The sequence below is a fragment of the Gilvimarinus chinensis DSM 19667 genome, assembly GCF_000377745.1.
Classification (GTDB): Bacteria; Pseudomonadota; Gammaproteobacteria; order Pseudomonadales; family Cellvibrionaceae; genus Gilvimarinus; species Gilvimarinus chinensis.
The window spans coordinates 461,372-519,042 of the sequence record NZ_KB898706.1 but is presented as its reverse complement, the minus strand read 5'-3'; the positions used below and the strand labels follow the sequence as shown (position 1 = coordinate 519,042).

The 57,671-nt window shown below is 50.8% G+C and carries 52 protein-coding genes and 1 other RNA gene (2 of these 53 running past the window's edge); 16 read left to right on the top strand and 37 right to left on the bottom strand.

Features of this window, described 5'->3' with window-relative positions:
• From D568_RS0102320 to D568_RS0102305, 4 genes are all read right to left on the bottom strand, one after another.
• Positions 1 to 211, bottom strand: partial view of a YajQ family cyclic di-GMP-binding protein gene (locus tag D568_RS0102320; RefSeq protein ID WP_020207953.1) — the beginning only. It extends 272 nt beyond the left edge of the window; the window shows 211 of its 483 coding nt (coding positions 1–211); it begins with the start codon at positions 209 to 211; its stop codon lies beyond the left edge, outside the window.
• Positions 212 to 229: 18 nt separating this feature from the next.
• Positions 230 to 1,129 carry a regulatory signaling modulator protein AmpE gene (gene ampE / locus D568_RS0102315; RefSeq protein ID WP_020207952.1) on the bottom strand — a complete coding sequence of 300 codons (900 nt, stop codon included), beginning with the start codon at positions 1,127 to 1,129 and terminating at the stop codon, positions 230 to 232.
• Between the two features lie 11 nt (positions 1,130 to 1,140).
• On the bottom strand, positions 1,141 to 1,713 hold the full coding sequence (ampD, locus tag D568_RS0102310) for a 1,6-anhydro-N-acetylmuramyl-L-alanine amidase AmpD (RefSeq protein ID WP_020207951.1): 573 nt from the start codon (positions 1,711 to 1,713) through the stop codon (positions 1,141 to 1,143).
• Positions 1,714 to 1,890: 177 nt separating this feature from the next.
• Positions 1,891 to 4,170 carry a DUF1631 domain-containing protein gene (locus tag D568_RS0102305; RefSeq protein ID WP_020207950.1) on the bottom strand — a complete coding sequence of 760 codons (2,280 nt, stop codon included), beginning with the start codon at positions 4,168 to 4,170 and terminating at the stop codon, positions 1,891 to 1,893.
• A 288-nt stretch (positions 4,171 to 4,458) separates the two neighbouring features.
• On the opposite strand from D568_RS0102305, the gene nadC reads away from it, so the two are divergent.
• On the top strand, positions 4,459 to 5,313 hold the full coding sequence (gene nadC, locus D568_RS0102300; protein WP_020207949.1) for a carboxylating nicotinate-nucleotide diphosphorylase: 855 nt from the start codon (positions 4,459 to 4,461) through the stop codon (positions 5,311 to 5,313).
• 406 nt (positions 5,314 to 5,719) lie between these two features.
• Here nadC and D568_RS0102295 read toward each other — a convergent pair whose 3' ends face one another.
• Positions 5,720 to 6,202 (bottom strand): pilin, encoded by a 483-nt coding sequence (locus D568_RS0102295; RefSeq protein WP_020207948.1) that lies wholly within the window; start codon positions 6,200 to 6,202, stop codon positions 5,720 to 5,722.
• Positions 6,203 to 6,326: 124 nt separating this feature from the next.
• Positions 6,327 to 6,809: a pilin gene (locus tag D568_RS0102290; protein WP_020207947.1), complete on the bottom strand. Its 483-nt coding sequence runs from the start codon at positions 6,807 to 6,809 to the stop codon at positions 6,327 to 6,329.
• A gap of 336 nt (positions 6,810 to 7,145) precedes the next feature.
• Between D568_RS0102290 and pilB the strand changes: the two genes are divergently transcribed.
• The 5 genes from pilB to yacG all read left to right on the top strand — a co-directional run bounded on the left by pilB (position 7,146) and on the right by yacG (position 12,573).
• Positions 7,146 to 8,852: a type IV-A pilus assembly ATPase PilB gene (gene pilB, locus D568_RS0102285; protein WP_020207946.1), complete on the top strand. Its 1,707-nt coding sequence runs from the start codon at positions 7,146 to 7,148 to the stop codon at positions 8,850 to 8,852.
• A gap of 3 nt (positions 8,853 to 8,855) precedes the next feature.
• Positions 8,856 to 10,115 (top strand): type II secretion system F family protein, encoded by a 1,260-nt coding sequence (locus tag D568_RS0102280; RefSeq protein ID WP_020207945.1) that lies wholly within the window; start codon positions 8,856 to 8,858, stop codon positions 10,113 to 10,115.
• Positions 10,116 to 10,123: 8 nt separating this feature from the next.
• On the top strand, positions 10,124 to 10,978 hold the full coding sequence (locus tag D568_RS0102275) for a prepilin peptidase (protein ID WP_020207944.1): 855 nt from the start codon (positions 10,124 to 10,126) through the stop codon (positions 10,976 to 10,978).
• Between the two features lie 768 nt (positions 10,979 to 11,746).
• A complete protein-coding gene (gene coaE / locus D568_RS0102270) occupies positions 11,747 to 12,355 on the top strand; it encodes a dephospho-CoA kinase (RefSeq protein ID WP_020207943.1) in 609 nt (202 codons plus the stop codon).
• Between the two features lie 29 nt (positions 12,356 to 12,384).
• Positions 12,385 to 12,573, top strand: a complete 189-nt coding sequence (gene yacG, locus D568_RS0102265; protein ID WP_020207942.1) for a DNA gyrase inhibitor YacG — start codon at positions 12,385 to 12,387, stop codon at positions 12,571 to 12,573.
• 44 nt (positions 12,574 to 12,617) lie between these two features.
• Here yacG and D568_RS0102260 read toward each other — a convergent pair whose 3' ends face one another.
• From D568_RS0102260 to rsmI, 22 genes are all read right to left on the bottom strand, one after another.
• Entirely contained in the window at positions 12,618 to 13,565 is a 948-nt protein-coding gene (locus D568_RS0102260; protein WP_020207941.1) for a Nudix family hydrolase, read from the bottom strand.
• A gap of 12 nt (positions 13,566 to 13,577) precedes the next feature.
• Positions 13,578 to 14,798 (bottom strand): bifunctional glutamate N-acetyltransferase/amino-acid acetyltransferase ArgJ, encoded by a 1,221-nt coding sequence (gene argJ / locus D568_RS0102255; RefSeq protein ID WP_020207940.1) that lies wholly within the window; start codon positions 14,796 to 14,798, stop codon positions 13,578 to 13,580.
• Positions 14,799 to 14,810: 12 nt separating this feature from the next.
• A complete protein-coding gene (gene secA / locus D568_RS0102250; RefSeq protein ID WP_020207939.1) occupies positions 14,811 to 17,549 on the bottom strand; it encodes a preprotein translocase subunit SecA in 2,739 nt (912 codons plus the stop codon).
• A gap of 84 nt (positions 17,550 to 17,633) precedes the next feature.
• Positions 17,634 to 18,569: a M23 family metallopeptidase gene (locus tag D568_RS0102245; protein WP_020207938.1), complete on the bottom strand. Its 936-nt coding sequence runs from the start codon at positions 18,567 to 18,569 to the stop codon at positions 17,634 to 17,636.
• 169 nt (positions 18,570 to 18,738) lie between these two features.
• Complete coding sequence (gene lpxC / locus D568_RS0102240) at positions 18,739 to 19,650, bottom strand: UDP-3-O-acyl-N-acetylglucosamine deacetylase (RefSeq protein WP_020207937.1); 912 nt, start codon at positions 19,648 to 19,650, stop codon at positions 18,739 to 18,741.
• 249 nt (positions 19,651 to 19,899) lie between these two features.
• A complete protein-coding gene (gene ftsZ, locus D568_RS0102235; RefSeq protein ID WP_020207936.1) occupies positions 19,900 to 21,054 on the bottom strand; it encodes a cell division protein FtsZ in 1,155 nt (384 codons plus the stop codon).
• Between the two features lie 47 nt (positions 21,055 to 21,101).
• On the bottom strand, positions 21,102 to 22,337 hold the full coding sequence (gene ftsA, locus D568_RS0102230; RefSeq protein WP_020207935.1) for a cell division protein FtsA: 1,236 nt from the start codon (positions 22,335 to 22,337) through the stop codon (positions 21,102 to 21,104).
• A 52-nt stretch (positions 22,338 to 22,389) separates the two neighbouring features.
• Complete coding sequence (locus tag D568_RS0102225) at positions 22,390 to 23,217, bottom strand: cell division protein FtsQ/DivIB (RefSeq protein ID WP_020207934.1); 828 nt, start codon at positions 23,215 to 23,217, stop codon at positions 22,390 to 22,392.
• Entirely contained in the window at positions 23,214 to 24,149 is a 936-nt protein-coding gene (locus tag D568_RS0102220; protein WP_020207933.1) for a D-alanine--D-alanine ligase, read from the bottom strand. The genes D568_RS0102225 and D568_RS0102220 overlap by 4 nt, the downstream gene beginning before the upstream one ends.
• Positions 24,150 to 24,152: 3 nt before the next feature.
• Positions 24,153 to 25,577 (bottom strand): UDP-N-acetylmuramate--L-alanine ligase, encoded by a 1,425-nt coding sequence (gene murC, locus D568_RS0102215; protein ID WP_020207932.1) that lies wholly within the window; start codon positions 25,575 to 25,577, stop codon positions 24,153 to 24,155.
• Positions 25,570 to 26,640, bottom strand: a complete 1,071-nt coding sequence (murG, locus tag D568_RS0102210; RefSeq protein ID WP_020207931.1) for an undecaprenyldiphospho-muramoylpentapeptide beta-N-acetylglucosaminyltransferase — start codon at positions 26,638 to 26,640, stop codon at positions 25,570 to 25,572. Before murG ends, murC begins: the two co-directional genes overlap by 8 nt.
• Positions 26,637 to 27,839, bottom strand: a complete 1,203-nt coding sequence (gene ftsW / locus D568_RS18950; protein ID WP_020207930.1) for a putative lipid II flippase FtsW — start codon at positions 27,837 to 27,839, stop codon at positions 26,637 to 26,639. Before ftsW ends, murG begins: the two co-directional genes overlap by 4 nt.
• Positions 27,832 to 29,184, bottom strand: a complete 1,353-nt coding sequence (murD, locus tag D568_RS0102200; protein WP_020207929.1) for a UDP-N-acetylmuramoyl-L-alanine--D-glutamate ligase — start codon at positions 29,182 to 29,184, stop codon at positions 27,832 to 27,834. Before murD ends, ftsW begins: the two co-directional genes overlap by 8 nt.
• Positions 29,185 to 29,191: 7 nt before the next feature.
• Positions 29,192 to 30,274 carry a phospho-N-acetylmuramoyl-pentapeptide-transferase gene (gene mraY / locus D568_RS0102195; protein WP_020207928.1) on the bottom strand — a complete coding sequence of 361 codons (1,083 nt, stop codon included), beginning with the start codon at positions 30,272 to 30,274 and terminating at the stop codon, positions 29,192 to 29,194.
• Complete coding sequence (locus D568_RS0102190) at positions 30,275 to 31,639, bottom strand: UDP-N-acetylmuramoyl-tripeptide--D-alanyl-D-alanine ligase (protein ID WP_245551589.1); 1,365 nt, start codon at positions 31,637 to 31,639, stop codon at positions 30,275 to 30,277. It lies immediately after the preceding gene.
• Between the two features lie 8 nt (positions 31,640 to 31,647).
• Positions 31,648 to 33,144 (bottom strand): UDP-N-acetylmuramoyl-L-alanyl-D-glutamate--2,6-diaminopimelate ligase, encoded by a 1,497-nt coding sequence (locus tag D568_RS0102185; protein ID WP_020207926.1) that lies wholly within the window; start codon positions 33,142 to 33,144, stop codon positions 31,648 to 31,650.
• Positions 33,141 to 34,829 (bottom strand): peptidoglycan D,D-transpeptidase FtsI family protein, encoded by a 1,689-nt coding sequence (locus tag D568_RS0102180; protein ID WP_083915308.1) that lies wholly within the window; start codon positions 34,827 to 34,829, stop codon positions 33,141 to 33,143. The genes D568_RS0102185 and D568_RS0102180 overlap by 4 nt, the downstream gene beginning before the upstream one ends.
• 51 nt (positions 34,830 to 34,880) lie before the next feature.
• Positions 34,881 to 35,168: a cell division protein FtsL gene (gene ftsL, locus D568_RS0102175; RefSeq protein ID WP_020207924.1), complete on the bottom strand. Its 288-nt coding sequence runs from the start codon at positions 35,166 to 35,168 to the stop codon at positions 34,881 to 34,883.
• 7 nt (positions 35,169 to 35,175) lie between these two features.
• Positions 35,176 to 36,108, bottom strand: coding sequence for a 16S rRNA (cytosine(1402)-N(4))-methyltransferase RsmH (rsmH, locus tag D568_RS0102170; protein WP_020207923.1), 933 nt, complete (start codon positions 36,106 to 36,108; stop codon positions 35,176 to 35,178).
• A 5-nt stretch (positions 36,109 to 36,113) separates the two neighbouring features.
• Entirely contained in the window at positions 36,114 to 36,554 is a 441-nt protein-coding gene (gene mraZ / locus D568_RS0102165; RefSeq protein ID WP_020207922.1) for a division/cell wall cluster transcriptional repressor MraZ, read from the bottom strand.
• Positions 36,555 to 36,867: 313 nt separating this feature from the next.
• Positions 36,868 to 37,214: RNase P RNA component class A (gene rnpB / locus D568_RS21005), an RNA gene on the bottom strand.
• A gap of 51 nt (positions 37,215 to 37,265) precedes the next feature.
• Entirely contained in the window at positions 37,266 to 38,117 is an 852-nt protein-coding gene (gene rsmI, locus D568_RS0102160) for a 16S rRNA (cytidine(1402)-2'-O)-methyltransferase (protein WP_026286805.1), read from the bottom strand.
• A 67-nt stretch (positions 38,118 to 38,184) separates the two neighbouring features.
• On the opposite strand from rsmI, the gene D568_RS18945 reads away from it, so the two are divergent.
• The 7 genes from D568_RS18945 (at position 38,185) to D568_RS0102125 (ending at position 45,634) form a co-directional block, all read left to right on the top strand.
• Positions 38,185 to 40,116, top strand: a complete 1,932-nt coding sequence (locus tag D568_RS18945) for a penicillin-binding protein activator (protein WP_020207920.1) — start codon at positions 38,185 to 38,187, stop codon at positions 40,114 to 40,116.
• Positions 40,117 to 40,119: 3 nt separating this feature from the next.
• On the top strand, positions 40,120 to 40,503 hold the full coding sequence (locus tag D568_RS0102150) for a YraN family protein (protein ID WP_020207919.1): 384 nt from the start codon (positions 40,120 to 40,122) through the stop codon (positions 40,501 to 40,503).
• Between the two features lie 13 nt (positions 40,504 to 40,516).
• Complete coding sequence (locus tag D568_RS0102145; protein WP_020207918.1) at positions 40,517 to 41,104, top strand: SIS domain-containing protein; 588 nt, start codon at positions 40,517 to 40,519, stop codon at positions 41,102 to 41,104.
• Entirely contained in the window at positions 41,104 to 41,682 is a 579-nt protein-coding gene (locus D568_RS0102140; protein WP_020207917.1) for a BON domain-containing protein, read from the top strand. The genes D568_RS0102145 and D568_RS0102140 overlap by 1 nt, the downstream gene beginning before the upstream one ends.
• Before the next feature lie 40 nt (positions 41,683 to 41,722).
• Entirely contained in the window at positions 41,723 to 42,319 is a 597-nt protein-coding gene (locus D568_RS0102135; RefSeq protein ID WP_020207916.1) for a LemA family protein, read from the top strand.
• Between the two features lie 21 nt (positions 42,320 to 42,340).
• Positions 42,341 to 44,281, top strand: coding sequence for a M48 family metallopeptidase (locus D568_RS0102130; protein WP_020207915.1), 1,941 nt, complete (start codon positions 42,341 to 42,343; stop codon positions 44,279 to 44,281).
• Positions 44,282 to 44,353: 72 nt separating this feature from the next.
• Positions 44,354 to 45,634, top strand: a complete 1,281-nt coding sequence (locus tag D568_RS0102125; RefSeq protein ID WP_020207914.1) for an aspartate aminotransferase type Ic — start codon at positions 44,354 to 44,356, stop codon at positions 45,632 to 45,634.
• Between the two features lie 118 nt (positions 45,635 to 45,752).
• Here D568_RS0102125 and D568_RS0102120 read toward each other — a convergent pair whose 3' ends face one another.
• Both D568_RS0102120 and dinB read right to left on the bottom strand, forming a co-directional pair.
• Positions 45,753 to 46,178 (bottom strand): ExbD/TolR family protein, encoded by a 426-nt coding sequence (locus tag D568_RS0102120; protein ID WP_026286804.1) that lies wholly within the window; start codon positions 46,176 to 46,178, stop codon positions 45,753 to 45,755.
• 216 nt (positions 46,179 to 46,394) lie between these two features.
• The gene (gene dinB, locus D568_RS0102115; protein ID WP_040515997.1) at positions 46,395 to 47,459 is read right to left on the bottom strand and encodes a DNA polymerase IV; all 1,065 of its coding nucleotides are present in this window, start codon (positions 47,457 to 47,459) and stop codon (positions 46,395 to 46,397) included.
• Between the two features lie 280 nt (positions 47,460 to 47,739).
• On the opposite strand from dinB, the gene D568_RS0102110 reads away from it, so the two are divergent.
• Positions 47,740 to 48,513, top strand: coding sequence for a hypothetical protein (locus tag D568_RS0102110; protein WP_020207911.1), 774 nt, complete (start codon positions 47,740 to 47,742; stop codon positions 48,511 to 48,513).
• 73 nt (positions 48,514 to 48,586) lie between these two features.
• Here D568_RS0102110 and D568_RS0102105 read toward each other — a convergent pair whose 3' ends face one another.
• From D568_RS0102105 to D568_RS0102095, 3 genes are all read right to left on the bottom strand, one after another.
• Positions 48,587 to 49,282 carry a hypothetical protein gene (locus tag D568_RS0102105; protein WP_157497597.1) on the bottom strand — a complete coding sequence of 232 codons (696 nt, stop codon included), beginning with the start codon at positions 49,280 to 49,282 and terminating at the stop codon, positions 48,587 to 48,589.
• A gap of 19 nt (positions 49,283 to 49,301) precedes the next feature.
• Positions 49,302 to 49,985, bottom strand: a complete 684-nt coding sequence (locus D568_RS0102100) for a flagellar brake domain-containing protein (protein ID WP_020207909.1) — start codon at positions 49,983 to 49,985, stop codon at positions 49,302 to 49,304.
• Between the two features lie 115 nt (positions 49,986 to 50,100).
• Entirely contained in the window at positions 50,101 to 50,793 is a 693-nt protein-coding gene (locus D568_RS0102095; protein WP_020207908.1) for a cyclic nucleotide-binding domain-containing protein, read from the bottom strand.
• Between the two features lie 342 nt (positions 50,794 to 51,135).
• Here D568_RS0102095 and D568_RS0102085 point away from each other — a divergent pair, with 342 nt between their 5' ends.
• A complete protein-coding gene (locus D568_RS0102085; protein WP_026286802.1) occupies positions 51,136 to 52,275 on the top strand; it encodes a TonB family protein in 1,140 nt (379 codons plus the stop codon).
• Positions 52,276 to 52,324: 49 nt separating this feature from the next.
• Here D568_RS0102085 and prfC read toward each other — a convergent pair whose 3' ends face one another.
• The 4 genes from prfC to D568_RS0102065 form a co-directional block, all read right to left on the bottom strand.
• Entirely contained in the window at positions 52,325 to 53,908 is a 1,584-nt protein-coding gene (gene prfC, locus D568_RS0102080; RefSeq protein WP_020207905.1) for a peptide chain release factor 3, read from the bottom strand.
• Between the two features lie 128 nt (positions 53,909 to 54,036).
• Entirely contained in the window at positions 54,037 to 54,828 is a 792-nt protein-coding gene (gene cysQ, locus D568_RS0102075; protein WP_020207904.1) for a 3'(2'),5'-bisphosphate nucleotidase CysQ, read from the bottom strand.
• A gap of 21 nt (positions 54,829 to 54,849) precedes the next feature.
• The gene (gene cysC, locus D568_RS0102070; RefSeq protein ID WP_020207903.1) at positions 54,850 to 55,473 is read right to left on the bottom strand and encodes an adenylyl-sulfate kinase; all 624 of its coding nucleotides are present in this window, start codon (positions 55,471 to 55,473) and stop codon (positions 54,850 to 54,852) included.
• Between the two features lie 124 nt (positions 55,474 to 55,597).
• On the bottom strand, positions 55,598 to 56,941 hold the full coding sequence (locus D568_RS0102065) for an MATE family efflux transporter (protein ID WP_020207902.1): 1,344 nt from the start codon (positions 56,939 to 56,941) through the stop codon (positions 55,598 to 55,600).
• Between the two features lie 178 nt (positions 56,942 to 57,119).
• Here D568_RS0102065 and D568_RS0102060 point away from each other — a divergent pair, with 178 nt between their 5' ends.
• On the top strand, positions 57,120 to 57,671 hold the beginning of the coding sequence (locus tag D568_RS0102060; protein ID WP_020207901.1) for a 2-isopropylmalate synthase. It continues 996 nt past the right edge of the window; the window shows 552 of its 1,548 coding nt (coding positions 1–552); it begins with the start codon at positions 57,120 to 57,122; its stop codon lies beyond the right edge, outside the window.

Here is a 57,671-nt window from a genome sequence, read left to right as displayed (position 1 = left end):
CGTTTTTCATCATTGCACTCTGCAAAATATCCAGCATCTGCTTGAGCTGAAAATCGCCTTCTGCAGTCATAGTGACCACATATTCTTTTAATTCAAATTTCGCTTCGACACCCTTAAAATCGTAGCGCCCAGTCACCACTCGAGCCGCCTGATCAACGGCATTAGTTAAATTATGCTTGTCTACTTCAGACACCACATCAAACGATGGCATGTCACACCCTCTACTTAATTAAAAAATTAATGTCACAATTGCAGCCACTACCACCCACAGTAACAGTGCACGCGAAAACATGCTGCCAATCTGCTCGACCAAACTCAAGCTGTATGAAGGCTCCACTGTAACAGTTTGAGTCGCAGTAGCTTGAGTTTTGGTTTGCTCGGCAACCTCATCACCCAACGCCCCCCGTAGCACTCGCGCAAGGTAAGACGGCGTAGGTTCAGACAGACTTAACACCCCTTGGCGCAAAGATTTAACACAGGCATCAAAGTTACCCACTAACGCCCAGCTCAAGCCCATTAAGCAGGCCGCAGGCCATTCAATCCAGACAATCATTTTCGTAACAACCGGCGCACCTTTATGATTAACCTGCAGCATCTGAGACCAAAGAATAACCACCAAACGATAGGCTAATGCACCAGCAGCTCCGGCCAGTAAAAACCAGAACAACACTGCAAACATCCGCTCAAAACCACGATAAGAAAATACCCGTAAGGCATCATGATTAAGACCAACCCAGGACTCTTCCTGGCTGTTGCTGCGCAAGTGTGGGTCAAGATTCATAGTTTCAACAATATGAGCCGCCTTTGCCGATTGGCCGCAGTGCGCTGCGTCAATATACTCGTGTAGTGGCTCGCTGAACTGCCCCCTTCCCAGGCTATACAGTAAAACCACCACATTAACCAATAATAACCAGAGCCCGCCCGCGTACCCATCCAACCAAACCAAAAGCAAAGCCACAACCAAAACGGGCACAGCAACCGATAACATAATGCAAAATGGCACAGGTAGACTCACATTACGCTCTAACCACTGCCAGAACTTCAAAAACCAAAGGTCTTGGTGCAATATTTTGGCCGAGCCCCACCACTGCACCAACAGCAGCACAATTACCACACTTAAAAAAGCCATCGTTTTACCCGCTACTCTCTTTCGCTTACAGCAGCCCGCTGTAAAGCTTGTAAAAAACGTGTCCAGTCAAAAGACTCTCCGGGATCGGTTTTTCGCCCTGGGGCAATATCGCTATGACCGGTAATTCTATCAAGGGTAATACTGGGATAATGATGCATTATAGCCTGCGTCACTTGGCTAAGCGTCCGGTACTGTGCATCGGTATAAGGGTCACAATCGGTGCCTTCCAGCTCAATGCCAATACTATAGTCATTACACTCTTCTACACCCGCAAAACACGAGCGCCCCGCGTGCCAGGCGCGCTTATTTAAATCGACAAACTGAATCAACTCACCTGAGCGAGTGATCAAAGCATGAGCCGACACCTGCAGATGGGCAATTTCAGCGAAGTATGGGTGAGCATCGGCATCCAGTTTGTTAGTAAAAAAACGTTGAATACAGCCGTTTTCATACTCTCCGGGAGGTAAGCTGATATTGTGGATGACCAGCAAGCTAATATCGACGCCGTCCGGTCGCTCGCCGTAGTTGGGTGATAAGCAATGCTCCACCCCCAAAAACCACCCTTCTGTAATTACAAAAGTCACAACAACGCTCCCCCAAACTGATCGTGGCTGCAGTATAGCTTTGAGATACCTTAAGGTCTAAACAGATAGGAAGACTAAAGAGAGGAAAAGGGCGTACTTGTTAGCACACCCTTAGAGGTAACTAAGTACTGTAAATGAGAGCACCAAGCGGCTTAAAGACGCTCCAGGCCGCCGATATTATACGCCACGAGACTGACGCAAACTGCCAATAACCGACTCAAGCGCCCGGTCAAACAACATTCCATCATCCAGCACTAACATTTTTCCATCGCGAAGGGCACAGGCCAAACCTTCACGGCTTTGTTCGGCCACCTTCATACCAGTACGGTTAACAAAAATGTATTTGCCCGTAGGCTTGATAATAGCGGCCAGCCGACAGCGGCATTTATCACCAGATTCAGTGATCATTTCAAACCATGACCCCTGAGTAAGATTAGAAACCAGCGCCAAATGCTGGGTATCCAGATAATCTTCCGTCTCAGGAACCAACTCAACCATAGCTTCAGCATGAGCCTGCTCAGCCAAAGTCGGCTCAACCGTACCCACAACCGAATCGTCTCGCTCAAGCTCCTCTAAAGACTCCTTTTCCAAAGGAGTGGCTTCAACCTCGGGAGTAATATCCACCTTGCCACGCAGAATATCCAAATGCAGCTTTTCCAACGCTTTAAACATCTGCCCCATTTGATAAGGGTTAAACGCAATATCCTCCAGCCCTTTTCGTAAGCGCGCCAATAGTCCGGGCACCAGGGTTAATAATTTTTGGCGACTTTCTGCATCCATTGCAGTTGTAGTACTCCAAACCAAGTCGCGGGCGGTATCAAGCTGCGCCTCAAAAGCGTCGCTATCCTCTCCCTCTTTCAAGCAAGTGATAAACATCACATTAGACCAAGCTGCAGCCAACAGCTGCGCGGCCGCCTGAGGAACCTTAACACCAGCGGTCACTTCGGCCAGTGCCGCATCGACTTCTGCGCGAGCACGCTGAGACTTGGCCTTACCATCCTCGGCATCAATGGTGCGCTGCTCCAAAATCTGAGCACGGCGCTTCTCTTTTTCCTGAAAGGCTCGAAATTCCAGCAATAAAGCCTCAAAAATGCCTACATCTTTACTGTAGTCAGCCAATATCCGATTAACCGTTTCGTCCACTCTACGGTATAAAGCATCCTTTGCCCGGCCCTCTTCGCCACTATCCTGCCACCCCAAAGCCGCGGTAGCCATTTCGTTCAACAGACGACGCGCCGGGTGGCCACCTTTGCCGAAAAAAGATTTATCCGCAATGGCGACCTTAATCATGGGAATTTGCAAACGGGCAAGCAGCACTTTCATAGGTGAGGCTAAGCTGCGATCCTCGAGAATGAACTCAAACATCATGCTCACCAGATTGATAACATCTTCGTCAACCTGATTAATACTTTTGTTAGCCTCGCCACCCTGGGCCAGCAATCCGCTCAAGAGAGATTTAACTTCATCCGCCGAAGCCAAAGGCTGGTTACGCTGAACGGTTCGCTGTTGCGCCAGGTTCAATAAAGACAGAACATCCTGTGACGACAACCTCGGCCCCTGGCCCGCTGCGCCAACAGATGCCTCAGCGCCATGGTGGCCAGGCTGCCCCTGCAGCAACTCACGCAACTGCAACAGCACTTGCTCAGAACTCTCATCAACCTCTGCATAATTACCGGCACTACGAGCGCCTTCAGCGTTACCGCCTTCCTGTACGGGCTGACGGGGCTGCTCACGCTGCACTTTTGGGGCGCCTCGCATAGAAGGCAAGATATTGGCATCTATGAGCTGTTGGTTTAGCAGCTCATAAATCTCGCCCAATTGACTCATTACATGCCGATCGAACAGCTTAAACAGGACCAAGCGCGCCTTGACATCAATTTCGATGGCACTGGCTGCCTCAACAAACCCATGGCAGATAATTTCAGGGCCTACCGGGTTGTTTTTTAGGTATACCTTGGCCGGCACCAGCTGATCCATCCGTAATGTCAGATGCTGTAGCTTTTCAGAGAATTGCTCGCTGGCACGGTTTACCATGGTTTCGCTGGCCACCATTTCCTCCAACTCGTCATGGTCCACCAAGGCCATATTATCCAGAGAGACCTCGCGCTCTTCCACGCGCTCAGAAAATGACTCTGGCGACAGCAGATGGGCAAAACCGATATCTATTCGACGAAAAAACTCCGCCTCTGTTTCTTTTCGGCGTAGGCGAACCTGCCGCATTGAGTCAAAATACAGGTTTTGTTCGTGGTTATTGGTTGCTTTATCCGCCAACTCAAATAATGCGTCGTCCGTTTTATCGAATAAATCTCGCAACATTACCTGCAGCTGCATGCGCGATTTTTCCCGCAGCTGATGCATAGGCGCAGGCATACGCGCCAAGCTCGTTTCAGCGGAACGCTTTTGATCCGGGTTTAGCGGAACAACATTTTCACGATTTTTTGAACCTGAACTGGACATGCAAAGGCATCCGGTAGGGAATTTTCAGCTTGCAGTATAAGACCCAACATCAGCAATTGCTGCAGAAGTTTCACACACTGAGCGATATATCACACTTATTGCTAAATGCACCGCCCCTTTATACCAGCAAGAAATTAACTACGAAAAATTAAAACATTTCCCTATAAGAAAGGTTAAAAATCAAACACCTCTTGGTAAGCGCCCCACCTAACAGGCCGACCGATAGCTGCGCTTTCGAACGTCACCCAGTACAATACGCCACCCGCATCCCAACCATGCCAACAAATTATGAAGAATCACCCTCTGCCCGGCCTTGAAGCCGACATCATCCGTAACGTTACTGCCGCCCTAGCCGAAGATATAGGCGAAGGGGACATCACGGCCCAGCTTGTACCCGCTGATGAAATGGCCCACGCCAAGGTTATTACGCGTGAAGACTGTATTTTTTGCGGCAAAGCCTGGGTCACCGAAACCTTTCGCCAGCTAGACCCGCAAGTTGACATCATCTGGCACATCGACGACGGCCAAACGGCCTGCGCCAACAGCTTGCTTTTTGAGTTCAAAGGCCCCGCGCGCTCATTACTGACCGGCGAACGCACCGCCCTTAACTTTGTACAACTATTATCCGGCATTGCCACCACCGCCCAGCAGTACGCCCAACAGGTAGAAGGCCTGCCCATACAAATTCTAGATACCCGAAAAACTCTGCCCGGCCTGCGCCTGGCACAAAAGTACGCCGTCACCTGCGGCGGCTGCCATAACCACCGTATCGGCCTGTTCGACGCCTTTTTAATCAAAGAGAACCATATAGCCGCCGCAGGCAGCATTGAAAATGCCGTAACCAAAGCACGCGACATTGCCCCCGGCAAACCGGTGGAGGTAGAAGTAGAAACCCTGGAAGAACTGGATCAAGCCCTCGCCAGCGGTGCAGATATTATTATGCTGGACGAAATGGATTTAGCTGAAGTCAACCAACATTTAGAAGGGCGGGAATTTACTGCCCAGCTGGAAGTATCCGGCGGCGTGGATATCGCAAAAATTAACGCGCAAAAAGCGCTGTTTAAAAATATCAGCCGCATATCCGTAGGGGCACTGACCAAACACTGCCGGGCGGTGGATTTATCTATGCGGGTGACAAAATGAAGGCGGCCTAACGCTGGATATTGAATACAACATTATTTTTCTCCCGCATTAATTCCGTACCCGGCGTTTCGCCTATAAGGTGGTACTAGCTATCCATCAAACAATCGACATGGCATCCCAGTTAAATCGGACGCCAGCAGCAGTTAACACATCCAGCAAAGCCTGCCGCTCATTGTATAAGTCGCTTCGCGACGATCGCCTCGAGGGTAATATGAAACAGAACGCCGGGATACTCTATCCGTTAAGGGCCCACCCATAATCGCCTCCATTCGAATCAATGGCATCAACTAGGCTAGAAAAGATTGATCAAAAATCAAAGAGCTGTCCCCGATACCCCAAAGTGGCCGCTGAAGCAATGAACCGAGTAGGCTTTTTATATAAACCAGCCTCTTTTTGTCCTTCCCAACTAAGATCGACACTCTGTTGGTGCGTAACGAGAAGGCAATGTTCCCACCGTTGGACCACCAAGCGCTACGCCACCCGGCACCGGACCGTTAGACGCACTATTACATTGCCAAGCTAGCGATCCATCTGCTGACTCATAAGCGGTTAAAATTAAAGTAGTATTGGCGATTTCAGGGTTCGCATTCACACCAAATGTAACAACGATTTCCCCCGCTGCCACATCTACAGAAAGTACGTACTGGCCACTGGTATCGGTAGCAGCTGCACTCATTCCCGCACCAAGGCGATCAACAGGCACAACTGCACGATTAATATAGGTTTCAGCCACCGCCGCTTTGGCCGCCGAAGCCAAACTCATCCCCTCTGCAACCTGAGAGCGGATTGTATAATCTTTATAAGCTGGCAAGGCGATAGACGCCAAAATGCCAATGATTGCCACTACAATCATTAATTCGATCAAGGTAAAACCGGTATTTTTTTTCATTTCATAATTCCCCGGCCATAAGCAATTCTAAGAAGCCCCTGCTAACACAACATAAAAAAGGCCGTCTCCGGAACCCCCAAGAGACGGCCTTTGTCAGCTTACGCTAACTGCAACCTAACCTAAATTAAGTACGGCACTGAGCAGGAGCATACTGAGCTGGCAGACTGCCGGCGGTTGGACCACCCAAGGCAGCGCCGCCCGGAGCGGGGCCATTTGTCGCGCTGTTGCACTGCCAAGCAATCGAACCGTCAGCAGACTCGTAAGGAGTCAGCACGAGGGTATTGCCATTGATATTAGAGTTAACGTTCGCCCCGAAAGTGATAACAATTTCACCAGCGTTAACGTCTACTTGAGAAACATACTGGCCGTTAGTGTCAGTAGGTGTCGCAGACATACCAGCTGCGGTACGGTCAGCGGGAACTGTGCCGCGGTTGATATAAGTCTCAGCTACCGCAGTTTTCGCTGCAGAAGCCAAGCTCATACCTTCAGTAACTTGCGAACGGATTGTGTAATCTTGATATGCAGGCAGAGCCACGGCAGCCAAAATACCAATAATCGCTACCACGATCATCAATTCAATCAAAGTAAAACCTTGTTGCTTCTTCATCAGAGCCTCCAATGTATGCTCAATTTGAAATCATTGTTTTTAAACCGACCCCAAGGGTCTACCAGCTTAAAAGCAAAGCCCGGGCCAAGTCCGATTAAGTATTAAATGCCGCTCTTACGACCTGAGCCCGCTCAAAAACTGCCGTAAAATTTCACCACCTGACAAAAAATGTCACTCAGTAATGTTCTAGCCCCACGCTACTAATCACGCCTTAGCGCAACAGGCATTGCCAAAGACCGCCACAGTTCGTAAAGTAAGTGACCTTTGCGAATCGCCAGAATTAACAGGGCGTTAGCGACATAAGCTATAAACCACACCAAAAAAAGCACCTAAGCTATGGCAGCACTCAGCGGATTGGCAAAACGACTGGTAATGGACGGGGTACTGGATGAAACCCTGGCCGCGGACGGCCTGACCCAGGCCAACAAACAAAAACTGCCGTTTGCGCTGTATTTGGTGCAAAACGATATTCTGGATGCCCGAACCGTCGCGCAAATAGCCGCCGATGAGTTTGGCACCCCGGTGTTTGATATTCGCGCCATTAGCCCCAGCGCCCTGCCACAAAAGCTGGTGGACCCAAAGCTGATTGAAAAACACCACGCCCTGCCGTTAATGCGCCGTGGCAACCGGTTGTTTGTGGGCATGGTGGACCCTACCAACCTGCACGCCCTGGATGAAATTAAATTTAATACCGGCATTAATACCGAAGCGGTATTGGTAGAGGCCGACAAGCTGGCCCCCGCCCTTGAAGCCTATATAAACGCTAATGAAGAAAGCCTAAGCGATGCTCTGGGCGGGCTGGACGATGATGACCTGGACTTGGACACCGAAGGCGGCGATGCCAAGCAGGAAGAGGCCACCAGTGAGGCAGACGAAGCGCCCATTGTACGCTTTATTAATAAAATTCTGTTGGATGCGATAAAAATCGGCGCTTCGGACATTCACTTTGAGCCTTATGAAAAAGCCTACCGGATACGGCTTCGCACCGACGGTATATTACAGGAAGTATCCAAACCGCCCATTAACTTGGCCACACGGTTGGCAGCGCGCTTAAAGGTTATGTCGCAAATGGATATTTCCGAGCGCCGAGTACCACAGGATGGCCGGATTAAAATGAAAATATCCAAAACCCGCGCCATTGATTTTCGGGTAAATACCCTGCCCACCCTGTTTGGCGAGAAAATCGTGCTGCGGATTCTGGACCCAAGCTCCGCCAAGCTGGGTATTGACGCCCTGGGCTATGAGGATGACCAAAAGCAGATGTACCTGGAAGCGCTGGAGCAGCCTCAGGGTATGATTTTGGTGACCGGGCCTACAGGCAGCGGTAAAACGGTGTCTTTGTATACCGGGCTGAATATTTTGAATACCGAAGAGCGTAATATTTCTACCGCCGAAGACCCGGTGGAAATAAACCTGGAGGGTATTAACCAGGTGCAAATGAATACCAAGGTGGGGCTTAGCTTTGCCGAAGCGTTACGCTCCTTCCTTCGACAAGACCCGGATATTGTAATGGTGGGGGAGATTCGCGACCTGGAAACCGCGGAAATTGCTATTAAGGCCGCGCAAACCGGGCACTTGGTACTCTCTACCCTGCACACCAATAGCGCACCGGAAACTCTAACCCGCCTTTTGAATATGGGCGTACCCGCCTTTAACGTGGCCACCAGTGTTAGCCTGATTATTGCTCAGCGCTTGGCCAGACGGCTTTGCACCAAATGCCGCAAACCGGCGGACGATATACCGGATGACATTTTAACCCAGGAAGGATTTGATGATATCGGGATACCGCGGGAAGAGTTTGAGCTGTACCACCCGGTAGGCTGCGATGCTTGTTTAAAAGGTTATAAAGGACGGGTCGGGGTATATGAAGTGGTTCGCATTACCCCTGAGATATCCTCCCTTATAATGGAGGGGGGGAATTCTCTGCAAATTGCCAAGGCAGCCCAAGCCGCCGGATTTAATAATTTGCGGGTTTCAGCATTACGAAAAGCTGCACAAGGCTTAACCAGCCTGGAAGAAGCCAACCGAGTCACCAAGGACTAAACTATGGCCACTGCAACTGCGCAAAAAACAAGTAAAAAAAGACGTCCGGCTAAAGCAATAACCAGCCAAACTTACCTTTATAAAGCGGCGGATAAAAAGGGTAAAAAAGTGCAAGGGGAAATGTCCGGCACCAGCCCCGCGCTGATTCGCGCCCAATTACAAAAACAAGGCCTAGCAGTTCAATCCGTTAAGAAAAAGCCTAAACCATTGTTTGGCGGCGGCAAGAAAAAAATCAAACCCAGCGATATTGCGGTATTTTCCCGGCAGATGGCCACCATGATGAAGGCTGGCGTACCACTTGTTCAAGCTTTTGAGATTGTGGCCGAAGGAGTGGACAATCCATCACTCAGAGAGTTGATTTTTGATATTCGTGACGAGGTCGCTTCAGGCACCGGCTTCGCTCCAGCCCTGCGAAAGCATCCTCGCCATTTTGACGATTTGTTCTGTAACTTGGTAGAAGCCGGCGAGCAGTCCGGCGCACTGGAAACCATGCTAGATCGAATTGCGACTTACAAAGAAAAAACAGAGGCCTTGAAATCAAAGATTAAAAAAGCACTCACATATCCAGCCGCTGTTGTGCTTGTGGCAATAGTAGTAACAGCCATTCTGTTAATTAAAGTCGTTCCTCAATTCGCTCAAACCTTTGGAAACTTTGGTGCAGAACTCCCAGCATTTACACTATTTGTTTTACACCTTTCTGACTTAGCTCAAAACTATTGGATTATCTTTTTTATCTCGGCAATCGCTTTAGTTTTTTTAGTAAAAGAGCTCAAACTCAAAAATAAAAAATTCTCGTACCTCATTGATAAGTACACCCTCAAGCTGCCAGTTATAGGCGATATAATTTATTTATCTGTGATGGCGCGCTTTGCGAGAACCTTATCTACAACTTTTGCCGCGGGCGTCCCTTTAATCGACGCGCTTGACTCTGTCGCTGGAGCGGCCGGCAATCAGCTTTACTCTGACGCCATTACTCGCGTAAAAGAAGAAGTCTCCACAGGGATTCCGCTTAACTCATCTATACGAAACCAAGGAATGTTTCCCTCACTTCTTATCCAAATGGCTGCCATCGGTGAAGAGTCTGGTGCACTAGACGAAATGCTAGACAAAGTCGCCAGTTACTACGAGGAAGAGGTCGACAACAAAGTCGATAGTTTATCCTCCTTATTAGAACCTATGATTATGTCTATATTGGGTATACTTGTTGGCGGATTAATGGTCGCCATGTATTTACCGATTTTCCAACTTGGTCAGGTAATTTAAGGTTAATAATGTCTGAGCTACCTTTGTGGTTTATTTACCTATTTACGACTTTATTTGGTTTAGTTTTAGGTAGCTTTCTAAATGTCCTAATACTCCGCCTCCCAAAAATTCTCGAAGCATCCTGGAAAACCCAATGCTGCGAGCTACTAGAACAACCCGCCCCAGCCGATGAAAAGCTGGGGCTGGCTTTTCCCGCCAGCCACTGCCCCAAGTGCAAGGCGCCCATTAAGCCCTGGCAGAATATTCCGGTTATTAGCTATTTACTGCTAAAAGGGCGCTGCGCCAATTGTCAGGTTCGTATATCCCCCCGCTACCCAATCATTGAACTGGCTACGGCTTTATTGTCCGTCGCGGTGGTGTTTTATTTTGGTGTTACCTGGCAGGCGGCAGCAGTATTGATATTTACCTGGGCACTGCTAACCCTGACGGTGATTGATTTTGACACTCAACTGTTGCCGGATAACATCACCCTGCCGTTGCTGTGGCTAGGGCTACTTGTAAACAGCTTTGGCCTAATAACTGACTTGCCCAGCGCCCTGTGGGGGGCGGTATTTGGTTATTTGTCACTATGGTCGGTGTTTTGGGTGTTTAAACTGTTAACCGGCAAAGAGGGCATGGGCTACGGCGACTTTAAACTATTGGCCGCTCTGGGTGCCTGGATGGGCTGGCAGATGCTGCCCTTAATTATCATTTTATCCTCCCTGGTGGGAGCGGTCATTGGCGTTGCGCTGATTGTGATTAAAGGCCGGGATAAAAACATTCCCATCCCCTTTGGGCCTTACCTGGCCATAGCTGGTTGGATTGCCATGCTGTGGGGTGATGAAATTGTCGCGCGGTATCTGCAGATAGCGATGGTGGGTTAATAACCGGTCTGACGACCGAGGTCTGAGGTCTGAGGTCTGAGGTCTGAACAAACTGTTGCGCTGGCGAACGGCTTTTTGTTTGCCCGTGTCGCCGGGCGTTGCGAGTTACTTTTTAAGGGTAAAAAGTAACCAAAACCCCTTCCCCGAAGATCCCGCCCTACGGGTCTCCTCACTCCAGTCTGTTTTTGTGGGCCGCATCGACAGGCCGTACCCCAGGGCACCCTCTCATGCTGCGCAATTCACCTTGTCCCTGGCCTGACGATGCTTGTGCGCACGTCCTGTGCGCGTACCCACAAAAAGCAGACCTCCATTCGGCGGGCTCTACGGGAGCCAAAAGCGGCACTTCGTAGTTGGATTTAGAATCAATAACTTTATGCGAGAGAAATCTTTACATTTAGTGACGTTAACTTATTAGACTTTCTACACCGTCATAGCGTGGAGCCAATTGGGGTTATCGCCCGTTTACAGCTGAGCCGAGCGGAGGCTGATTTTAGGGGTTGAGCGCTCTGGAGAAGGTGAATGCCCCAAAGGAGCAGAGAGGCCAGCCTGGGCTGCGAGCGCGAAAGGTCTAAGCGCACATGGACGTGCGGTTTAGACCGACCGCTAAAATTGGCCGGAGTGAGGGGACCCCGAAGGGGCCAGATGTTGGGCGAGGTTTTTGGTTACTTTTTACCCCTAAAAAGTAACTCGCAACGCCCGGCGATTCGGGCATAAAATAGGCGCGCCTTAGCGCACCAACCATCAATATCTACCCAAAGGTCACAACCTATGTCTCTCATCATCGGCCTAACCGGCGGCATTGGCAGCGGTAAAAGTGCGGCAGCGGATTTATTTGCCGGCTATGGCGTTACCGTGGTAGATGCCGATATCGCAGCGCGGGAGGTGGTGGAGCCGGGTACGATTTGTCTTGCTGCGATTGCCGCGCATTTCGGCGCGGATATTTTACTGCCTAACGGCGAATTAAACCGGCGCGCGTTGCGCGAGATTATTTTTAACGACCCTCAGGCCAAAACCTGGCTAGAGGATTTATTACACCCGGCCATTCGCAAGCTGATTATTCAGCAGCTTGGCGAGGCACCCTCGCCTTATGCTTTGCTGGTCTCGCCGCTGCTATTGGAGACGGACCAGCACCAATTGACATCGCGCATTCTGGTTATTGACTGCGAAGAATCTGAACAAATACAGCGCGCTGCGGCGCGCGACAATTCGGATGCCGAGCGTATTAAAGCCATTATGGCGACCCAGCTGGCGCGAACCCAGCGCCTTGCCAAGGCGGATGACATTCTGCACAATCACGGCTCGTTAGAAGACCTAGTTCCGCAAGTTGAAGCGCTACACCAAGAGTATTTGCAACTTGCCAAAGCCGCCAACAACTAACCCCTAACACTAAATTACCCGAGATACCCGTGAGCCAAGACACACTGATTAAACTCAACTGCCCCACCTGCCAAAAAGCCATTACCTGGAGCGAGCGCTACCCCTTTCGCCCGTTTTGCAGCGAACGCTGTAAGCTGATTGATTTAGGTGAGTGGGCCAATGAAGGCCACCGGATACCCGGGGAAGATGCCGTAGCGCAGAATGATGAGCTTGAATAAATAAAAACTTGACGACTAACGTCGGAGGTTTGGTACGTCAAGCATCAAACCACCCTTCCCCACCAAGCCGAGATAGCGGCAATACCCTGGGCACCTTTTTGTTTGGCGATGGGTAAATCGGCCTCGGTCATGCCGCCCAGGGCGTACACCGGAATCGCGGCCTTTTTTACTTGCTGGACAAAGTCATCCCACCCCAGCGTAGGCGAGCATGGATGGCTTAAGGTTGGCTTTACCGGTGATAGAGTCGTGTAATGTGCGCCGCGTTCTACCGCTAGCTGCAGTTGCGAGACATTGTGACAGGATGCGCTCCAGAGTATGCCCTGTGGTATTTTTGCTGAGCCCTGCAGCTGCGCTGAAGTCAGGTGTACGCCGTGCGCGGGAACTTGCTTGAGCAAATCAATAGCGTTATGGCGGTTTAGTACCAGCCTTGCCCGGTACTTAGCACACAAATCGGCGGCGCGCCTGGCCAGCTCCAGATAGTTTTGATCGCTGCTCTGATGGGCGCGCAGTTGCACTAAACTTATGCCCGCCCGAAGCGCCTGGGTTAACTTGTGGGTAAAATCCTCAGCACCGGAATAATCGCCGGTAATTAATAATCTATCGGGCAGCGTAAGGGCGTTAACAATAGGGTAATTGGCGGCGGGAAATTGGTAGCGGCTTAACTCTGCCACGGGTACCCATTTTAGGGGCTGCCCCTCTTTGCCCAAAGGCTCACCGCGAAACCCCGTAACCCTATGCACATCCAGCCAAACGGTTTTATCACCATAGTCGTGGATAATTTCAATGACCGGCTCGGCGCTTAGTACGCGAATATCCAGCTCTTCGTAGAGTTCTCGATCAAGTGCTTGCAATAAGGTTTCACCGGGCTCTACCTTGCCACCGGGAAATTCCCACAGCCCGCCCTGGTGGGCGTGCTCGGGGCGTTTAGCCAGCAGGATATTGCCATTGCCGTCGGTAATCGCGCCGACGGCAACGTGGATGAGTTTATGCATAAAGCAGAAATACTACGTTCGGTAGTCGGCGTTAATGCGAACGTATTCGTAAGACAGGTCCGTCGTCCACAGCCGTTCGCTGCAATCGCCACGGCCGAGATCAATGTGAATGCCGATGCGCTCGCCACTCATAACCTTTTGGCCTTGCTCTTCGGTGTACGACTCAGCCCGACCGCCATTTTCAACAATCAGCACATCGTTTAAATGTACTCGCACTAACGTGTCGTCCAGGTTTTCCACTCCTGCGTAACCAATAGCCGCGACTATGCGGCCCCAGTTAGGGTCGGAGGCAAACAGCGCGGTTTTAATCAGCGGTGAGTGAGCCACGGCGTAGGCAACTTTTAAACATTCGTCGTGACTGGCGCCGCCTTTTACATCAATGGTGACAAACTTAGTAGCACCTTCGCCATCGGCCACAATCATTTGCGCCAGCTCAATGCACACTTCATTAACAGCCGCTTTCAACGCCGCATACGAGTCAGAGTGAGGATCGGCAATTAATTTATTACCGGCTTTTCCCGATGCCATCACCATGCAGGCATCGTTAGTGGAAGTATCGCCATCGATTGTTATACGATTAAACGACAAGCCTGCCGCTTCGCGGACCAACCCTTGTAAAACGGTTTGATCAATTGCCACGTCGGTAGCAATGAAGCCCAACATCGTTGCCATGTTTGGGTTAATCATTCCCGCTCCTTTGGCAATGCCGTTGACGGTGACGGTGGTGCCATCAATTTCTATCTGGCGTGTCGCACCTTTTGGACGAGTATCGGTTGTCATGATGGCGCGCGCGGCCAGTTGCCAGTTATCTTCCTGCGCGCTTTGTACCAGTGCGGGTACAACCGCGTTTATCTTACCGACGGGCAGGGGCTCACCGATAACGCCGGTGGAAAAGGGCAACACCTCGGCGGCACTTAAACCATACTGGCTGGCCACTTGATCACACACACTTAGCGCATTGGCGCGGCCGCTGCTGCCGGTGCATGCGTTGGCGTTACCCGAGTTAACCACCAGTAAACGCGGCCTGGCGAGTTGCAAATGCTCACGGCAAATTTTAATAGGCGCAGCGCAAAACGTATTTTGGGTAAAAACACCGGCAACACTGGCACCCTCACACAGTGAAAAAAGCAACACATCATTGCGGTCGGCTTTTTTGATGCCGGCCGCTGCAATGCCTATAGAAACCCCTTCAACAGGGGGCATAACCGGAAAAGGGTATTCACCTACGGCCATTTATCGTCTCGCTTAACTTAATTTACCGTGACACTGTTTAAATTTTTGCCCAGACCCGCATGGGCATGGATCGTTGCGCCCTACTTTACGGCCATCTCGGGTGTAAGGAGCGTTAGCCTGCTGGCCTGAGTCGGGCGCACTTTGCGGCGCTTCACCCATAGCGGAAGCTTGCTCGTGCTTTAATTGCATTTGGCGGCGCTGCTGTTCTTCCATCTCGCGGCGACGCTGCTCCATTTGATCCATTTGCTCTTGAGTTATGGGCTCAACCCGCGCCAGCAGTTTAATGGTTTCTTCTTTAACGGTATCCAGCATTTGCTGGAACAGGTAAAACGCCTCGCGCTTGTATTCCTGTTTAGGGTTGCGTTGTGCGTAAGAGCGCAGGTTAATACCCTGACGCAAGTGGTCCATACTGGCCAGTTGCTCTTTCCAGGAATTATCCAGCACTTGCAACATCACTTGCCGCTCCAGCTCGCGCATAGCATCGGGCTTACCTACCGCCGCACCAATACGTTCACACTTAGCATCGTAAGCGCCTTGCACTTCATTCAAAATGCGCTCACGAAGGGTTTCTTCGTGAAGATTGTCATCTTCATCCAGCCATTGCTGTAACGGCAATTGCAGGCCAAAGTCGGCTTCAATTTGCTTTTCCAGCGCGGAAATATCCCACTGCTCTTCAATAGACTGAGGCGGAATGTGTACGCTGACAAAATCGTTGACAACATCGGCTCGAACGTTGGTTATGGTGTCAGAAATATCCTCTGCCTCCAGCAGTTCGTTGCGCTGCTGATAGACAATTTGACGCTGGTCATTAGCCACATCGTCAAACTCCAACAGTTGCTTACGGATATCAAAGTTACGCCCCTCAACCTTGCGCTGGGCTTTTTCGATAGCGTTGTTCACCATACGGTGCTCAATGGCTTCGCCTTTATCCATACCTAGCGCCTGCATAAAATTACGCACCCGGTCGGAGGCAAAAATTCGCATAAGGTTGTCTTCAAGCGACAGATAGAAGCGAGTCACCCCCGGATCACCCTGACGCCCTGCGCGACCTCGCAGCTGGTTGTCAATACGGCGAGACTCGTGACGCTCTGTGCCGATAATGTGCAAACCGCCCGCATCAATTACGGCTCTATGACGCTCTTTCCAGTCGGTTTTTATCTGCTCAATTTGCGCTTCAGTTGGATTATTCAATTGCGCAACTTCAGCCTCCCAATTACCACCCAGCACAATATCGGTACCGCGACCCGCCATATTGGTGGCAATAGTCACAGTACCCGGCCGACCGGCCTGAGCAATAATTTCAGCTTCTTTTTCGTGGTATTTAGCGTTCAGTACCTGATGCGGAATATTCGCTTTTTGTAGACGACGGGACATTTCCTCTGAGGTTTCAATAGAGGCGGTACCCACCAATATGGGGGCATTATTATTGCGATACTCTTCAATGTCGTGGACGATTGCATCGAACTTTTCTTCGATAGACAGGTACACCAGATCGTTTTTATCGATGCGCTGTTTAGGTTTGTTGGTGGGAATCACCACCACATCTAAGCCGTAAATCTCGCGAAACTCAAATGCTTCGGTATCGGCAGTACCGGTCATTCCTGACAGGGTAGGATACAAACGGAATAAATTCTGGAAGGTGGTTGAGGCCAGAGTCTGGCTTTCATTTTGAATTCGCACCCCCTCTTTGGCTTCAATGGCTTGATGCAAGCCTTCTGACAGACGACGACCTTGCATCGTCCGGCCGGTGTGCTCATCAATCAGCACAACCTCGTTGTTTTGCACAATATACTCAACGTCACGGTGAAACAGCGCATGGGCACGCAAGGCGGAATTAACGTGATGGAGCAAACTGAGATTCGCCGCCGAATAGAGGCTGTCTTCGGCAGGCAATAAGCCACTATCAATCAACAACTGTTCTACGTGCTGATGACCTTGCTCCGTCAATTCAACTTGGCGGCTTTTTTCGTCGACGAAATAATCGCCATCGTCTTCCCCTTCTTTTTGGCGAGACAGGCTGCCAATCAGCTTATTCATACGCTGGTACATTTCCGAACTGTTTTGCGAGGGGCCGGAAATAATCAGCGGTGTACGAGCCTCATCAATCAAAATGGAGTCAACCTCGTCCACCACGGCAAAGTGCAGTGGGCGCTGCGCTTTATCAGCCTTAGACATGGCCATATTGTCGCGCAGATAATCAAAACCAAACTCATTGTTGGTGCCGTAGGTGATATCAGCTGCGTATGCTTCTCGCTTGCTCTGCGGGTCTTGTCCCGAGTGAATAACCCCCACAGAAATGCCTAAAAAATTGTACAGCGGCTTCATCCAGGCAGCATCGCGGCTAGCCAGATAATCGTTTACCGTTACGATGTGCACACCTAAGCCGGTGATGGCGCGCAGGTAAGCGGGCAAAGTCGACATCAGGGTTTTACCTTCACCGGTACGCATTTCAGCGATGCAACCTTCATGAAGCGTCATCCCACCAATCATTTGCACATCAAAGTGTCGCATGCCCAAAGTGCGCTGCCCGGCTTCACGCACCACCGCGAAGGCTTCTGGCAAAATGGCATCCAGTTTTTCGCCCTCTTGGTACCTTTTGCGAAACTCATCTGTTTTGGCTTTCAGCTCGGCGTCCGATAACCCGTGTATTTGTTCTTCTAACGCATTGATGCGCACCACCACTTTGCGCATACGCTTCAGTACACGGTCGTTCTTAGAGCCAACGATAAATTTAGTAATTTTGCCTAACATGTTAAAAATCCGAATAGATAAATCAGTGACTCCGAGCCTTAATTTACCCGGGGTCAGTCGTTGTTTTGTGCGCAGAGAGGGAGGTTATCGCAAGGTGCGATGGATATAAGAAGCAGGATCGACAGCGCGACCGTTTTTGTAGACTTCAAAGTGAACATGGGGGCCTGTAGAGCGTCCCGTAGACCCCATCAAGCCAATGACTTGACCTTTTTTGACCACATCGCCCACTTCAACCGTATTTTCTTTATTGTGAGCATAACGCGTCGTGAAGCCGTTGCCATGGTTAATTTCCACCAGCTGGCCATAGCCACTGCGATCACCGGACCAAGTGACGATGCCGGAGGCAACAGCAATGATTTTGGCCCCTTCTTTACCCGCAAAATCGACCCCGCCATGCCAAGCGGCCTTTCCAGTAAAAGGGTCTGTGCGGCGGCCAAAGCGAGAAGACATCCAGCCCTTTTCAATCGGTCGGCCAGCCACAAAAATGTCTTCTTTTAAGCGTCGGTTTACCAGCAAAGCATCCAGCGTTTCTAGCTGTTGCTCTCGGTTCTCAATCTGCTGGGAGAGTTCATCAATTGCGCTAAGAAAGTCCGGTGGAGTATAGGCATCACCCAAAGACTCACCTTCGGGGCCACCTAAAGCAGGGCTTTGAGAGAAATCGAATTCACCACGATCCAGTTTGGCGATAGTTGTCAGGCGCTCACCCAATGCATCAAGCCGTACAAGCCTTGCCTGCAGCTCGGCAACTTTTAGGGTTAGTGCGGCGACTTCGGCTCGGGCGCGGCGTTGATTCTCAACCACCTGCGACTTCTGCTCTGCCAAAGCCGCCTCCCACGCTCGGCGGGTTTCGGCCGTAAACACATCGCTGTGCCCAGCCTGTGCTACCAGTAAGTGATAACCTAAAACTCCCGCCACCGCCGGTAAGCCAAGAATACAAACCGACAGCACAGCACGCGTCCAGCCCCCCAGCGTAATGCTGCGGGCGTGTCCGTGACGCTTACTGACCAGTATGATCTTCATAGCACAATATTAGCGGCTTTCCGGGTTATTGAGCGCTAACTAATCTATCATTTGATGGGCGACGATTATAATTGTAGATCGCGCTTATAACGATTAGCTTGCTGGAAATGTCGCCAACTATATTAAAAAGGCCCGCGGAGTACAATCCGCAGGCCTTAAATTTGACGATTTACACCGCTAAAAGCGGCTTCATGTAGGAGATAGGGGCTGCGGTTTCATCATCGAAGGTCACCACTTCCCAGGCATCGGGCTGAGCAATCAGCTGACGTAGAGATTTATTATTGAGCGCATGTCCCGATTTATGGGCTTTGAATTCACCAATCAGGCTATTACCCAGTAAGTACAAATCGCCTATTGCGTCCAGCACTTTATGTTTTACAAACTCGTCTTCATAGCGCAAGCCATCTTCATTAAGGATGCGGTATTCATCCACGACGATAGCATTGTCAACGCTGCCGCCCTTAGCTAACCCCTTGGAGCGGAGGTACTCAATTTCATGCATGAAACCGAAAGTTCGGGCACGGCTCACTTCTTTTACAAAGGAAGTGCTGGAGAAATCCACCGTGGTTTCCAGTGAACGCCCCTGAAAGACTGGGTGGTCGAATTCAATAGAAAATGAGACCTTAAATCCTTCAAAAGGCACAAAACTAGCGGACTTATCTCCATCAGTAACCGTTACCGGGCGCTTGATACGAATAAACTTTTTCGCCGCCGCCTGTTCTTGGATACCAGCCGACTGAATCAAAAAGACAAATGGCCCGGCGCTCCCGTCCATAATAGGCACTTCTGGAGCGCTAACCTCAACAATGGCATTATCAATACCCAGCCCCGCCATAGCAGAAAGCAAATGCTCCACGGTTGATACCTTGACGTCATCCTTGACCAAACTGGTAGAGAGGGTGGTATCGCCCACGTTTTCGGCTTTGGCTTCTATTTCCACTACCGGGTCCAGATCTACCCGGCGAAACACGATGCCGGAATCAATTGGAGCGGGTAACAAGGTCAAATACACTTTCTGACCCGTGTGTAAACCAACGCCTGTGGCGCGGATGGCATTTTTAAGCGTACGCTGTCTGATCATTTTAAGGTATGGCTCTAATGTCGATGGTTCGGACAAACATCTGGGCAGGCGCGACTGTCTCGCAAACACGGCAGTTTCAACCCACTTTGACAGAGGATACTGACACGTTTACGACGCAGCCTGGAAAACACGGCTGTTTAAGACGGCGAACTATAGCAAAAACTCATAAACTTCACCAGTTTTTACCGTTAGTTCGCACAATTCTAGTGCAAGCTGCCCAGGGCACACCCAAGGCGTGCCCTTCTGTTCCTAATCTGCCTGACGCCGTAAGAATGCCGGAATATCCAAATACTCCATATCCCTATCAGCCGCAGGAGCCGTTGCCGCCTGAGCATTTGCACCGTTACGCATGACGGTCGGGCGATCCAATGCCGCATAATCCACCTGGCCGTCCGCGCGGCGAGTATTATCCACCACCACTTTGGTAGGAGCTTTCGCCATTTCTTCTGCAGCACCCAGTCCTGTTGCTACCACAGTAACACGCAGCTCGTCAGACAACTCGGGATCGATAACCGTTCCCACCACGATGGTCGCATCATCAGAAGAGAACTCGGCAATAGTGTCACCCACCTCGCCGTACTCACCCAAGGACAGGTCCATACCGGCAGTGATGTTCACCAAAATACCGCGAGCACCTTGCAGGTTTACATCCTCCAGCAGCGGACTGCGAATGGCTGCCTCAGCCGCTTCGCGGGCACGGTTTTCACCTTGTGCATGAGCGGTACCCATCATCGCCATGCCCATTTCAGACATCACGGTGCGGACATCAGCAAAGTCAACGTTGATCATACCTGGGCGGATGATCAAATCGGCAATCCCCTGCACTGCGCCCTGCAGCACACTATTGGCGGCTTTAAAGGCGTCCAGCAAGCTGGTGGTCTTACCCAATACCGACAGCAGTTTTTCATTGGGAATAGTAATTAAAGAATCAACGCGCTCTTGCAGCTCTTTGATACCGGCATCGGCAATCTGCATACGCTTGCGGCCTTCAAATGGGAAAGGCTTAGTAACGACCGCGACGGTTAAGATATCCAGATCGCGCGCCACTTCAGCAACAATCGGCGCCGCACCTGTTCCGGTACCCCCACCCATACCGGCAGCGATAAACACCATATCAGCGCCGCGTAAAGATTCTGCGATACGCTCTCGATCTTCCATTGCAGCCTGTCGACCAACTTCGGGGTTGGCACCAGCGCCCAGGCCTTTTGTCATGCTGTTGCCCAACTGCAGGGCAACTTTTGCATCAATGTCGTTCAGAGCCTGTGCATCAGTGTTAGCGCAAATAAACTCTACGCCTTCTACCTGATTGGCAATCATGTGTTTGATGGCGTTACCGCCGCCACCGCCTACACCAATGACTTTAATCACTGCGTTTTGTGGCATGTCATCTACAAGTTCAAACATGGTAATCCCCTCTCATCGTCCGTAAACATAAAATTTAAAAACTAAAATTAAAATTCACCTTGAAACATTTTTTTCAGCCGTGCGAACCACCCGGGTTCGCCATCGCTGGCCGGTGTTGCAGAATGATCGCCCTGACGTTGTTTCAGAGCGTATTGCAAAAGCCCCACACCGGTGGAGTAAATCGGGTTGTTAACAATATCGGACAACCCAGAAATATTGGCCGGTGCGCCCAGGCGCACAGGCATATGAAAGATTTCTTCCGCAAGTTCAACCACGCCTTCCATTTTGGCTGTACCGCCGGTTAGCACAATTCCGCCGGGCAGCATGTCTTCAAACCCGCTGCGTCGCAGTTCGGCCTGCACCAGCGTGAACAATTCGTCGTACCTTGGTTCAACAACTTCTGCCAACGCCTGACGAGACAAACTGCGCGAACCGCGATCTCCCACGCTGGGCACTTTGATGGTTTCATCGGGACCGGTCAGTTTGGCGAGCGCACAGGCGTATTTGATTTTAATTTCTTCGGCATGCTGAGTTGGCGTGCGCAGCGCCATGGCAATGTCGTTAGTAACTTGATCACCCGCAATTGGAATGACGCCTGTATGGCGAATGGCGCCGTCGGTGAAAATGGCAATGTCTGTCGTGCCGCCGCCGATATCGACAATGCACACACCCAGCTCGCGCTCATCGTCAGTCAGGACCGAATAGCTGGAAGCTAACTGTTCAAGAATAATGTCTTCAACTTCAAGACCGCAGCGGCGAATGCATTTTTCAATATTCTGTGCGGCATTCACTGCACAGGTAACCAAATGTACCTTGGCTTCGAGCCGCACGCCGCTCATACCTAAAGGCTCTTTCACACCTTCTTGATCGTCGATTAAAAATTCCTGCGGCAAAATATGCAGAATTTTCTGATCCGCGGGAATCGCCACCGCCTGCGCAGCGTCAATGACACGATCAATATCCTGGCTATACACTTCCCGATCTTTTATCGCCACAATGCCATGAGAATTCAGGCTGCGAATGTGGCTACCCGCGATACCGGCGTACACCGAGTGAATTTGACACCCAGCCATTAACTCGGCTTCTTCAACGGCACGCTGAATAGAATGCACAGTGGATTCAATATTCACCACCACGCCTTTTTTCAGGCCGTTAGAGCGACAGGAGCCTATACCGACAATTTCTAACTCGCCTTCAGGCGTGACGGCACCAACAATTGCCACCACTTTAGATGTGCCAATATCCAGCCCCACTACCATTTTGTTGTCACTAGAGCCCGCCATTTATTGGACCTCTTTTCCCCAAATATTTGCGTTGTATTGATTCACTTGTGGTTTATCCTGCCGCCTCAATGGTCACGTCATACTCATCTGACCAAGACACCGCCAGGCCGTTGGCATAACGTAAATCGATGCGTTTTACCGCATCAAAATTTTGCACCAAATGCTCATCGTATACCCGTAAAAAGCGCTGCAGCTTTTCCGGCAATTCACCTTTGCCCAACACCAGTTCAGTTTTATTTTCCAGCTGTAGCTTCCAGGTATCCAGTTGGTCCACCCAAAGTTTTGCCACACTCAAATTACGAGAACGCAATAAGCGTGAAAAATCCTGGTACTGCCGCATAATTTTTGCCGACTCCACATCACGCCCTAACAATTCCGGCAGATGAGTCAGACTGGCTATTTGCTCGGTATAAATAACTTCACCACGTTGATTTAAAAAGCCTTTATCACCCCAGCGCGCAATAGGCACCTGTTCAATCAAGGTAACACTCAAGCCACTGGGTAACTCGCGGCTAATCACCGCACGTTCAACCCATGGATGATCTTCAAGTTTTACTTTCAGTTGCGCCAGATTAAGCTCGACGTATTCACGATCAATCGCATCACTGATTAATTTCGTTGCACCTTCGCGACTAATCTGTACAAACTTACCCTCCACTCGAACTTCATCCACCGGGTGCTGCAACATTGAGCTTAAAGCCTGACCACCAAAATGATAAATTCCGGCCCCAAGCCCGACGATCAGTGCCGCTAAGCTGGCCTTTTGCAATATTGCCAACCCACGGCGCAGACCGGCGAATCGCGGAGCACGGTCGCGCCCTACCGCTCCACGAGGAGAGGCTTGTCGATAACCTTTGGCTCGCCGCGCCGGTTGGTTCATCGCGTTAAACTCTGCATAAGAACTTTCAATACCAACTCATCAAACCCCATGCCTTTGGCTTTTGCTGCCATGGGCACCAACGAATGATCGGTCATGCCTGGCACGGTATTTACCTCCAGCATGTAAAACTCACCTTCTTCATCGGCCATAACGTCAACGCGACCCCAATCGCGGCAACCAATAGAGGTAAACGCTTCAAGCGCTTGTGCTCGAATCGCCGATTCGCGTACATCGTCTAAGCCGCAGGGACAGATGTATTTCGTATCACCCGCCAAATACTTCGCATCAAAGTCGTAAAAGTGGTGATTGGTCTCTAAACGAATAGGGGGCAATGCTTCGCCAGCTAAAATTGCCACGGTATATTCCGATCCGCGTATAACCCGTTCAGCGATCACCACAGCGTCAAATTCAGAGGCCTTACGATAGGCTTTTTCTAAGGCTTCAGCAGTATCCACCCTTGCCATGCCAATGCTTGAACCTTCGTGTGCCGGCTTAACCATTACATCACCGCCAAGCTGCTCGATGACTAACTGCCACGAGCTGTTGTCGTTTAACAAAACGAAATCCGGTGTCTGCACACCCACACCACGCCAAAGCTGTTTGGTCCGCAGCTTATCCATGGCAATGGCCGACGATTGCACATCGCAACCGGTAAAAGGAATACCCAAATATTCCAGCACGGCCTGGATACGCCCATCTTCTCCGCCTGGTCCGTGCAGGGCGATAAACGCACGATCCAGCTTCGCTTGTTGTAATTGGCTGATGCCATCAGAGCCAACATTTACGTCAACGTAATTCACACCCAAACGTTTTAACGCAGCCATTACAGCAGCGCCGCTTTTTAAAGAAATTTCACGTTCAGCAGACTGGCCACCATACAAAACACCTACACGGCCAAGCTGTTGAATTAAACTGTTATCGATTGTCGCCACGTTTCACTCCACCAGCTGGCGCTTTGCCAGCTCTTGGGCCAGAGCGCCCACATTACCTGCGCCCTGAGTAATCACAATATCGCCAGCCTGAACAATGTCACGCATAATGCCTGGCACTCCGTCGACGCCTTCAACAAAAATTGGGTCCACTTGGCCGCGGGTACGAATACTTCGGCACAGGTGGCGACCATCGGCACCCGGTACAGGGTCTTCTCCCGCGCTGTATACTTCGAGCAGCACCAGCGAATCTACCGCGGACAAGACCTCGACAAAATCTTCATACAAATCACGAGTACGGGTATAGCGATGAGGCTGATAGACCATAACTAAGCGTCGCCCTGGCCATCCATCTCGAATCGCTTTAATAGTCGCGGCAACCTCACGCGGGTGATGTCCGTAGTCATCAACCAACATAGCTTCACCCTCAGCCACAGGGTAATTACCGTATACCTGAAAGCGGCGACCCACCCCGGCAAAGTTTTCTAAACCTTTGACAATCGCCGTATCGTCAATTCCTTCATCGCGCGCGACGGCAATTACAGCCAATGCATTCAAAATATTATGCTGACCGGGAATATTGAGCCGCACACCCAGCGGTGGTAAATCTGCGTGTACCACATCAAATTCAGAGTGCATTTTGTCTTGCACAATATTAATCGCACGGAAGTCGCAATTTTCAGAAAAACCGTAGGTGGTAATTGCACGTGACACATCAGGCATAATTTCCTGCACTACCGGGTCATCTCCGCACACCACAGCCAACCCATAAAAAGGCAGGTTATGCAAAAACTCTATAAATGTTTGCTTGAGCTTGGAAAAATCACCTTCATAGGTATCCATGTGGTCGGCGTCTATATTTGTCACAATCGCAACCATGGGCTGCAAGTGTAAAAATGACGCATCACTTTCATCCGCTTCGGCAACTAAATAACGGCTTTGACCTAACTGAGCATTGCTCCCGGCACTGTTAACTAAACCACCGATAATAAACGTAGGGTCACGATCTGCGGCTGCAAGTACTGAGGCCATCAAACTGGTGGTGGTGGTTTTACCGTGCGTTCCCGCTACGGCTATGCCATGACGGTAACGCATCAGCTCGGCCAGCATTTCCGCACGACGAACTACAGGCACACGGTTATTTCGTGCAGCGGTCATTTCAGGGTTATTTTCATTTACTGCACTGGAATTAACGACTACATCAGCGCCTTCAATATTAGTAGCGTTGTGGCCAATAAAAATGTGCGCCCCTTTCTCTTTTAGCCGTTGGGTTACACTGGATTCTTTTAAATCTGAGCCAGAAATCACATAGCCTTGGTTAAGCAGAACCTCGGCAATGCCACTCATGCCAGCACCACCAATACCAATAAAATGAATGCGGCGGATGCGGCGCATTTCCGGGACTTCGTAATAAGGTATAGTTTTATCCATGCATCATCTCCCCCGCAGCATCGGCCACTTTTGCAGCTGCATCCCCCTTATGTACTGTGCGGGCACGCTCGGCCAGCTGTAACAATGTGTCGCGATGCAATAGTTTTTGTTGCAGCAGTTTGGCCAGACTTTCTGGCGTTAAGTCTTGCTGCGGTACGCTGATACCAGCACAGGCACCGACCAATACGGCCGCATTGTGTGTTTGATGGTCATCAATAGCAGAGGGCAATGGCACCAGCAGAGCACCCACCCCTGTGGCTGCCAGCTCTGCTACCGTCAAAGCTCCAGCTCGGCAAATAACCAGATCAGCCCAACCGTAAGCCTCGGCCATATCGTCAATAAAGGGTTTTACAACTGCGTCAACTTGATAGCGCTGATAAACTTGACGGGTAACCTCTTCATGCTTGGCACCGCATTGATGAATTACCTCAGGGCGAATATTCACTGGCAGCTTGGCTAAAGCACCTGGAACCAACTCATTGATGGCAAGTGCCCCTAAACTGCCGCCAAGCACCAGAACATGGATAGGTTGCTCTGCGCGAGAAGAATACCGGTGTTTGGGTTCCGGCAGGTTACGAATTTCCTCGCGAACAGGATTTCCTACCCACTCGCCGTTAGGTAATACTTGGTCAAACCCAGTTAACACTCGCTGGGCAAATTTAGCCGATAATTTATTGGTCGTACCAGCCACGGCATTTTGTTCGTGAATCACAAGCGGTATTCGTAATATTTTTGCTGCCACGGCTCCAGGCCCAGAAGCAAACCCCCCAAAGCCAATGACCACACCTGGTTTAACGGTTCGCAATACCTTTAACGCTTGTAAAATGGCGTAGCTGATTAAAAATGGCGCTTTAAGTAATCCCCATACGCCCTTACCGCGCACGCCCTCTACAGAAATTAAATTCAGCTCAAGGCCTGACTCGGGTACCAACCGAGACTCAATACCTCTTTGCGTACCCAGCCAGCTAACACTATACCCACGGTGTTGTAATTCACGGGCGACCGATAGCGCAGGGAATACGTGACCTCCTGTGCCGCCCGCCATGATTAAGACTTGACTCACGCCGCACCTCCGACCACAGGGGATTCCGGGCGCACTCGCGACGGGTTGGTAACCGGCACACGGGGTTCAGGCAGTGTGCGCACTTCCATATCGGCCCTTAAGACTGCGGCCATTAAGGCACAACTAACCAAAAGGCTGTTACCACCGTAACTGATAAAAGGCAAAGTAAGCCCTTTAGTGGGCAATAAACCGCTGGCCACACCAATATTGATAAAAACTTGCAGCGTAAAAAGCACCGCGGTGGCGAATACAAAATAGCAAAGAAAGTAGTTACCCCGCTGGCGACAAGTCTTCGAAATAGCCAACAACTTTATAATCAGCGCGGCAAATAAAGCCAACACCAGCAAACAGCCTATTAAACCTAACTCTTCCGCAATAATCGCAAAAATAAAGTCCGTATGAGCTTCGGGAAGGTAAAACAGTTTTTGCACACTGTTACCCAACCCCATTCCTAGCCATTCACCGCGACCGAAAGCAATCAACGACTGCGTAAGCTGATAGCCAGCATTAAATTGGTCTGCCCAGGGATCCATAAAGGTGATTAATCGCTGCATTCGATAGGGGCTAACGACCGCCAACGCCACCAACACCCCCGCAGCACCTATAGCCAAGGGCACAAAGTAACGCAACTTAAGCCCAGCGATAAACATGATGGCAATAGCAGTTGCCCCAATAACAACCGTGCCACCAAAATCAGGCTCTAATACCAGCAACATCAAAATCACGCCCAGCAGGCCAATTAAACGACCAAACTCAGCCCAACTGGTAACGGCCTGAGGATGACGTTTTGCAAAGTAATTAGAGAAAAAAACGATTACCGAGAATTTAGCCACTTCCGATATTTGCAGGGTAAAAACCCCCAAGTCTATCCAGCGCTGAGCGCCATTTACTCGCTTACCAACACCCGGCACCAAGACTAAAATCAATAAGGCAATGGCCCCAACTAAAAACACAAGGTTCAACCGCTGAAGGTATTCACTGGGAAGCAGGAATATAACTGCCGCAATCGCAAGACTGAGCAACATAAACAACAAGTGACGCTGCAAAAAAAACCAACTGTTATCGTAAGTAACTCCTGCAAAAGCAACGGATGCAGAAGCCACCATTACTACGCCAACGGTCATTAGGGCGAACCATAAACACACCAGGGTCCAATCGGGCTCTACCCCACGCAATAACGGCTGATCCAGCTTAAGCATTGCCAGCCTCCTGTGCGTAATGACGAAACGCCTGCCCGCGCTCGCTGTAGTTATCAAACTCATCGAAACTGGCGCACGCCGGGCTTAGTAAAATCGCATCACCCGCATTGGCAATACTTGCTGCCTTAGTCACCGCGTCACTTAAACCAACTGCATGAAAAAGGTTTTCAACTTTACCGCCAATAGATGCGGTAATAACCTCGGCATCACGGCCGTATACAACCACCGCTTTGGCATTTTTTTCGAGAGCGGGAATTAACGCCGTAAAGTCCCCATCTTTGGCCACGCCCCCCAATAGAACCACCAATTTCCCCGAGGCTGGCAACATGCCTTCAATCGCCGCCAAAGTTGCGCCCACATTGGTGCCTTTTGAGTCGTTGATATAATCAACACCTCGCACGTTTGCCACCCACTCGCAGCGATGTGCAAGTCCGGCAAACTGACGCAAGGCTGTTAACATCGCCTGCAAAGGTAGACCGGCCGCGAGACCAATCGCTAAAGAAGCCTGGGCGTTAGCCAGATTATGCTTACCCTTTATTTTCAAATCGCTAACAGGCAACAATGGTTTCAGGTCTAAAGACAAATACAACTCGCCGTCTTGATCAATAGTGCCAACATTTTTAAAGTCTGCCGCGCCGCCAAACGACGTCAAGGAGACATCATCGGCAAGAGGTGGACGAGTCAGTGGATCTTGCCGGTTAACCACTACGTTACGAGCACCGAAATACACTCGCTGCTTAGCCGCATGATAAGCGGGCATGCCAGTGTACCGATCCATGTGGTCGGGGCTAATATTCAAAATACAGGCGACTTCTGCGCCAAGTTTACTGACCGTCTCCAACTGAAAACTCGAAAGTTCCAGAACGTATAGCTCTACATCATCACTTAATAAATCCAGCGCAGGCGTCCCCAAATTACCGCCTACTGCCACTCGGACACCCGCAGCCTTAGCCATCTCGCCCACCAAAGTGGTTACAGTACTTTTACCGTTCGAGCCGGTAATAGCGACAATCGGAGCGCGTGCGTGGCGAACAAAGACTTCGATATCTCCCACCAAGGGCACGCCAGCTTCACGCGCGGGTGCCAAGGCATCAATTGAGGTGGAAATACCCGGACTCACAATAATTTCATCGGCATTAGCCAAAAGCTCGGCATCCCACTCTCCAAACTCACAGTGCACATCGGCAAACTGCTGGGCAATCAAGTCACGATTCGGAGGTTCGCTGCGGGTATCCAACAAAGCAAAACACTGCTGATTGCGCTGCAAAAAGCGCGCAGCGGACAGACCGGAAACACCGGTGCCCACGACGGCAATTAATTTGCTTGTAGCAATCAAGTTATTCACATTACACCTAACGCAGCTTCAACGTAGCCAAGCCGAACAACACCAGCATGACCGTAATAATCCAAAACCGTACGATCACTCTGGGCTCTGGCCAACCTTTTAATTCAAAATGATGGTGCAGCGGCGCCATCCGAAAAATTCGCTTTCCGGTTAATTTGTAAGAACCCACCTGCAAAATCACCGACAGAGTTTCCATTACAAAAACGCCGCCCATAATGAAAAACACAATTTCATGGCGCACAATCACGGCGATAATCCCCAGGGCAGCCCCTAACGAAAGCGCACCCACATCGCCCATAAACACCTGTGCGGGATAAGTGTTAAACCATAAAAAGCCCAGCCCCGCACCGCACAACGCTGCACAGAACACAACCAACTCGCCACTGCCCGGCACATGAGCAATGTGCAGATACTGTGCAAATTCGTAGTGACCCACCACATAGGCGATTACACCTAATGCGCCTGCCACCATCACCGACGGCATAATGGCCAAGCCATCCAAACCATCGGTTAAATTCACTGCGTTACTCGACCCCACCACAACGAAGTACGTGAGCACGATGTAAAACAGGCCCAGCTCCAGGGCAAAGTTTTTGAAAAACGGCAAAAACAATTGTGTTTCTACCGCCTGCGTTGCACTCATATACAGAAAAATCGCCGCACCAATGCCGCCTACCGACTGCCAAAAATATTTCCAGCGCGCGGGTAAGCCACGAGAATTTTTCTGTACCACTTTACGGTAATCATCTACCCAACCTACGGCACCGAAAATCGCAGTAACCACCAACACGACCCAAACATACCGGTTGGCCAAGTCGGACCACAGCAAACTGCTGATAAAAATTGCCGCAAGAATCAAAGTGCCGCCCATGGTTGGGGTACCGGATTTACTCAAATGCGATTGCGGCCCATCATCGCGCACCGCCTGGCCAATTTGCAGCTGGTTGAGCTTGCGAATCATCCAAGGCCCTAGCAACAGGGAAATACCCAGCGCCGTCATAACGCTGAGAATCGCCCTTAGAGTCAGGTACTGAAACACAAAGAAGCCGCTGTGGTAGCCTTGTAATTGTTCTGCGAGCCAGAGCAACATTCAGGATTTCTCCTTACAGGTTAAGGCGCTGACAACACGATCCATTCGGGCGCTGCGGGAACCTTTGATCAAAACGGTACAGTCGCTTTCCGTAATAACTGTTAATAAGTGCTCAATCAGTTTTTGCTGATCGTCAAAGTGCTTACTCGGGCCATCAAAGTGGTCACCGATCGTTTGCGCTAAAGCACCGTGAGTCAATAAGAGCTGGACATTTTTTGCCGAAGCATAAGTGCCAATTTCGGCATGCATCAGATAGCTCTCTTCACCCAACTCGGCCATATCGCCCAGCACCAGGACCCTGGTACCCGAGGTTAGCGCCAACACGTCAATGGCCGCCCTAACCGAGCCGGGATTGGCGTTATAGGCATCGTCTATAATGGTGCTGCCGCAAGGCCCTGACAGGTGCTTCATGCGACCCGCCACGGAGGTGAAACCAGCCAGCCCCTCAATAATGGACTCATCACTGGCACCTACCGCATAAGCGCAACACGCCGCCGCCATAGCGTTTCTCACATTGTGCTCACCCAGCATTTGTAACTTCACTGGCAAACGGCGCCCTGCGAGCATTAAATCAAACGTTTGCTGACGCCCTTGCACGGCAAGATTCTCTGCGTAGCAATCGGCGTTTTTCTGATGTAGGGAAAAGGTTAATCGTTTGCGACCGTGCAACTCGTTTAACCATTGCGCGGAGAATTGATCGTCTAGATTGACAACGCAACAACCGTCTTCTTTGACCCCCTGATAAATTTCACCTTTGGCTTCAGCCACCCCTTCCAGAGAACCAAAACCCTCAAGGTGTGCCGCCATCACATTGTTAACCACAGCCACATCGGGCAGGGCCAAGCTGCACAAATAGGCGATTTCGCCAATACCGCTCGCGCCCATTTCAATGACGGCGTAGCGCTCATCACCGGTAAGGTTCAGCAACGTTAATGGCACACCAATGTGATTATTCAAGTTGCCTTGCGTGGCCAACACTTCACCTTCACAGCGCAAAATGCCATCCACCATTGTGCGTACAGATGTTTTACCGCTTGAACCGGTAATCGCAATAACAGGCCGATGAAAACGGCTGCGATTAACACGCGCCATTTCACCTAAACCCAGCACTGTATCGTCGACTTGCAGTTGCGGCAGATCGCAGTCTTGCGCGATGCTATCGACCAAAGCGCCGACCGCACCAACATTTTTAGCCTGCGCTAGAAATGCATGCCCATCAAAATTGGGGCCACGTAAGGCAACAAAAAAATCGCCTTGCGCCAGCTTGCGTGAATCTGTGCAAACCTGGCGAAACGATGCTGAGTCCGCTGTTTTTACCGTGGTGATATCAGAAGAAAACTCGCTCACCAATTGCTGTATCGACATTTCACCGATCATGCGATGCCCCCGCTTTTTTGCAGACGCACTTCAAGCGCTTTTAATGCCTGTTCAACATCACTAAACGGTAATTCGCGCTCGGCAAATTGCTGTACTTGCTCGTGCCCCTTGCCAGCCAACAGCACCGCATCGCCAGCGGCCGCTTGCTGCACAGCTAAAGCAATTGCTTTGTCACGCTCGGGAATAATCAAACAACGCTCAGGATTGTGCATACCGCGCACAATTTGACTGGCAATGTCCGCTGGGTTTTCACTGCGCGGATTATCGTTGGTAACCAACACATAGTCGGCAGACTTTTCCGCTACTCGCCCCATGACCGGGCGCTTGTCTGGATCGCGGTCACCACCGCAACCAAACACACACCATATACTGCCCTTGGTATGGCGGCGTAATGCGCGCAGCGCTTTCACCAAAGCATCGGGGGTATGAGCGTAATCCACCACGACCTGAATCTCTTGCGCAGCAGCAATACGCACTTGTTCCATTCGGCCTGGAGCTGGCGCTAACTTTTCCACCTCCGCACAAATGTCGGCAAGGCTATAACCGCGCACATACGCAATGGAAATAGCCGCAAGAAGATTGCTGGCGTTGAAGTCTCCCACCAGGTCCGATTGAATACGGGCGCGCTCAGCATTAACGCAAACCACCGCTCTTATGCCATCAGCACGATACTCAATCTCATCAAAATAAACGTCGGCCTTGGGGGATGATAGTGAATAGCTGAGCACCACCTTTAAATCATCAGTCTTTTTCAGCAGCGACTTACACCAGGGGTCGTCGCGATTAATAATGGCGTGCTGAAGACCCCGCGCCTTAAGCAGACGCGCTTTGGCTTTGCCGTACGCTTTTAAATCACCGTGAAAATCCAGATGATCATGAGACAGATTGGTAAACACACCGGTATCGATTGCTACATGACGAACTCGGTGCTGCGCCAGCGCGTGAGAAGAAACTTCCATCGCCAAGGTATCAGCGCCTTGCTCGCGCAGTAACCTGAGCGCACGCTGAGCTGTAATCGGGTCTGGGGTAGTAAAGCCTGTGGCCGACAGCTCGCTTTGCATTAAGCCATAGCCTAACGTACCCATCACCGCCGCTTTGCGGCCAAGCTTTTGTAATAGTTGGGCCGTTAACAAGGCAGTGGTGGTTTTACCGTTGGTGCCGGTAATACCAACCACATCCAACGACGCACTGGGATCACCATAAAACCGTCCGGCAATCTCGCTTAAATGCTTATTGAGCGACTTAATGTGAACGACGGGCACAGCCCCTCGGTAGCTAAAAGCAGCCTCGCTATCGACCATTACGGCGACAGCGCCTGCTTTAACGGCATCATCTATAAATTCGGCGCCATTTACACGCCCGCCCTGCAAGGCAACGAAAACATCTCCGCTACGCACCTGGCGGCTGTCGGACGTAATACCCGATACGGGCACGGACGCCCATGAAGCGTCCGTTTGTTGAGTTAATGCACCCAGGCTTATGGCGGCGCTCATAGTGTCACCCCCACCACCTGATCGCCCGGCTCTCTTTTTCTCACCGTTAACCGGTTGGGCGCGGAACGCGGAGGCTCTTGCAGTAAACGCAAAGCGCCTTCGGTCACACTGGAGAACACCGGCGCAGCAACTTGACCACCGTGATATTTCGAGTCGTTTGGCTCGTCAATCATTACCGCGACCACAATGTCGGGATGATCCGCTGGGGCCACGCCCACGAAGGAGCCAATATAGCGATTATCCGCATAACCGCCGGCATCCGCTTTGTGAGCCGTACCGGTTTTGCCTGCCACAGGATAGGCCTCTACCTTGGCACGACTACCCGTTCCTTGCATGCTGACAACTTTGCGCAGCATCTTCATCACCGCGCTAGTGTATTCACTATCAACTATTTTTTGCCCGGCAACTGGCTCTTCCTCATTACGCAGTAACGACACCGGCCGCTGTTCACCATCACTGGCCAGCACTGCGTAGGCATGCGCCAACTGCAATACCGTTAAGTTCAAGCCGTACCCAAAGGCATAGGTGGCGCGCTGAATAGGCTTCCACTTGGTGTACGATGGCAAGACTCCTACGGCCTCACCAGGGAAACCCGTGCCCGTGCCCTGCCCCAAACCCAAGCGGTAATACATATCGCGAATTAAATTGGGCTCCATGGCAAGTGCCATTTTGGTCATCCCTACTTGGCTGGATTTGGCGATGATGCGCGTTAAATCCAACTCGCCGTAATTGACGGGATCCAGCAAGGTTTTACGCCCCACCTGAACATAGCCAGGCGTCGTATCGATAACCGAATAAGGATGAAACTTGCCACTTTCCAGTGCCGCCAACACGGCCAAAGGCTTCATGGTAGAGCCCGGCTCAAACACATCGGTCAACGCCCGGTTTCGCAAACTGGCCGGGTGAATACTGGTGCGGTCATTAGGGTTATAAGAAGGCTGATTAACCATAGCCAGCACTTCACCGGTGCGCACATCCAGCACCACTACCGAACCGGCCTTAGCGCCAAACTCTTGCACCGCCTTTTTCAATTCGCGGTGCGCCAGATACTGCAAACGCAGATCGATACTCAGCGCCAAGGGACGACCGCTGCGAGCCGACTGAATCAAACCAAGCTCTTTTACGGTGCGCCCACGCAAGTCTTTTAATACCTGTTTAGCGCCACTCTCACCGGCCAGCCAGGCATCGTACGCCAGCTCCATGCCTTCCTGTCCACGATCATCAATATCCGTCATGCCAACGATATGTGCAGCCACTTCGCCAGCCGGGTAATAGCGTCGATATTCTCTTTGGGTGTACACGCCATCCACACCCAGGCCGATAATTGCAGCGGCCTCTTGGGGCGGTAAGTGACGCTCCAGGTAAACAAACTCTTTGCCGGAGTAGCGTGTTAATCGGCTCTCAAGCTCCGCTTTTTTCCACCCTAAAGCCTGCGCCAAGCGGCCCCAGTCTTTAGGGTTTTGCAATAAAATTTGGGGGTTGGCCCAGATGGATTCTACCGGTGTACTGACCGCTAAAGGCTCGCCATTGCGATCGGTAATGACGCCACGGTAGGCACTGATGGGCTCTGTGCGAATGGTGCGGGCATCGCCCTGGCCTTGCAAAAACTGATAACCCCGGTCTGTATCGGGCAGCACCTGCAGCGAGGCAATACGCCAAATCAGCAGCGCAGCAAGCACCAGCATAGCCAACACTACGCTGTATAACCGCCATGACTTTAACGTCAGATGCTGCACCTAAGGTTCCTTATCAATCAAAATTATTTGTTCCACCTGCGGCACGTGCATATTCAGCTCGCGCCGCGCCTTTGCTTCCACCCGGGAATAAGACGCCCAGGTACTCTGCTCGAGTAAATACTGCCCCCACTGCACTTGCAGCTCGGCCGACTCACGCCGTAGGGATTCCAGCTCATCGATGTTGCGCCGCACTTGTTGGGTCACACTGACTACCGCCAGAGCGGAAACTACGCAGGCGCTCCACAACGCCACTACCAACACTAACGGCCCACGCCCCGGCTTATTCATCGACACTTCAGGCAATTTTCTCGGCAATGCGCATTACCGCACTGCGCGAGCGGATGTTATTACCCAGCTCTTCTGAACCCGCTTTAATTGCTTTTGAATGGCTTTTTAAGCGTTTGTTGAGCTGACTATCCATCACCGGCACGCCCCGGGGTATTGGGTCGCCCTTCTCTTGCCGACGAATAAAACGCTTTACTAATCGATCTTCCAGTGAGTGAAAGCTAATGACCACCAACCTACCGCCCACCGCCAAAACTTCTAGCGCCTGTTGCAGTACGGCCTCCAGATCACCCAGTTCGTTATTAATGTGGATACGGATACCCTGAAACGCCCGTGTCGCCGGGTGCTTACCTTTCTCCCATGCGGGATTGGCCTCTTTTAATATGTGCGCCAACCTGCCGGTGCGTTCAATGGGCGCCTTGTTGCGCTCAGCCACCAGAGCGCGGGCCATACGTTTGGCAAAGCGTTCTTCGCCGTAGTCTTTCATTACCCGGGCCAGCTCGGATTCCTCGGCGGTATTTACCCACTCAGCGGCACTGACGCCCCGAGTCTGATCCATACGCATATCCAGTGGGCCATCGTGTAAAAAACTGAAACCGCGCTCCGCCTCGTCCAGTTGAGGAGACGAAACCCCTAAATCCAACAACACACCACTGACTTTGCCGACCATCCCTAAAGCCTCGATTTGATTGCTTAGGGTAGCGAAGCTGTCATGCACGATCTGAAAACGTGAGTCTGCCGAAAAGCGCTGGCTGGCAACGTCTATAGCGGCTACATCTTTGTCAAATGCCAATAGGCGACCTGCCGGACTCAAGCCCTGAAGAATGCGCGCGCTATGACCACCGCGGCCAAATGTGCCATCCACATAAAAGCCTGCGGCATCTACCACGAGAGCGTCCACCGCCTCTTGTTCGAGCACGGTTATGTGTGGCTGAGCATCCATAATAATTAGAAGTCCAGTGTTTCCAGCTGTTCAGGAATTTCGTCGTCAGACGTCCCTTGCATCAAGGTCGTCCAGGTATCCTCATCCCAAAGCTCTAATTTATCGCCCACACCAGCAAGCATGAGCTTTTTATCTAAATTGGCTCGAGACCGCAGCGTGGGCGGCACCAATATCCTGCCATTGCCATCCATTTCCATCGGACAGGCATGCCCAATCAATAAGCGCTGCACTCGGCGCGCCGCACTATTCATGCTGGGCAGGGCCTGAATACCAGGCAAAACTTCTTGCCAACGCGGCTCAGGGTAAATAAGAACGCAGGGGTCTTGAGTGTGTGCGGTCACCACTAAACGGCCGCCACAAAGCTCTACCAACTCTTCTCTTGCTCGAGTAGGTATGGCCATGCGCCCTTTGGCGTCCATATTGATGGCATAGTTACCAGTTAACACAATTCACCACTTGAAGGGTTGGCTATTCCACAAAAAACCACTAATACCCACTTTTCACCACATTGACACACTATAAATCGGAGACAGGCAAAGTCAAGCAAGCGGTAGCGAAATTGCCGTTAAAATTCACAAAAAAGCAGGTAAAGGCAGACAAACAGCACACATCAAGCGATCAATGCGAGGCACAGGAAAGCATTAAAACAATAAATTACAAAGAGATACGGCAAACTCTTAAGAAGTTACTTTAAGTAAGGGATTGTTTAGAGTTAACAAAAGAGGAGTGATAGACCATTGCGGAATATCATGAGGAAATAATCGGAGTCGGCCTGTAAGCCGGGTTCTGTCTGGGACAGTCATTCATCTGGGATGCGCGTCACCGCACACCTCAAGCAACCTACCCGAATCCAGTGCGGGCCACACCAATGGATTCCTATTTGGTCTTGCTCCGAGCGGGGTTTACCGTGCCACGAACTGTTACCAGTCGCGCGGTGCGCTCTTACCGCACCCTTTCACCCTTACCGGCGCTTACGCGCTTAGGCGGTCTACTCTCTGCTGCACTTTCCGTAAGCTCACACTTCCCAGGCGTTACCTGGCGCTCTGCCCTGCGGAGCCCGGACTTTCCTCCACCCCCAAAGGGATAGCGACTGCCGAGCCGACTCCGAGCGCAAAAGATAACCTGCCCAGATAGAAAGTCAAGTAAAAAGCTGTTACTCAACTTTTATCGGACTGGCGACCCAAAGCCCACTGATAGAGTTCGTTTTTGCGCAAGCCGGTTAATTTTGCACCAAGCTGCGCAGCCTGCTTCAAGGGTAACTCGGCCAACAAAACTTCCATTGTTCGTACAACTTCGTCGTCTAACGACTCGTCATTACCGCAAGCGGCGCGCACCAGCAACACTATTTCGCCCCGCTGCTGATTACTGTCGGCTTCTATCCAGCGCGCCAGCTCAGCAACAGGCGCGCCATGTATTGTCTCAAAGGCTTTACTCAGCTCACGCGCAAGCACCACTTCGCGTTCCGGGCCAAATGCCCTCACCATATCCTGCACACAATCCAGCACGCGATGTGGAGCCTCGTAAAAAATAAGCGTTCGAGTCTCAGCGGACAGAGACTGCAACTGCTTTAATCTGGCACCCGGCTTGGCCGGCAAAAAACCTTCAAAAACAAAACGATCCGACGGCAGCCCTGCAGCACTTAATGCCGCAACAAATGCACACGCCCCAGGCACCGGAACTACTTTCACGCCCTGCTCACGCACGCGACGAACCAGCCGGTACCCAGGGTCTGACACCAGTGGCGTACCCGCATCGGAAATGAGAGCCACATCATCACCGGCCTGTAAACGACTCAACAGCGCCTCAACGCGCTTGTCATCACTGTGATCATGGTAAGCAACGCAAGGGGTTTCAATAGAAAAATGTTGCAGTAAGCGAGCGCTATGCCGAGTATCTTCACAGGCAATCACATTTACCATCTGGAGCACAGTGACAGCACGCGGTACCATATCCGCCAAATTACCAATTGGGGTGGCGACCACGTAGAGGACTCCCGACTGATGTTGCATAAGTAACTCCGCAGCAAAAGCAGGCAGTTTACCACTACCCGGAACCCCCACCGACACGAGCTGGCTCATGGGCATTAGATTTTTTCGCACAACCTCAACCTTACTACTCGCATTACTTGCAGCCTGCAGTGGGCCTTCACTACAAACTCCAGGCCCCACAGAAAGCGAGCTGAGCGAGTCTGCACTAGAAACCCAAATACGCGCATTAGTGCAAAGTGCCCGCGAAGCACCTGCCAACCAACGGCCTGACTATATCCTGCAGGCATCAGAGTTATTACTAGCAGAAAGCGAACCCACATGGGCCCTTAACCTGCTTCAAAGCCTTGATTCCACCCGCCTCAACGATTCAATGTTTGTCCGCTATGTGCGTAATGCCAGCCAAGCGGCCTTGACAAGCGGCGACTATTTTGACGCCAGCGAGATTTTGTTTGACTCACGCTTAACCGCCCTTTGGCCGCAGTTGCCCCACGCCGACCAAAGGCTGATTTTGGAGCGCCGCGCCCAAACCGAATCCTTACTGGGCGATTACGAACAGAGCCTTAACACCCGCATACAGCTAGGGCAGTTGCTCAGCTCTGATCAACTACAACTTAACAACGAAGCCATTTGGCAGGATTTAATGAGCTTGCACAGCGAGGACCTGACGCACCTCGCCCAACAAAGCGATGACCGGGACTTACAAGGCTGGGCACAGCTAGCGCAAATTAGCCGTGACAATACCGCCAGCCTAAATCGACAACTGGAACGCGTGGAGCTTTGGCAGTTACGCTGGCCCTACCATCCAGCCAGTACAGAGCTACCCAGCGATTTACAATTGCTCAATCAACTCATCCAGCAACAACCCCGCAAAATCGCCCTATTGCTTCCACAGACCGGACGATTAGCCGGAGCCGCCACCGCTGTGCGCGATGGCTTTTTAGCCGCCTATCTAAGCCAGGACGCCAAAGGGTTGCGCCCCGAAATTATTCAATACGACACCCACGAAAAAGACATCAACCAGCTTTATGATCAAGCCGTGGCCGAAGGTGCTCAGATAATTGTTGGCCCACTCGATAAAGATAACGTTGAATTACTAAACACTCGCCAAACATTAACCGCGCCAGTATTGGCGCTAAATTACAGTGAGGCCGCTTCTACAGATTTCAGTAACCAAGCCCCCCCGACCACCCAACCGCGTTCAGAAGGTATAACACCACCGTCCAGCCAAACAGCCATCAATGCATTATTCTCGCCTCGGCTCTATCAGTTTGGCCTTGCTCCAGAAGACGAAGCGCAAGATATAGCCCGCTTTGCCCACCGCCAGGGCTACCGCCGAGCCATGATTATTGCTCCGGATATTGATTGGGCGAGCCGTAGCATTGATGCCTTCGCCGAGGAGTGGAGCTCTCTGGGGGGCAGCATAGTCACTGACACCCGCTATATTGGTGCCGGTGATTACTCCGACGTCATTAAACGCTCATTACTGATCGGCCAAAGCGAAGAGCGACACCGCCAACTGAGACAGATCATTTACACCAACAGTGAGTTCGAACCGCGACGACGCAAAGACATAGATGTCATATTTATGATTGCCAACCCCAGCCAGGCGCGCCAAATCAAACCCACGCTCGCCTTTCATTACGCCGGCGGACTACCGGTTTTGGCCACCAGTCAAATATTTGATGGCAACACCGACACAACCGATGATCGAGACTTAAATGGGGTTCGATTCAATACTCTACCGTGGTTTTTTTCTGACAGCCCCGAAGCACTTGCCATCCAGAAATATGCGGGGGGGCCTGCGGCTTATCAACGCCTTTATGCAATGGGCGTAGACGCCTACCATTTATACCCAAGACTTCCCCAGTTGCGCGAATTACCACAAACACGTCTGCTCGGCACCACCGGAACACTAACGCTGAACAACGCCGGCCAAATTGTCCGCGAGCCTATATGGGCTGAATTTAAAAATGGCGCCGCAAAACCCTTAAATGCTCGGACATCAGAACGGTCACACTGACCCATGGCTTTTTTTCGTAAACAAAAAAATAAGGCAACCCGCGGCGAGCTAGCCGAACAGCAGGCGAGGACTTTTTTACAACAGCAGGGTCTCCACTATGTCGCTGCCAATATAAAAGGCCCTGGCGGTGAAATCGATTTGATTATGCGCGAACAACAAACTCTCATTTTTGTCGAAGTGCGGTTGCGCAGCAATGTAAACTACTCCAGCGCCGCTGAAAGCGTAAACGCCAGCAAACAACACAAGCTAATTAAGACCGCCGCCTGGTATCTGCAACAGCAAAAGCTGACAGATGAAATACCCTGTCGCTTCGATGTGGTAGCATTGAGTACGCTCGACGGGTCGCAGCCACCGCTCTGGATCGTCGACGCATTCGGCACGGCCTAATAACAGGGTATTTATGGAACAGCGTGTAATCACTTTATTTCACGAAAGTATTGAAGCCAAAATGCAGGCCGGCGAACACCTGGCCCCCCTGATTGCTCACAGCAGCGAGCTGATAGTTGAGAGCTTACTGCACGAAAGGAAAATCCTAACCTGTGGCAACGGCGCAAGTGCCGCCATGGCCCAAACCTTTACTTCAATATTGATCAACCGGTTTGAACACGAGCGCCCCAGCCTGCCCGCACTGAATATTGGCGCAGACGCCATTACTCAATCTGCCATCGCTCAAGATCATACCCACAACGAAATTTACGCTAAACAAATTCGAGCACTCGGTAACCCCGGCGACATACTGATATTGCTCAGCGCCTCAGGCAGCCCTGGCAACTTACTCCAGGCCATCAGCGCCGCTCATGACCGCGACATTCCTGTCATTGCTCTGACCGGCAGAGACGGCCACAACATCGAATCATTGCTGGATAACCGGGACATCGAATTGCGCGCCCCCGACGCACCCTATGCGCGAATCCACGAGGTACACCTACTCACTCTATTTTGCTTATGCGATTTAATTGAACAACAATTATTCGGGAGTCATGAATAATGCATAAACTGTTGGCCTTTTGGTGCACCCTATTACTTACCAGCCTGTTATTCAGCGGCTGCACCAGCATTATTAGCGCCACCACTGACGAACCTATAACGATTGACCCCGGGAAGCGATCTCTGGGAGTGAAAATTGACGACCAACAAATTGAAACTATTGCTGCCGTCAACATTAACAAAGCTCACCCAATGCTAAACGATGCGCCCGTTAGTGTTCATAGCTTTAACGCCGTAGTCCTGCTGGTAGGCCAGGTGCCCACGAATGAGCTGCGTGAACTAGCCGGTAATACGGCTAGAAAGTTACCCAACGTTCGCCAGGTTCACAACGAATTGCAGGTCCAAGCCCCCATTTCATTACTGGCAGGCGCCAATGACAGCTGGCTGACCACTAAAATAAAATCCAAGTTACTGACTAACCGCGATATCGACAGCGGCCGCTTGCACATAGTCACGGAAAATAACAGCGTTTTTTTAATGGGCTTGGTCACTCATGCCGAGGCCGAAGCCATTACCGATGTGGCACGCCACACCGGTGGAGTGCAAAAAGTGGTAAGGGTTTTTGAGTACATCGATTAACCCTTAGCAATCGATCAACCCTCAAACACAGGGCAGACTTATGGACGTCTCAACCATTGTAATTTTAGTCGTTATAGCGGCGCTGGTGGTTTACGCCATCAGCATTTATAACCAGCTTGTGAGCTTAAAAAACCGCTTTAAAAACGCTTTTGCACAAATCGAAGTGCAGCTTAAACGACGTTATGATCTCATTCCCAACCTCGTAGAAACCGCTAAAGCCTACATAAAACACGAGCGCGAGACCTTAGAAGCGGTTACCGCTGCCCGCAACCAAGCGATGGCCGGACTGAAAGCCGCCGCAAACGCCCCAGGCGACGCTGCGGCCATGGGACAACTTGCCGGTGCCGAAGGTGCGTTATCGGGCGCTCTGGGAAGACTAAATATGGTAATGGAGGCTTATCCAGACCTGAAAGCGTCAACCAATATGCAGCAGGTGTCAGAAGAGCTAACCAGCACCGAAAATCGCATCGCCTTCGCCCGCCAAGCGTTTAACGACTCAGTGATGAGCTACAACACCTACAAGCAAAGCTTTCCTCAAGTCGTTCTCGCGAGTATGTTTGGGCATAAAGAAGACGCCAGCTTGTTGGAGTTTGAGGACAGTGAGCAAATTCAGGAAGCGCCCAAAGTCCAATTTTAACCAGCCTTCCTTCTAATAACTGTGGATTTCTTTCAACAACAAGATATCGCCAAGCGCAACACCCGTAAGCTGGTGTTGCTCTTGGCGCTTGCCGTTTTATCGCTGATTGCCGTTACCACGGCAATGTTCGCAACCCTTACTTATTATTTGCAAACCGGCAACAGTGCTTTTGCAATGGAAAGCGCAGGCATGACACTGTGGCAAAAACTGCAGCTACTGCTTAGCTGGCAAACCATTAGCGGTATTGCGCTGCTGGTTATGGTGGTGGTTTTTTTCGGCAGTCTGTACAAGTATTTTCAACTTGGGCGGGGCGGACGTACCGTAGCCGAAGCGTTAGGTGGACACCCCATTAACACCAACTCTCAAGACTTTCACGAACGCCAGCTGTTAAACATCGTCGAAGAAATGGCTATTGCCTCTGGCACCCCGGTGCCCCCTGTGTACGTGATGGAGGAGCCCGCCATCAATGCTTTTGCGGCAGGCCACACACCGCAAGATGCCGTTATCGGGGTTACACGCGGCTGCATGGAGCAGCTGAACAGAAGCGAATTACAAGGCGTTATTGCACACGAGTTTAGTCATATATTTCATGGGGACATGCGCTTAAACATGCGCCTAGTGGCCCTACTCAATGGCATATTGCTGCTGGGGCTTATCGGCAACTTCATGGTGCGCGGCAGCGCCTACCGCAGTATCGGGCGCTCCAGTAAAAACAACTCTCAGGGGGTGGTCATCGGTATCGGTATTGCCCTGATGATTATCGGCTACGCTGGAACTTTTTTTGGCAACATCATCAAAGCGGCTGTTAGTCGTCAGCGAGAATTTTTGGCAGACGCCTCTGCGGTGCAGTTTACCCGCGACAACACTGGTATTTCCGGCGCATTAAAAAAGATCGGTGCCACCCCTGCGGGCAGCCACCTGCAAGCTGAGCATTCAGCCGAGTTCAGTCATATGTATTTTGGCCAAGGTGTAAAAACAGCCTTCAGCGGTTTAATGGCAACCCACCCTCCGTTAAGCGAACGTATTAAGAGAATTGAACCCAACTGGGACGGCTCGTTTGAAACGATAGATACATCGACACGCGAAACACGAGCCGAAGACTCAGCCGACACAACTCAACACAATGCGCACAGCGACGCCATCGTAAAAGCCGCCATTCTGTCTAATGCTCTGAATCACATTGGCCAACCCAACACATCGCATTTAAGCGTCGCGCAAAAACTACTCCAGCAAATTCCACAGCAGCTGCTGCAAGCCACGCACGAATCCTATGGCGCGCGGGCCATTATTTTCGGCCTGCTACTCGAGCGCAACGGTTCGTCACAACAAACCCAATTAACACTCCTGCAATCTACTTACTCCGCCACAGAACTTGAACAACTGGAACCTATTGCCCACGCAGCAAGTCACCAACCCGATCATTTGCGCTTACCTTTAGTAGAACTTGCCATTCCAGCTCTAAAAGAGTTAAGCGCCTCGCAGCAAAGTACTTTCTTTAACGCTATCGACGTTTTGATTCAGGCGGACCGAAAAATCAGCTTTTCTGAATGGATTGTGCGGCGCTTAATTAGCCACCAACTATGCGACAAACCAAGCCGAACTCAGTCGCTGAACTTACGCCAGCTGCGCAACGAATGCGCGCTGCTGCTAACCCTTCTAGCCAAGGCCGGCTCCAGTGATACCGAGCAGCAAAACCTTGCCTTTAGCAGCGCCACGCGCGCGCTGCGCCTGGGCGAGTTACCACCCACCCCAAACAACAAAATTGCCATAGGCGAGCTGGACGCCGCCATCGCCAAATTACAGCAGGTTAAGCCCCTACAAAAACCCGCTCTACTCAAAGCCATGGGGTTATGTATAGAACACGACGGCATGGTCACGCCTCGAGAAGCAGAGTTGTATCGCACCATCGCGGCCTGTCTGGACTGCCCAGTACCGCCATTGGCCGCTATCAAGAACCCTTAAATCTTTGCGACGCAACCGCTATAATAGCGGCACCTGCGCCCTGCGCGCTCAACCAACTTTTGAGGTGACCCCTTGCGACTGGATCAAGCCACTCCCGAACAACTGCGTGAATGGGAAGCACAACTGAGCCAAGACTACGACGCCATTGTCAGCAAACAACTCAGCCTTGATGTAACCCGCGGCAAACCTTCTTCCGACCAACTGTCCTTATCCGACGATTTAGACGGAATTCTGAACGGTAATTACAAAACCGACAGTGGCGTAGATACCCGTAACTACGGCGGTATTGATGGTATTCCAGAAGCGAAACGCCTGGGCTCAGACCTTATGGGCGTACCCGAAGAAAATATTCTGGCGGGCGGCAACTCCAGCCTGACCCTGATGCACCAAACCATGCTCACCGCTTATGAATTTGGCCTCACCGGCAGCGAGAGTGCCTGGAGCAATATCACCTCACCTAAAGTGATTTGCCCGGTACCAGGCTATGACCGTCACTTTACCGTATGTGAACAGCTTGGCATTGAGATGATCACCGTGCCCATGACTGCAGAAGGCCCAGATATGGATGCCGTGGAGGAGCTGATCAAATCCGACAGCAGCATTCGCGGTATGTGGTGCGTACCCAAATACTCCAACCCAACAGGCGTAGTTTATAGCGATGCAACCGTAGAACGTATCGCTAAGCTAGGGCTGATTGCCCATGCCGACTTCCGGGTGTTTTGGGACAACGCCTACGCGGTGCACGATTTAATCGACAACCCGCCGCAACTGGCATCAGTTTTCGATTTGAGCGCTAAACACGGCACTGAAAACACCGTCATTCAGTTTGCGTCCACTTCAAAAATCACCCATGCCGGTGCCGGGGTAGCTTTCGCTGCCGCCAGTGCGGATAACTTAGCGGGTCTTAAAGCTTTTCTTGGAGCTTGCACCATCGGCCCTGACAAAGTTAATCAACTGAGGCACGCACGCTTTTTGCCAAGCCGCGACGCCCTAATGACGCACATGAAAAAACACGCAGAACTACTGCAACCCCGGTTTGATGCGGTGCTCAACGCCCTGAAAGACGCGTTTACTGACTCTGATCTGGGTAGCTGGGAAAGCCCAGTAGGTGGTTACTTTGTGTCTTTTGACACCCGCCCCGGCTGCGCTCAAGAAACCGTGCGCCTTGCCGCTGAAGCTGGAGTAAAGCTGACACCGGCCGGTGCCACCTTCCCCTATGGCGATGACCCGGAAGACCGCAATATCCGTATTGCCCCATCGGTACCATCCGTAGAGGAAGTGGTGGGAGCCATGGAAGTTTTTGTCACTTGCGTCAAGCTTGCATCGGTTCGTAAAGCCCTTGCAGACCAATAAGCCGCCATCTGCATGAGGAATTGAAGCCGCCAACAAGCGGCTTTAATTTGAAGCTAAAGTGACAGGCATAAAAAAACCACCCGAAGGTGGTTTTTTTATGCCTGCAGCAAACCGATATTTAATCTTCGGTTGGCACCAGAACAACATTAGGTGCTTTCGCCGCTCGGGCCGCATCGGCAACCGCAACGTACACTCCAGCGTCCGACTTCTCATGAGCCTGAATAATAACGGATGCCTTCGGCAGCTCAGCGCGCATTTGAGCAATATTTGATCGAACCGAGGCTTCATCGATGCGTCGCAGGCCGTTTTCACCAAACATCCAGATTTGGTTGTCCGCACTTATCTGCACCAGAATGTTCGGATCCGCATTGGGCGGTGGTGGCTCATCGTTTTCTTCCGGTACATTCACGTCAAGGCCAATTTCCTTAACAAAGGATGCCGTCACGATAAAGAAAATAAGCATGATAAAAACGACGTCCAGCATCGGCGTCAAATCGATATCATTACTTTCCTCAGAGTTACGGTTTTTCTTTCTACGACTCACCGTACACACTCCCATTATTATGCTAGTGGATGATGTTCAGGGCCTCTTAACACACTCAGACACCCATATTTCGGGAGCTCTGAAGGCAGGCTATACAGGTCCCTCATATTCGAAGCGCCAATACTACCAGCTTGTACCCACGCTGACTAACCCAATTCAGCACTTTTTTAAGGCAAATATACGTAAAGAGCAACTCCAGCTTTACCCATACTCGCCCTATTGGTCGAACAGCCCAATCTGATCCACGCCTCCAGAAGGGGGGGCAGGAAGCAGACGCACACCGACCCCCAACAAGCGGACCTTCTCCTGCCCGCGGGTTAAGGCTTCAGCAAGCAGAGGCCTCAGGGTGTCGGCATTCCATATCAGCCCTGGGCGCTCTACCGTGGTCTGGCTGAAATCGGCAAACTTAACCTTCACAAAGCCTTTTCCTATCACAGCGTTGTATTCTAATTTCTCCAAGCGTTGCTGTAAGCGTACACACAAGCCACTGAGCTGCTCATAACAAGCCTCTTTAGTGGCCAAATCCTCGGCGAAGGTTCTCTCCACACTGACCGACTTGCGATTTCGCTCTGCCGTAACCTCACGATCATCAACACCGCGACTGAACCAATACAACCGAACACCAAAGCGTCCAAATAAATGTTGCAACTCCTCGAGAGTGTAGCGGTATAAATCCCGACACTGCACCACCCCTAAATACTGCAATTGCTCACAAGTCACCCGCCCAACCCCGGGAATCACACGCACCGATAAATCCGCAGTAAAGCTCTTAACATCTGAACTAAGAACTTGAAACACACCATTAGGTTTACGCCAGTCACTCGCCACCTTGGCTAAGAACTTATTTCCCGCCACTCCGGCTGAAACTGTAATACTCAATTCCCTCTGCACATCAGTGCGAATTTGTTGCGCAATGGTCAGCGCCTCACTTTCCGTACCAGCCACTGCGGTCACATCAAGAAATGCCTCATCGACCGACAAAGGTTCTAGTACATCTGTATACCGACGAAATATATCCATCATTGCCGCTGATACCTGTCGATATAGATCAATGCGATGAGGCAACAGAATTAGTCCTGGGCATAATCGTAAAGCGCGCGCAGTGGCCATGGCTGAACGGATGCCAAATTTTCTGGCAGGGTAATTACAGGTAGAGATAACACCTCTTGAACTCGCACTGCCTCCAACCGCAATTGGCCTATGCATAAGCTCAGGTCGCTCTCGCATCTCTACTGCCGCAAAAAAACAATCAGCATCGACATGAATTATGTACCGGCCCATCAACCACCCGACTCACTGTATAAAAAACCAGTATAAAACAGCTGAAAACAAAATAAACAAGCCAACAAAAAAATTATTCACCCTTACGCCGAGATTTTTTACTGTCAACAAACATTAAATTCAAAAAAAAACATTAAAAGCGCGAATAAATTTTATATTTCAACGATTTTTAACTAAAAATGTCGTAAAATGGTTGAAATTCGCAGGTAAAGTCTTAAAGTTTTCACCTTCGAATCTAATTCGTTTACTTTCTTGTTCACAACAATAAAGGAAGCTCACCATGGCTGCTCGTAAAACTAAAGCTGTAAACACAGTTGATCAGTTGGAAAAACAGCTGGCTCAGCTGCAAGACCAACTGAGCAAAGCTCGCGCCGCAGAAGAACAATCTGCAGCAAAAGCTGTTGACGCTCAACAAAAAGCTGTAACCAAAGCAACTAAAGCTTTGCAAGCAGCCAAAACTAAATTGGCTACGGCCAAGAAAAAGAAAACCCCGGCTGCTGCCAAGCAAGTCGCCACTGCAAACGCAGCGGTTAAAAAAGCCCAGGGCGAAGTCTCTGGTGCTCGCGAAGGTTTGGCTACTGCCAAACAACAACTGGCAACGATCAAGTCGACCAATAAAGTCGCCAAGCAGCATGAAACCGCTATGGCAAAAGCCCAGCGCGAGCTAGCGAAAAAGCAAAAAGTCGCTGATCGCAAGGCTGCCGCCAAAGCCAAAGCTGCCGCTAAAAAAGCGGCCGCCAAGCAAAAAGCGGCTGAGAAGAAAGCCGCAGCTAAAGCTAAGCTCGCTGCCAAGAAAGCCGCAGCAAAAGCTAAAGCTGCCGCTAAAAAGGCGGCCGCCAAGCAAAAAGCGGCTGAGAAGAAAGCCGCAGCCAAGGCTCGTGCTGCTGCCAAAAAGGCCGCTGCGAAGCAAAAAGCTGCCGCCAAGAAGACTGGAGCCAAAAGCAAAGCTCGTAAGGCACCAACCGCTCAAAAAGCAAAGGCAACACCAGCCAAGCGCACTACCGCCGCTAAAAAAGCGCCGGCTAAGCGCGGCCGCAAGCCAAAAGCTAAGTAAGAAGCACCTTCAACAAAAAAGCCACCGCAGTAGGTGCGGTGGCTTTTTTGTATGTACATGCAAATACTAAGTGTTACTTGCCAGACTGCACTAAAGCCCTGGGATGGATCTCGATTGTCGCATCCTCAGGCGGCATGAAATCACAAAACGCTCGATATTCTAGCGTCTGACGATGGTAGTCCTGAGCATTAAAATCCATAATGAATCGCACTTTTTCTGTACCACCCTCATCCGAAGTGAGCAACTCTACCTCAGGCTGTTGATCAAACTGCCACTCCACTGCCCGCATGTTTTTTGTTTTCTCTGAGAGTAAGTTTTTGCATTTAGGCCAATAAGATGCCCTTTGCTGCTCCAGACGAAGCTTTTCTCGCTCAGCCTCAATTGCTTCCCGTTCAGCCTGAAGGCGAGCAAGCTCCTCCTCCCGCGCCTGCTCGCGCTCACGCTGACGTTGGCGCTGCTGCTCAAGCTCATTTTGATACTCGGCAAAACTGATACGACCTTGGGGACGAGTATCATCGAGAATTTCCAGAGAAAGACCATCGACTACCCATCGATAAGTTAAGTTATTCGAATCGCGGCAGGTGTAACTGAAAACGGGAGCTTTCAAATCGCTGGCGTCAATCTTAAGACCGCCTTTAACAAATTGATGACACTTCTCAGTCTGCGCCATTAACTGCGCACCATCATAAATTTGTGGCAAATAACGCAAATAGGTACGAGGTAAATGCAGCTGCTCAAGCTCTACGGCATGGCTAGACGAATAGATCACACTCAGCAGGGCACACAAACTATAAGGCGTTTTGAGGAGTCTGCTCGGCAGCGATATGGGAAAAAACATAAGCGTGTAACACCAATAGTGCGTCTTTGTTTTGTTCAGTAAACTCTACACCGTATACTGCGGCTAATGTTTGATGCTGCTCTTGAGTACTTCGCTCTATACGCGAACGGATAACGCTTTCTATCGCCAGTGGCCAAGTCTGCCCTTCCACTGTCACCTGTGATTTCAAAATAACTTTATCACCTATATTCGCGATTGGCTCTCGCAACTCAAGTCTGGCGCCATTGATACTGATATCGGCGATTCGCCCTGAGGTTTCAGGTTTATCCAATTGACTATCATTCACTACCGTAACATCTTGATTAACAACGACCCTAGTGGCACTGCGGATCCCCTTAAATGTCACTGAGTCCGGGTAGCTGACATACAGTAATGGCAATGGCTCAGTAGATTGGGCTTCGACACTCGCCGCAAACAAACCAATACCATTGGCAATCATTAATCTCACGGCCACTCGCTGTCCAGGGCGAAAGCGTGGTGTTTTGCCCCCTCCTCGCGGCATGGTAAAAATCAAGGTACGCCCCGCTACCGCCCCGACATAACGGCAAGAGTAACGCTCTGGCTGCCCAGCACTATTACTAACTTGCACCTGCAGCGTTGCACCATGCACCAAACGTAAAGCCTCAAACTCCATTACTACCGGACGCCCCTTAATTGAACTGGTGAAACCGACATTTCGGTTAAAGATGAGTAATTGAGTATCGCAAGAGCTTTATAGTTTTCGCAAGCTAAGACGGAGGCTTTTGACTCTACTTAGTGTGCACGTAATCCTCAAGCTGAGGCTCGCCGCCCAGCAATTCAGGGTAAATTGCCCCAAAACGGCTATTCCAGGCTAACAGCAGGTCCGCAAGATCCCGGGCTTGGCCGTGCAGTGACTTTAGCTCCTCCAATGTATCTTTAGGCCCCATATAAAGCTTAATTGCCCGGTGGCGTTCGGCCAATTCATCCTGAGGGTATTGTGAGCGATAAACCTCTAACTTCCAGCGGAGGTTATGCACTGTATTCCGGTAATAGAGTAATTTCGTTTGCTGTGATAACGGGTGGGTGGTTTCCAAGTTATCAAATGCTGAAACATCGGCGGAAAAGACCAGCGCCTCTCGACACTCCTCATCGGCGACTACGGTCGCAGATCTTGGTCTATGCGTAAGCCGAGCCAGGTCTCCAAAGACTTCTCCGGGGGTAATGTAGTTTACAACCTGGCCTTTTAAGCCCTCATCTGCATAAACCGCCAGTCGCCCTTTGAGTAAGAAGTACAAACTCTGGTCCCCGTCACCCCGCCTTAAAACCACCTCGCCAGGGCGAAAGACAATGAGCCGTGAATATTGAAGCAAGGCATCGAACTGACTGTAATCAAAGGCTCGTACAGCCTTAAAGAAAGGAATCGCAAAGAGCAACTGCTCAATAACATGACGATCAAACTTCTCAATCCGTTTAATTTCCATTCCCGGAAAAACCCACACTCACATGCTCAAGACGAGAATAATGCACCCATTCGACCTAGAAACTGATTTCGAAAAGCACTATCCATTGAAATTCATCCGATAAATTAGACAAGATCCTGCTTTTCGGCTGCACAATTTTTCGGTAGAGTAAAGGGTATAGTACAAAAAAATGTTTCAGTGGCCACTTTTAAGGTACTGAAATTATAAATGCCCAATAAATCTAACATTAAGTGAAGCTACTATATGCGATCCCTCCGTTCAATTCGATATTCATTGGCGTGTTTAACCACATTCTTGATCGGTCTGTCACAATTTGTGTATGGAGCGCCATTGTTGAATGGTATGGCTGTACACCAAGAACTTGGAAAAGACCAATTCATTGGTGCGCTTTATAGCGAGAACCTCACCGAAAGCGCTGAGGTACTACTGGCGGCCAACATCCCTATGCGCATGGAGTTAAAAATCACTGCTAACCGCGGCCTGTCAGCCCGCCGCTTCAGTCGAATGTGGATCGAGGGCATGGCAATCAACAATAGAGCCGACGCACTCACAAGCCAAGCCGATAACATGGTGGCATTTACCAAGATGTTTACCGAACGTTTACGCGAGGGCGACCATATTGTTTTTACCCTTACCCCTGGCGCTGGAGTAGATATAATCGTAGATACTATCACTCTGGGCTCTATTGACGATGACAACTTCTTCTCTCTGTTGGCCAGCACCTGGGTGGGCAGAGTGCCGCTTTCCTCAAACTTCCGAGACCAGTTACTCGTGGCAGGTGATGTCAATGACAGCTTACGCAGCCGTTATCAATCGCTATCTCCTACAAATGAGCGTATTGATCAAGTCGCAGGCTGGATTGCTCCAGCTCCAGCAGCGCCGCAAATTACCCCAGCGGAAACGGATACCCCACCCAAACCGGCCTCAACTCCAACTGTTTCAGAAGGTGCGGCGATCGTTGCAGCACCTAAGCTAGAACTTCCAAAAGCCGAGCTCCCTAAAGCCGAGCCCGAGCCGGTTGCTCAAGTAGCGCCAGCCCCTGAACCCGAGCCAGAACCTGAGCCCGTAGCGGTTGCATCCTCCAGCAGCACCGTGGCGGTTTCGAGCAGTTCGGCAGCCGCGCCTGCCCCCGAGCCGCAAGAGGAAGATGAAGATTATGTTCCAACCTTTACCGCTGAATCTTTGCTTGCCAGCCAACGCTACTTTTCTAGGCTGGTTCGACAAGTACAGCTAGAGATCAAATATCCACGTCGTGCGTTACAACGAGGGTATGAAGGATTTGCACGTATTGCCATCACCCTTGATCGTGAAGGTAACCTGCTCAACGCTGAGTTACTCGAGGAAACCGAATACACCATATTAAACAGTGAAGCTATGAAGGCCATTGAAAACGCCGCTCCTTATCCCAACATGCCCGAAATCATTACAGGCGTGACTCACGAATTCACCATCCCCATTACTTTTGCCTTACGGCAAAAATAAAAAAAACCGGGCTAAGGCCCGGTTTTTTTATTTTCAGCTCTCAATTTTATCAATGTTCTCTCGTGGCCCTGAATCGCACATCGGGGTATCGCTCTTCAGAGAGAGATAAATTAACTCGAGTGGGAGCCAAATAGGTTAAGTGGCCGCCACCATCAATGCATAGATTATCAGCACACTTGCGCTTAAATTCCTCAAATTTCTTTGCATCATCACACTCCACCCAACGTGCAGTCGCTACATTTACGGGCTCGTATACCGCTTCTACTTTGTATTCGTCTTTCAGGCGATACGCAACCACTTCAAATTGCAGTACCCCCACCGCACCCACCACAATGTCATTATTATTCAATGGAAAAAAAACTTGAGTGGAGCCTTCCTCTGATAGCTGCTGCAGGCCTTTTTGCAGTGCTTTAGTTTTCAGTGGGTCCTTTAAGCGTATACGGCGAAACAACTCAGGGGCAAAATGAGGGATGCCGGTAAATTTCAACGCTTCACCTTCGGTAAAAGTATCGCCAATTTGAATGGTTCCGTGGTTATGCAGCCCGATAATATCGCCTGAGACAGCCTCTTCTACCGACTCCCGGTCTCCGGCCATAAAAGTAACCGCATCGGTAACTTTTACATCTTTGCCAATGCGGACATGACGCATCTTCATGCCTTTCTTGTATACCCCAGAACACACGCGCATAAATGCGATACGGTCTCGGTGTTTAGGGTCCATATTGGCTTGAATTTTAAAAACAAACCCCGAAAACCCAGGCTCCGCAGATTCAATAAAACGCTCATTGGTTTCTCGACCGATGGGTTTTGGGGCCCACTCTACAAAACCATCCAGCATTTCGCGTACACCGAAATTTCCCAACGCGGTGCCAAAAAATACCGGGGTCATGCGTCCCGCCAGATATTCCTCCAGCTCAAACTCATGAGTAGCACCGCGCACCAGCTCAATTTCATCGCAAATATTGTCGTATTCGTCGCCGAGAAGCTCTCGCGCTTCGTCACTTTGCAGCCCTTTTACTTGCTCATCCTCGGGGATGGTATGACCTTGGCCAGAGCGATAGACATGGATAGTATCGGTATATAGGTTGTAAACGCCCTTAAAATGCTGCCCCATGCCCAGCGGCCAGTTAATTGGCGCAGCAGCAATTTTCAGCACGTCTTCAATTTCGTCCATCACCTCTATAGGGTCGCGGGTGTCACGATCCATTTTATTGATAAAGGACAGAATAGGCGTGTCCCGCAGGCGACACACTTCCATCAGTTTGATGGTCCGATCTTCCACACCTTTAGCACCGTCAATCACCATCAACACCGAATCCACCGCCGTCAGTGTACGGTAGGTGTCCTCCGAGAAGTCTTCGTGCCCAGGCGTATCGAGCAGGTTTACGGCGCGGTCCTTATAGGGAAATTGCATGACCGACGACGTCACCGAGATGCCTCGCTCCTGCTCCATAGTCATCCAGTCTGATTTCGCATGAGGGCCTTTTTTACCCTTCACCGAACCCCCAACCTGAATAGCATTACCGAATAAAAGCAACTTTTCCGTAATGGTGGTTTTACCCGCATCCGGGTGAGAAATAATAGCGAAGGTACGCCGTTTTTGGATCTGTTTGAGCAGAGCAGGGCTAGACATGAGAGCACTTAATCGGATCGGTTAACAGGAGGGGCGGTATTGTCCATCAAATGCGCAATAGACACAATTACCATGGCGCGCCCTTTTCTTCTCAGAACAGGGCTGCCTTGATCAGAATATGCCGCCGTTTATGCTGAGAGGCTAAAAGCGTCTGCGGCAGCAATAAAGTAGGGGTTTAAAACCGACTCTTTACGGTTGTACTGCAAAGACTTACCCGAGTCTGCCTCAATCAGTTTACCACCGGCACCCGTTAATACAGCATGGGCGGCCCCAGTATCCCATTCACTGGTGGGCCCTAAGCGCGGGTAAAGGTGAGCTTGCCCTTCAGCCACCAAACAGATTTTAAGCGAGCTTCCCATGCTGGTAATACGTGGGTTTTCAAAGCGGGCAATAAAGGCAGTAAAAGCCTCACTTTGATGGGATCGGCTACCTACGATACACCAACCACTGGAGTCGATCGGTACATCTGCGACTCGAATGGCTTGAGTAGCTCCATTTTTTACCTTGAAGCTGCCATCCACAGCACTGCCGCCGTAATAGGTGATTTCCAGTGCCGGGGCAACCACTACCCCCCATACAGGCTCACCGTCAACGATATGAGCAATATTTACCGTAAATTCACCGTTTTTCTTAATGAATTCTTTCGTCCCATCAAGCGGATCGACTAGCCAGTACTCCCGCCAGGCCTGCCGTGTATTCCAGCTGATGTCAGCACACTCTTCGGACAACACAGGTATATCGGGCGTTAAACGTTCAAGCGCCTTTTGAATGGACTTATGAGCAGCCAAATCTGCTTCCGTAAGCGGACTGTTATCGCCCTTGTGTTCCACCGCAAATTCACGCTGATACACCTGCATAATCAGTTGGCCTGCTTGCTCAGCAGCTTCAATCACTTGCGGATAATCGGGAGACATAATCATATGTGTGTCCGTATTAGAGTTCTACTGAGATAAGACCTGCAAAATGCGCTTTACGCTGTCGGTCACACTATCGCGACTTGTGTCGATGACAATTTCAGCGTTTTCTGGCGTTTCGTAAGGATCACTGATACCGGTAAATTGCTTAATCACACCGGCGCGCGCTTTTTTGTATAACCCTTTCGGATCTCGCTCTTCACACACCGACAATGGTGTTTCTAAATAGGCTTCCACAAACTGCCCATGGTGAAACATTGAGCGCACCATTTGTCGATCACGCTTGTAAGGGGAGATAAACGCGCAAATTACAATTAACCCCGCGTCCACCATCAACTTTGCCACCTCACCAATGCGCCGGATATTTTCGGCACGATCGGTCTCTGTCATACCCAGGTCTTTATTCAAACCATGGCGAACATTATCGCCATCCAACAGAAAAGACTTGATACCGGCCTCGTGCAAAGTAGCATCTAAAGCGTTAGCAATGGTGGATTTACCCGAGCCGGATAAGCCAGTCAGCCATATACAACGAGGGACTTGCCCCAACAACTGCGCTCGCTCTTGAGGGCTAACAGTGCATTTATGCCACACCGCGTTTGACGGCAAATGAATATTTTTAAGCTCGTAGGGCGTATTACTATCGCTCATATCAATCCTTGCTTATGCATCAACGCCGTATTGTACCCATTCAATAAGGACGGCAGAAGCGAGATACACCGTTAAGTCGTTATCAAGTGTAAATCTCAGCGCCCCGGTGGTGGACGAAACCTTTTTAGACTGTTTTACCGTTTACTTGTACACGTAACCACCACCAGGCCCAGCCCCCCACCAAAATATTGGTCACTGCCGTTGCGGCAAACAAGCCCACAAGGCCCCACATCGCCTGCAAAAGCCAAGCTAAAGGCAAAAACACCAGCAATACACGCCCGGCAGATAGCATCATGGCAGGCCATGGCTTGCCTAGACCGTTAAAAGCAGCATTCACAGACATCACCAAGCCGTAAGCCCCGTAACTAATAGGCACGATCGTAAGATAAAGTATTGCCACAGCCGCGACTTCGGCGTGGTCAGTAAAGATGTTGGCGATGGGTCCGGCTAACAACCAAAGCGCCAGTGCCAACAAAGCTCCAAACCCTAAACAGAATACGCTCAATACCCGATGAGCCTGTACTAATCGGGTCTGGATACCTGCGCTATGATTTTGTCCAAAAAAAGGGCCCACCACCCCCGATAATGCATAAAACGCAATTAACGCCAGAGGCTCAACACGTACCGCGATGCCCATACCCGCTACCGCATCGGTACCATAACGAGCAACCATCATAACGACGATACCGCTGGCCAAAGGGATTATGATGTTTGATGCCATGGCTGGTAAGCCTACATGCACGATGCTACGCCAAGACTGCGCAATGAAACCCCATGGGGCAAAAGGTGTCGTCAACAACCCTACCCGTGCGCGTAAAATGTACAACGCAACCATCAGCGTAAGGCCACGAGTTAACAGCGTGGCCCAGGCAGCGCCAGCAAGCTCCAGGCGAGGAAAACCCCACAACCCAAAAATAAGCAGTGGGTCCAAGACTGCATTAACAAGTGCTGCGCAACTCATTAGCGTACCCTGCACCTGACTCATACCCATAGCACGAAGTGACGCCAAAGCCACCATGGGCACCAATAAACAGGGAGCACTGAAGTACCAAATACTCATGTATTGATGAATGAAGGGCAATAACTCGAGAGGTGCTCCCAGCAAAGTAAACAGCGGGTCGATCGTGAACCACCCAATAGCGCATACTGTCACGGAGATAAGCAAAGTCAGGGTGACGGCGTCCGTTGCCAATCGCTGCGCATCTTCAGCGGCACCGGCTCCAACACTTCTTGCTACCGCTGAAGAGGTACCGGCACCCAAGCCAATACCAATGCTGGTAAGCACCATAACAACAGGAAAGGTAAAGCTCATGGCTGCCAACTGGGTATTACCCAGTTGAGCCACAAAAAAGGTGTCCACCACGTTGAAAGACATAGTGGCCAGCAGCCCCCAAACCATAGGCAGAGCCAGGGCGCGCAACTGGGCCGAAACCTGGCCTTCTGTCATGGTGGCCTGTAAGGGGGGCATGGAGTAGGACCTATCTTTAACGAGGGGCGAGTATAACAGACGGCGGAATGTAGGCAGCCCACTCAAGCATCACACTCGCCCATATTTTCCCAACACCTTTGCTTCGAAGCTGTGTTATTAGGCACCTGCAAACTTTATAATAAGTCTTTGAGTAAACGAAAATGATTCAGGCTAAGCCATGACCGCTAAAGACAAGCTTTATATTTTTGATACCACCCTGCGCGATGGAGAACAAAGCCCAGGTGCCTCAATGACCCGTGACGAGAAAATCCGCATTGCCAAAATGCTGGAAAAGATGCGGGTGGATATTATTGAAGCGGGCTTTGCTATTGCCAGTAAAGGTGATTTTGAATCCATTCAGGCCATCGCCAAAACCGTCAAAGACAGTACGATATGCTCTCTGGCACGTGCGGTGCCAGGCGATATTGAACGCGCTGCCGAGGCCATTAAACCGGCCAACAGCGGTCGCATTCACACCTTTATCGCCACCAGCCCCATCCACATGCAATACAAGCTGAAGATGGAGCCACCCAAGGTGCTGGAGCAAGCGGTGGCTGCGGTAAAACTGGCCCGTAATCACACCGATGATGTAGAGTTTTCGCTGGAAGACGCCAGCCGCTCAGAATTTGAGTTTATGTGCAAAATCATCGAAGCGGTTATCGATGCCGGCGCCCGCACCATTAATTTACCCGACACCGTCGGCTATGGTGAGCCAGGCGAATACGGTGCG

Coding starts and splice junctions, on each gene's coding strand:
- ampE (WP_020207952.1), bottom strand. CDS start 1,129: ATGGCTTTTTTAAGTGTGGTAATTGTGCTGCTGTTGGTGCAGTGGTGG.
- D568_RS0102305 (WP_020207950.1), bottom strand. CDS start 4,170: ATGTCCAGTTCAGGTTCAAAAAATCGTGAAAATGTTGTTCCGCTAAAC.
- nadC (WP_020207949.1), top strand. CDS start 4,459: ATGAAGAATCACCCTCTGCCCGGCCTTGAAGCCGACATCATCCGTAAC.
- D568_RS0102295 (WP_020207948.1), bottom strand. CDS start 6,202: ATGAAAAAAAATACCGGTTTTACCTTGATCGAATTAATGATTGTAGTG.
- D568_RS0102290 (WP_020207947.1), bottom strand. CDS start 6,809: ATGAAGAAGCAACAAGGTTTTACTTTGATTGAATTGATGATCGTGGTA.
- pilB (WP_020207946.1), top strand. CDS start 7,146: ATGGCAGCACTCAGCGGATTGGCAAAACGACTGGTAATGGACGGGGTA.
- D568_RS0102280 (WP_020207945.1), top strand. CDS start 8,856: ATGGCCACTGCAACTGCGCAAAAAACAAGTAAAAAAAGACGTCCGGCT.
- D568_RS0102275 (WP_020207944.1), top strand. CDS start 10,124: ATGTCTGAGCTACCTTTGTGGTTTATTTACCTATTTACGACTTTATTT.
- coaE (WP_020207943.1), top strand. CDS start 11,747: ATGTCTCTCATCATCGGCCTAACCGGCGGCATTGGCAGCGGTAAAAGT.
- D568_RS0102260 (WP_020207941.1), bottom strand. CDS start 13,565: ATGCATAAACTCATCCACGTTGCCGTCGGCGCGATTACCGACGGCAAT.
- argJ (WP_020207940.1), bottom strand. CDS start 14,798: ATGGCCGTAGGTGAATACCCTTTTCCGGTTATGCCCCCTGTTGAAGGG.
- secA (WP_020207939.1), bottom strand. CDS start 17,549: ATGTTAGGCAAAATTACTAAATTTATCGTTGGCTCTAAGAACGACCGT.
- D568_RS0102245 (WP_020207938.1), bottom strand. CDS start 18,569: ATGAAGATCATACTGGTCAGTAAGCGTCACGGACACGCCCGCAGCATT.
- lpxC (WP_020207937.1), bottom strand. CDS start 19,650: ATGATCAGACAGCGTACGCTTAAAAATGCCATCCGCGCCACAGGCGTT.
- ftsZ (WP_020207936.1), bottom strand. CDS start 21,054: ATGTTTGAACTTGTAGATGACATGCCACAAAACGCAGTGATTAAAGTC.
- ftsA (WP_020207935.1), bottom strand. CDS start 22,337: ATGGCGGGCTCTAGTGACAACAAAATGGTAGTGGGGCTGGATATTGGC.
- D568_RS0102225 (WP_020207934.1), bottom strand. CDS start 23,217: ATGAACCAACCGGCGCGGCGAGCCAAAGGTTATCGACAAGCCTCTCCT.
- murC (WP_020207932.1), bottom strand. CDS start 25,577: ATGGATAAAACTATACCTTATTACGAAGTCCCGGAAATGCGCCGCATC.
- ftsW (WP_020207930.1), bottom strand. CDS start 27,839: ATGCTTAAGCTGGATCAGCCGTTATTGCGTGGGGTAGAGCCCGATTGG.
- mraY (WP_020207928.1), bottom strand. CDS start 30,274: ATGTTGCTCTGGCTCGCAGAACAATTACAAGGCTACCACAGCGGCTTC.
- D568_RS0102190 (WP_245551589.1), bottom strand. CDS start 31,639: ATGTCGATACAGCAATTGGTGAGCGAGTTTTCTTCTGATATCACCACG.
- D568_RS0102185 (WP_020207926.1), bottom strand. CDS start 33,144: ATGAGCGCCGCCATAAGCCTGGGTGCATTAACTCAACAAACGGACGCT.
- D568_RS0102180 (WP_083915308.1), bottom strand. CDS start 34,829: ATGCTGGTGCTTGCTGCGCTGCTGATTTGGCGTATTGCCTCGCTGCAG.
- ftsL (WP_020207924.1), bottom strand. CDS start 35,168: ATGAATAAGCCGGGGCGTGGGCCGTTAGTGTTGGTAGTGGCGTTGTGG.
- rsmH (WP_020207923.1), bottom strand. CDS start 36,108: ATGGATGCTCAGCCACACATAACCGTGCTCGAACAAGAGGCGGTGGAC.
- rsmI (WP_026286805.1), bottom strand. CDS start 38,117: ATGCAACATCAGTCGGGAGTCCTCTACGTGGTCGCCACCCCAATTGGT.
- D568_RS18945 (WP_020207920.1), top strand. CDS start 38,185: ATGGGCATTAGATTTTTTCGCACAACCTCAACCTTACTACTCGCATTA.
- D568_RS0102150 (WP_020207919.1), top strand. CDS start 40,120: ATGGCTTTTTTTCGTAAACAAAAAAATAAGGCAACCCGCGGCGAGCTA.
- D568_RS0102145 (WP_020207918.1), top strand. CDS start 40,517: ATGGAACAGCGTGTAATCACTTTATTTCACGAAAGTATTGAAGCCAAA.
- D568_RS0102140 (WP_020207917.1), top strand. CDS start 41,104: ATGCATAAACTGTTGGCCTTTTGGTGCACCCTATTACTTACCAGCCTG.
- D568_RS0102135 (WP_020207916.1), top strand. CDS start 41,723: ATGGACGTCTCAACCATTGTAATTTTAGTCGTTATAGCGGCGCTGGTG.
- dinB (WP_040515997.1), bottom strand. CDS start 47,459: ATGGGCCGGTACATAATTCATGTCGATGCTGATTGTTTTTTTGCGGCA.
- D568_RS0102110 (WP_020207911.1), top strand. CDS start 47,740: ATGGCTGCTCGTAAAACTAAAGCTGTAAACACAGTTGATCAGTTGGAA.
- D568_RS0102100 (WP_020207909.1), bottom strand. CDS start 49,985: ATGGAGTTTGAGGCTTTACGTTTGGTGCATGGTGCAACGCTGCAGGTG.
- D568_RS0102095 (WP_020207908.1), bottom strand. CDS start 50,793: ATGGAAATTAAACGGATTGAGAAGTTTGATCGTCATGTTATTGAGCAG.
- D568_RS0102085 (WP_026286802.1), top strand. CDS start 51,136: ATGGCTGTACACCAAGAACTTGGAAAAGACCAATTCATTGGTGCGCTT.
- prfC (WP_020207905.1), bottom strand. CDS start 53,908: ATGTCTAGCCCTGCTCTGCTCAAACAGATCCAAAAACGGCGTACCTTC.
- cysQ (WP_020207904.1), bottom strand. CDS start 54,828: ATGATTATGTCTCCCGATTATCCGCAAGTGATTGAAGCTGCTGAGCAA.
- cysC (WP_020207903.1), bottom strand. CDS start 55,473: ATGAGCGATAGTAATACGCCCTACGAGCTTAAAAATATTCATTTGCCG.
- D568_RS0102065 (WP_020207902.1), bottom strand. CDS start 56,941: ATGCCCCCCTTACAGGCCACCATGACAGAAGGCCAGGTTTCGGCCCAG.